Source organism: Ruegeria sp. AK4 (assembly GCF_056541025.1).
In genome coordinates, this window is record NZ_JBQFXS010000026.1 from 1 (window position 1) to 46064 (window position 46064).

50 protein-coding genes and 2 pseudogenes are annotated in these 46064 nt (G+C 54.1%); 30 read left to right on the forward strand and 22 right to left on the reverse strand.

Features of this window, described 5'->3' with window-relative positions; translation table 11 throughout:
* Positions 1-290: 290 nt before the first annotated feature.
* The 8 genes from ACR0EZ_RS23260 to ACR0EZ_RS23295 all read right to left on the reverse strand — a co-directional run bounded on the left by ACR0EZ_RS23260 (position 291) and on the right by ACR0EZ_RS23295 (position 6579).
* Positions 291-1226 carry a sugar kinase gene (locus ACR0EZ_RS23260; RefSeq protein WP_480617163.1) on the reverse strand — a complete coding sequence of 312 codons (936 nt, stop codon included), beginning with the start codon at positions 1224-1226 and terminating at the stop codon, positions 291-293.
* Positions 1227-1231: 5 nt separating this feature from the next.
* A complete protein-coding gene (locus ACR0EZ_RS23265; protein WP_480617164.1) occupies positions 1232-1543 on the reverse strand; it encodes a cupin domain-containing protein in 312 nt (103 codons plus the stop codon).
* A 17-nt stretch (positions 1544-1560) separates the two neighbouring features.
* The gene (locus tag ACR0EZ_RS23270) at positions 1561-2304 is read right to left on the reverse strand and encodes an SDR family NAD(P)-dependent oxidoreductase (protein WP_480617165.1); all 744 of its coding nucleotides are present in this window, start codon (positions 2302-2304) and stop codon (positions 1561-1563) included.
* Positions 2305-2360: 56 nt separating this feature from the next.
* The gene (locus ACR0EZ_RS23275) at positions 2361-3242 is read right to left on the reverse strand and encodes an NAD(P)-dependent oxidoreductase (RefSeq protein ID WP_480617166.1); all 882 of its coding nucleotides are present in this window, start codon (positions 3240-3242) and stop codon (positions 2361-2363) included.
* Positions 3243-3251: 9 nt separating this feature from the next.
* On the reverse strand, positions 3252-3686 hold the full coding sequence (locus ACR0EZ_RS23280; RefSeq protein ID WP_480617167.1) for a GlcG/HbpS family heme-binding protein: 435 nt from the start codon (positions 3684-3686) through the stop codon (positions 3252-3254).
* A gap of 18 nt (positions 3687-3704) precedes the next feature.
* Complete coding sequence (locus ACR0EZ_RS23285; protein ID WP_480617168.1) at positions 3705-4991, reverse strand: TRAP transporter large permease; 1287 nt, start codon at positions 4989-4991, stop codon at positions 3705-3707.
* A gap of 2 nt (positions 4992-4993) precedes the next feature.
* Positions 4994-5488, reverse strand: a complete 495-nt coding sequence (locus ACR0EZ_RS23290; protein ID WP_480617169.1) for a TRAP transporter small permease — start codon at positions 5486-5488, stop codon at positions 4994-4996.
* Between the two features lie 119 nt (positions 5489-5607).
* Complete coding sequence (locus tag ACR0EZ_RS23295; RefSeq protein ID WP_480617170.1) at positions 5608-6579, reverse strand: TRAP transporter substrate-binding protein; 972 nt, start codon at positions 6577-6579, stop codon at positions 5608-5610.
* Between the two features lie 304 nt (positions 6580-6883).
* Between ACR0EZ_RS23295 and ACR0EZ_RS23300 the strand changes: the two genes are divergently transcribed.
* Positions 6884-7567, forward strand: a complete 684-nt coding sequence (locus tag ACR0EZ_RS23300) for a GntR family transcriptional regulator (RefSeq protein WP_480617171.1) — start codon at positions 6884-6886, stop codon at positions 7565-7567.
* Between the two features lie 220 nt (positions 7568-7787).
* Here the strand turns inward: ACR0EZ_RS23300 and ACR0EZ_RS23305 are convergent.
* The 3 genes and pseudogenes from ACR0EZ_RS23305 to ACR0EZ_RS23315 all read right to left on the reverse strand — a co-directional run.
* Positions 7788-7946, reverse strand: a pseudogene (locus tag ACR0EZ_RS23305) (IS6 family transposase); the annotation flags it as partial.
* Between the two features lie 86 nt (positions 7947-8032).
* On the reverse strand, positions 8033-8944 hold the full coding sequence (locus ACR0EZ_RS23310; protein ID WP_480617172.1) for a glutaminase: 912 nt from the start codon (positions 8942-8944) through the stop codon (positions 8033-8035).
* A 59-nt stretch (positions 8945-9003) separates the two neighbouring features.
* Positions 9004-9942: a LysR family transcriptional regulator gene (locus tag ACR0EZ_RS23315; RefSeq protein ID WP_480617173.1), complete on the reverse strand. Its 939-nt coding sequence runs from the start codon at positions 9940-9942 to the stop codon at positions 9004-9006.
* A 419-nt stretch (positions 9943-10361) separates the two neighbouring features.
* On the opposite strand from ACR0EZ_RS23315, the gene ACR0EZ_RS23320 reads away from it, so the two are divergent.
* From ACR0EZ_RS23320 to ACR0EZ_RS23340, 5 genes are all read left to right on the forward strand, one after another.
* Positions 10362-11984 carry a peptide ABC transporter substrate-binding protein gene (locus ACR0EZ_RS23320; protein WP_480617174.1) on the forward strand — a complete coding sequence of 541 codons (1623 nt, stop codon included), beginning with the start codon at positions 10362-10364 and terminating at the stop codon, positions 11982-11984.
* Between the two features lie 89 nt (positions 11985-12073).
* Positions 12074-12997, forward strand: a complete 924-nt coding sequence (oppB, locus tag ACR0EZ_RS23325; protein WP_480617175.1) for an oligopeptide ABC transporter permease OppB — start codon at positions 12074-12076, stop codon at positions 12995-12997.
* 11 nt (positions 12998-13008) lie between these two features.
* Positions 13009-13926: an ABC transporter permease subunit gene (locus tag ACR0EZ_RS23330; RefSeq protein ID WP_480617176.1), complete on the forward strand. Its 918-nt coding sequence runs from the start codon at positions 13009-13011 to the stop codon at positions 13924-13926.
* A 9-nt stretch (positions 13927-13935) separates the two neighbouring features.
* Positions 13936-14904 (forward strand): oligopeptide/dipeptide ABC transporter ATP-binding protein, encoded by a 969-nt coding sequence (locus ACR0EZ_RS23335; RefSeq protein ID WP_480617177.1) that lies wholly within the window; start codon positions 13936-13938, stop codon positions 14902-14904.
* Positions 14901-15908, forward strand: a complete 1008-nt coding sequence (locus ACR0EZ_RS23340) for an ABC transporter ATP-binding protein (protein WP_480617178.1) — start codon at positions 14901-14903, stop codon at positions 15906-15908. Before ACR0EZ_RS23335 ends, ACR0EZ_RS23340 begins: the two co-directional genes overlap by 4 nt.
* 1010 nt (positions 15909-16918) lie before the next feature.
* On the opposite strand, the gene ACR0EZ_RS23345 is transcribed toward ACR0EZ_RS23340, so the two are convergent.
* From ACR0EZ_RS23345 to ACR0EZ_RS23365, 5 genes are all read right to left on the reverse strand, one after another.
* Positions 16919-17464: an AAA family ATPase gene (locus ACR0EZ_RS23345; RefSeq protein ID WP_480617179.1), complete on the reverse strand. Its 546-nt coding sequence runs from the start codon at positions 17462-17464 to the stop codon at positions 16919-16921.
* Positions 17465-17590: 126 nt separating this feature from the next.
* Positions 17591-18031: a LysE family translocator gene (locus ACR0EZ_RS23350; RefSeq protein WP_480617180.1), complete on the reverse strand. Its 441-nt coding sequence runs from the start codon at positions 18029-18031 to the stop codon at positions 17591-17593.
* Positions 18032-18106: 75 nt separating this feature from the next.
* The gene (locus ACR0EZ_RS23355) at positions 18107-18814 is read right to left on the reverse strand and encodes an IS6 family transposase (protein WP_480617181.1); all 708 of its coding nucleotides are present in this window, start codon (positions 18812-18814) and stop codon (positions 18107-18109) included.
* 75 nt (positions 18815-18889) lie between these two features.
* The gene (locus ACR0EZ_RS23360) at positions 18890-20524 is read right to left on the reverse strand and encodes a hypothetical protein (RefSeq protein WP_480617182.1); all 1635 of its coding nucleotides are present in this window, start codon (positions 20522-20524) and stop codon (positions 18890-18892) included.
* Positions 20525-21200: 676 nt separating this feature from the next.
* Positions 21201-21992 carry a helix-turn-helix transcriptional regulator gene (locus tag ACR0EZ_RS23365; protein WP_480617183.1) on the reverse strand — a complete coding sequence of 264 codons (792 nt, stop codon included), beginning with the start codon at positions 21990-21992 and terminating at the stop codon, positions 21201-21203.
* 159 nt (positions 21993-22151) lie between these two features.
* Here ACR0EZ_RS23365 and ACR0EZ_RS23370 point away from each other — a divergent pair, with 159 nt between their 5' ends.
* The 9 genes from ACR0EZ_RS23370 (at position 22152) to ACR0EZ_RS23410 (ending at position 32586) form a co-directional block, all read left to right on the forward strand.
* The gene (locus ACR0EZ_RS23370; RefSeq protein WP_480617184.1) at positions 22152-23255 is read left to right on the forward strand and encodes an aromatic ring-hydroxylating oxygenase subunit alpha; all 1104 of its coding nucleotides are present in this window, start codon (positions 22152-22154) and stop codon (positions 23253-23255) included.
* A gap of 96 nt (positions 23256-23351) precedes the next feature.
* The gene (locus tag ACR0EZ_RS23375; RefSeq protein ID WP_480617185.1) at positions 23352-24383 is read left to right on the forward strand and encodes a BMP family lipoprotein; all 1032 of its coding nucleotides are present in this window, start codon (positions 23352-23354) and stop codon (positions 24381-24383) included.
* Between the two features lie 139 nt (positions 24384-24522).
* Complete coding sequence (locus ACR0EZ_RS23380) at positions 24523-25989, forward strand: ABC transporter ATP-binding protein (RefSeq protein WP_480617186.1); 1467 nt, start codon at positions 24523-24525, stop codon at positions 25987-25989.
* On the forward strand, positions 25986-27092 hold the full coding sequence (locus tag ACR0EZ_RS23385; protein WP_480617187.1) for an ABC transporter permease: 1107 nt from the start codon (positions 25986-25988) through the stop codon (positions 27090-27092). The genes ACR0EZ_RS23380 and ACR0EZ_RS23385 overlap by 4 nt, the downstream gene beginning before the upstream one ends.
* Complete coding sequence (locus ACR0EZ_RS23390; RefSeq protein ID WP_480617188.1) at positions 27085-28014, forward strand: ABC transporter permease; 930 nt, start codon at positions 27085-27087, stop codon at positions 28012-28014. Before ACR0EZ_RS23385 ends, ACR0EZ_RS23390 begins: the two co-directional genes overlap by 8 nt.
* A 19-nt stretch (positions 28015-28033) precedes the next feature.
* The gene (locus tag ACR0EZ_RS23395; protein ID WP_480617189.1) at positions 28034-28939 is read left to right on the forward strand and encodes an aromatic ring-hydroxylating dioxygenase subunit alpha; all 906 of its coding nucleotides are present in this window, start codon (positions 28034-28036) and stop codon (positions 28937-28939) included.
* A 14-nt stretch (positions 28940-28953) separates the two neighbouring features.
* On the forward strand, positions 28954-30678 hold the full coding sequence (locus tag ACR0EZ_RS23400) for a Rieske 2Fe-2S domain-containing protein (RefSeq protein ID WP_480617190.1): 1725 nt from the start codon (positions 28954-28956) through the stop codon (positions 30676-30678).
* Positions 30679-30690: 12 nt separating this feature from the next.
* Complete coding sequence (locus ACR0EZ_RS23405; RefSeq protein WP_480617191.1) at positions 30691-31356, forward strand: glutathione S-transferase family protein; 666 nt, start codon at positions 30691-30693, stop codon at positions 31354-31356.
* A 9-nt stretch (positions 31357-31365) separates the two neighbouring features.
* Entirely contained in the window at positions 31366-32586 is a 1221-nt protein-coding gene (locus tag ACR0EZ_RS23410; RefSeq protein WP_480617192.1) for an aminomethyl transferase family protein, read from the forward strand.
* A 441-nt stretch (positions 32587-33027) separates the two neighbouring features.
* On the opposite strand, the gene ACR0EZ_RS23415 is transcribed toward ACR0EZ_RS23410, so the two are convergent.
* A complete protein-coding gene (locus ACR0EZ_RS23415) occupies positions 33028-33342 on the reverse strand; it encodes a helix-turn-helix domain-containing protein (protein ID WP_480617193.1) in 315 nt (104 codons plus the stop codon).
* Between the two features lie 213 nt (positions 33343-33555).
* Between ACR0EZ_RS23415 and ACR0EZ_RS23420 the strand changes: the two genes are divergently transcribed.
* The 4 genes from ACR0EZ_RS23420 (at position 33556) to ACR0EZ_RS23435 (ending at position 35143) form a co-directional block, all read left to right on the forward strand.
* Positions 33556-33855: an EF-hand domain-containing protein gene (locus tag ACR0EZ_RS23420; RefSeq protein WP_480617194.1), complete on the forward strand. Its 300-nt coding sequence runs from the start codon at positions 33556-33558 to the stop codon at positions 33853-33855.
* 26 nt (positions 33856-33881) lie between these two features.
* Positions 33882-34403 carry a hypothetical protein gene (locus ACR0EZ_RS23425; protein ID WP_480617195.1) on the forward strand — a complete coding sequence of 174 codons (522 nt, stop codon included), beginning with the start codon at positions 33882-33884 and terminating at the stop codon, positions 34401-34403.
* Positions 34404-34660: 257 nt separating this feature from the next.
* Positions 34661-34822 (forward strand): hypothetical protein, encoded by a 162-nt coding sequence (locus tag ACR0EZ_RS23430; RefSeq protein ID WP_165590736.1) that lies wholly within the window; start codon positions 34661-34663, stop codon positions 34820-34822.
* A gap of 159 nt (positions 34823-34981) precedes the next feature.
* Positions 34982-35143: a hypothetical protein gene (locus tag ACR0EZ_RS23435; RefSeq protein WP_480612964.1), complete on the forward strand. Its 162-nt coding sequence runs from the start codon at positions 34982-34984 to the stop codon at positions 35141-35143.
* A gap of 49 nt (positions 35144-35192) precedes the next feature.
* Here ACR0EZ_RS23435 and ACR0EZ_RS23440 read toward each other — a convergent pair whose 3' ends face one another.
* Positions 35193-36056, reverse strand: a complete 864-nt coding sequence (locus ACR0EZ_RS23440; RefSeq protein ID WP_480617196.1) for a LysR family transcriptional regulator — start codon at positions 36054-36056, stop codon at positions 35193-35195.
* A 355-nt stretch (positions 36057-36411) separates the two neighbouring features.
* On the opposite strand from ACR0EZ_RS23440, the gene ACR0EZ_RS23445 reads away from it, so the two are divergent.
* From ACR0EZ_RS23445 to groEL, 5 genes and pseudogenes are all read left to right on the forward strand, one after another.
* Positions 36412-36600: an EF-hand domain-containing protein gene (locus tag ACR0EZ_RS23445; RefSeq protein WP_480617197.1), complete on the forward strand. Its 189-nt coding sequence runs from the start codon at positions 36412-36414 to the stop codon at positions 36598-36600.
* 37 nt (positions 36601-36637) lie between these two features.
* Positions 36638-37069: an SPW repeat protein gene (locus ACR0EZ_RS23450; protein WP_480617209.1), complete on the forward strand. Its 432-nt coding sequence runs from the start codon at positions 36638-36640 to the stop codon at positions 37067-37069.
* Entirely contained in the window at positions 37070-37174 is a 105-nt protein-coding gene (locus tag ACR0EZ_RS23455) for a LysR family transcriptional regulator (RefSeq protein ID WP_480617198.1), read from the forward strand.
* A gap of 9 nt (positions 37175-37183) precedes the next feature.
* On the forward strand, positions 37184-37948 hold the full coding sequence (locus ACR0EZ_RS23460) for a hypothetical protein (RefSeq protein ID WP_480617199.1): 765 nt from the start codon (positions 37184-37186) through the stop codon (positions 37946-37948).
* Between the two features lie 14 nt (positions 37949-37962).
* Positions 37963-38192 (forward strand): annotated as a pseudogene (gene groEL / locus ACR0EZ_RS23465) (chaperonin GroEL); the annotation flags it as partial.
* A 44-nt stretch (positions 38193-38236) separates the two neighbouring features.
* Here the strand turns inward: groEL and ACR0EZ_RS23470 are convergent.
* Complete coding sequence (locus ACR0EZ_RS23470; RefSeq protein ID WP_480613901.1) at positions 38237-38335, reverse strand: LysR family transcriptional regulator; 99 nt, start codon at positions 38333-38335, stop codon at positions 38237-38239.
* Positions 38336-38628: 293 nt separating this feature from the next.
* On the opposite strand from ACR0EZ_RS23470, the gene ACR0EZ_RS23475 reads away from it, so the two are divergent.
* Entirely contained in the window at positions 38629-38877 is a 249-nt protein-coding gene (locus ACR0EZ_RS23475; RefSeq protein WP_480617200.1) for an EF-hand domain-containing protein, read from the forward strand.
* Positions 38878-38937: 60 nt separating this feature from the next.
* The gene (locus ACR0EZ_RS23480; protein WP_480617201.1) at positions 38938-39261 is read left to right on the forward strand and encodes a hypothetical protein; all 324 of its coding nucleotides are present in this window, start codon (positions 38938-38940) and stop codon (positions 39259-39261) included.
* 55 nt (positions 39262-39316) lie between these two features.
* Here the strand turns inward: ACR0EZ_RS23480 and ACR0EZ_RS23485 are convergent, their stop codons facing one another.
* Positions 39317-39490: a hypothetical protein gene (locus ACR0EZ_RS23485; RefSeq protein WP_480617202.1), complete on the reverse strand. Its 174-nt coding sequence runs from the start codon at positions 39488-39490 to the stop codon at positions 39317-39319.
* Here ACR0EZ_RS23485 and mgtE point away from each other — a divergent pair.
* The 4 genes from mgtE to groL all read left to right on the forward strand — a co-directional run bounded on the left by mgtE (position 39480) and on the right by groL (position 43916).
* On the forward strand, positions 39480-40844 hold the full coding sequence (gene mgtE / locus ACR0EZ_RS23490; protein ID WP_480617203.1) for a magnesium transporter: 1365 nt from the start codon (positions 39480-39482) through the stop codon (positions 40842-40844). The two genes, ACR0EZ_RS23485 and mgtE, sit on opposite strands and share 11 nt — an antisense overlap.
* A 55-nt stretch (positions 40845-40899) precedes the next feature.
* On the forward strand, positions 40900-41613 hold the full coding sequence (locus ACR0EZ_RS23495) for a 2OG-Fe(II) oxygenase (RefSeq protein WP_480617204.1): 714 nt from the start codon (positions 40900-40902) through the stop codon (positions 41611-41613).
* A 297-nt stretch (positions 41614-41910) separates the two neighbouring features.
* A complete protein-coding gene (locus ACR0EZ_RS23500) occupies positions 41911-42222 on the forward strand; it encodes a co-chaperone GroES (protein WP_480617205.1) in 312 nt (103 codons plus the stop codon).
* Between the two features lie 50 nt (positions 42223-42272).
* Entirely contained in the window at positions 42273-43916 is a 1644-nt protein-coding gene (gene groL / locus ACR0EZ_RS23505) for a chaperonin GroEL (RefSeq protein WP_480617206.1), read from the forward strand.
* A gap of 352 nt (positions 43917-44268) precedes the next feature.
* On the opposite strand, the gene ACR0EZ_RS23510 is transcribed toward groL, so the two are convergent.
* Together ACR0EZ_RS23510 and ACR0EZ_RS23515 are read right to left on the reverse strand one after the other, a co-directional pair.
* Positions 44269-45087 carry a class I SAM-dependent methyltransferase gene (locus ACR0EZ_RS23510; protein ID WP_480617207.1) on the reverse strand — a complete coding sequence of 273 codons (819 nt, stop codon included), beginning with the start codon at positions 45085-45087 and terminating at the stop codon, positions 44269-44271.
* A 197-nt stretch (positions 45088-45284) separates the two neighbouring features.
* A complete protein-coding gene (locus tag ACR0EZ_RS23515) occupies positions 45285-45704 on the reverse strand; it encodes an ester cyclase (protein WP_480617208.1) in 420 nt (139 codons plus the stop codon).
* Positions 45705-46064 lie beyond the last annotated feature (360 nt).

Consider the following 46064-nt stretch of genomic DNA (forward strand, 5'->3'; position numbering starts at 1 on the left):
ACCACATGCGCCATCTTGCTGCGAAACACAACGCGCAGTTTGTAGCTGATGCAGATATTGTTGAAGCAATCTTGCATCCCAACTGGCCGACGCCAACGTCATTTGCCATTGAGATCATCGCGGAAACCAGGGCACACTCACATCTGCTCTTTACTTAAACGACCAATGGCAAGCCGCGTATTGTTGCCGTTTCAATGGGATTCAGTGAACGACCGCTTTCCGCCCTTGTTGTTTCATTGATTAAGTTCTTTTTTCTTCGATGAGTGGTCGTGCAAACTGCTTGTTCCGCTTCACACACATCGAGATTTATCTCCTGAGGTTGTCATATGCACAGCATCGAAAGAAACCAGCGCTCCTTTGGCTTGGATTACGTGGCTGGCCAATTGGCAGCCCAGTAATATTCCTGCGCGGAAATCGCTTTTCTCCAAAACACTGAGCAAAACGCCAGCGTTGAAACTATCACCAGCGGCTGTTGTATCAATAGCGGAAGTTTCCGGCCTAACGGACACCTCCCCCCTAATGTCTCCATCTTGATAAATCACTGAATGCTCGCCGTTCTTTACAACGATCCGGTCCACACCAAGTTTTGCATATCGTTCAAGTGTTGCGGTCGGACAGTCGTCCTTAAACCACTCGCTTTCGTCGTCAAAAGACGGCATCACGATATCCGAGAACTCTGCAGCGCGCATGATTGCAAGTTTCATATCTTCGCCGTTCGGCCAAAGGGTGGGCCTGATATTTGTATCGAAGGCCACGGTTTTCCCTGCTTCACGCCCCCTTTGAAGTGCGCCAAGTAGATTTGCACGCGATTGCGTACCAAGAATCCCCAACGTAATTCCCGAGTAGTAGATCAAATCTGCTTCTTCGATTGCCCGGTCAAGCGCATCTGCGTCGTCCGCAAGCCGTTTTGCCGCAGATATGTTGCGCCAATAGGAAAAACTACGCTCACCATTGGCAAGGTGGATCATATAGAGACCCACGGTTCCACCGGAAATCTCTCGGATGTGAGAGGTGTCAATGCCCGTGCTGTCAATAAAGTCTCGCATTTCGCAAGATAGCGTGTCGTCACCAACTGCCGTGAAATAGGCGACCTCGGTATTCGGCGATAATTGTGCCAAATACCAAGCCGTGTTGAACGTATCGCCCGCATATCCAACCTTGAATTCCCCTGGATCGCCCAAGGGAGCAAGCTCCGCCATGCACTCACCGATTGCCAAAATACGCATGGGTTCTACAAAAAATCGTCACGCCGCGGAGTGAAGCTATCCACGAGCATTCCTGGTTCCAGGCAAACACATCCGTGGGTTTGATCTGAAGGAATGACAAAACTGTCTCCTGGCCCGAACTCTTGGTCACTTTCGCCCAAAGTGAACCGGAACCGGCCACTTTCGACATATGTTGACTGGACATGCGGATGGCTGTGCAACGCGCCTATCGCACCTGCTTTGCTGAACCGAAAGGCAACAACCATGAGATTAGGATGATCAGAGAGAACTTGCCGTGTGACATTCTCTCCTGTCGAGACAACTGGAAATTCAGGCAAGGTGTACCTCCGCTACACTATGAGAAAAGCATTCCACCATTCAGATCGACATTAGCTCCTGTAATGAAAGCACTGTCGTCGCACGCTAGGAATAGGACAAGGTTTGCGACATCCTCAATTGTGCCCTGACGTTTCATTGGCGCAGCGGCTTCAAAGCCGCGACGTCCTGCGTCCGGTGTGTGGATGTTATGAAAATCAGTATCAATCATCCCAGGGCACAGCCCATTGACCCTGATATCCGGGCCCAGCTCTTTGGCCAAACCCCGCGTCAGCGTCATGATCGCGCCCTTTGAGGTCGCATAGGGAACTGAGCCGGGGCCACCGCCATCGCGAGCAGCTTGGCTTGCCAAGTTGACAATTGCACCGCTTTTCATATGAGCCAAACAGGCGTTCGTCATCATGAAGTTGCTGGTCAGATTCAAGTCCATCACATACTGCCAATGTTCAAGTGAGGACTCTGCGACTGTTTTACGGGCAACCAAACCGCCCGCATTATTGACCAAAACGTCGATACTGCCGAATTCCGCGAGAGATCGCGCCACCAATGCGTCAACGTCGCTTTTCTGCGTTAGGTCTCCTTGAAGCGCGAATGCGGTCCCGCCATCTGCTTTGATCTTGGCCACAACGTCCTCAGCGCCTGCGCTGCTGGCAAAATAATTTATTGCGACGTTTGCGCCCTCGGAGGCAAGCTTGAGACCGACTGCTGCACCGATATCGCGGCCGGCTCCAGTTACAATTGCCGATTTTCCAGCGAGTTTCATGCGCATCCCTCATCTTTGCTCAGCGTTGAAAGTTGTCGTGTGCCATTGTGGGCCGCCTAAGCTGCACCGCGTTTGACGAACATGTCGTAGATTTCGGGTACATTCCCTTCGCCCATCCCTGCATCAAGCGCCGTTTGAAGATTTGCGGAAGTGCCTTCAGCGATTTCGGAGCGGGTTCCAATGTCAGTGATCATCTGAACGAAGTAGGCGATGTCCTTGTTGGCATTGCTGATCGAAAACCCAAGATCACTTACACCATCGACGGCGTAATTCTTGCAAAACTGCATGAACGGGGAATTGGACGGGCCCGCAGACATGATCTCAAAAAGCTGCTGGCCATCGATGCCCGCTTGTTTTGCAACTGCAAATGCCTGGCTCATGGTACACGCTGTTGTCATACCCATGAAGTTATTGATCAGCTTGGTCGTATGTCCCGCGCCGAGCGCGCCAAGATGGAACACGTTCTCGCCCTGCACATCGAGCACAGGTTTGACTTTTTCAAACGTTTCGATATCGCCCGCTGCCATGATGTTCAGCAAACCGTCCTTGGCGTGCACAGGTGAACGCCCCAACGGCGCGTCGAGCATCCCGGCTCCTTTTGTCGCAAGGTCCGCTCCAATTTTCTTTGTTGACGCTGGAATGGACGTGCCAAAATCTATGACCACCGCGCCTTTTTGGATCCCGGCAAGAATACCATTCTTACCGTAAATCAGGCTTTCGACCACGTCAGATGTTGTCACGCAGAGCATGACGATATCACTGGCCGCGGCGAGTTCCTTAGGGGTGCTCAACTCGACCGCGCCGCGCGCGACGGTTTGGGCAACTGCCGCTTTGTTGCGGCCCATCACCACAAGATCAAAACCATTTTTTTGGAGGCATTCAACCATCTTGCTGCCCATTTGGCCTAGACCAATGAAACCGATTTTTGGATTCGACATATTCGCCTCCTAAGCGTTTGGGTTTTTCATTTTGGAAAAGTCATCGGCCCCAGCTTGGGCGACGTCATGATCTTGCGCAGGCGAGCCTGAGCTTACACCAATGCCACCGACGACATCAGAACCCGCAAGCACAGGAAGACCGCCGGCAACGGTCACCATACGTCCGCCTAAGGCCGAAGCGATGCCATGCGCTGGCATTCCCGGTTGACTGACTTCACCTAAGGCTTGCGTGCTCTTTTTGATGCCGCATGCGGTATAAGCCTTGTCGATCGCCAGATTGACGCTGGTAATCTTGGCGCCATCCATTCGCTCAAATGCGATAAGGATACCACTCTCGTCGGTAACAGCGATACACATGGGCACCCCGATATCTTCGGCTTTGAGCCTAGCGACCGCGATCAGCCGTCGCGCCTCTTCAATGTCCAATCGTTTGATATTCAGCATAGCGGCGTCCTTTGGGCTTTATGGGCCGATTAGGAGAGTCGGAAGTGTGAGCGAGATGGCAGGAACGAAGGTGATCAGCATCAGCGCTGCGAAGATCGCAAGGTAGAAAGGCCAGATCGTTCTAATGGCTTTTTCCATCGGCAACTGGCCGACCGCACAGCCCACAAACAGACAGGTCCCGACCGGAGGCGTGCAAAGCCCCAGACCAAGGTTCACCAGAAGGATCATGCCGAATTGCAGCGGATCGATCCCCAGCATATTCATCACCGGTAAGAAGATCGGCGTGCAAATGAGGATCAAGGCTGCCATATCCATAATCATGCCAAGCAGCAAAAGAACGGCATTGATCATCAGCAAAATCATGATCGGGTTCTCGGTTATCGCCAAAAGAAACTCGACCGTTTTGGTTGGTACGCGGTTGTAGGTCAGCATGTAGGCGAAGGCCCCGGCGCAGGCGATCAGGATCATGACCATCGAAGTTGTGCGCACGGATGAAATTACAGCAGTCTTGAAGGCATCCCATGACAGGCTGCGGTAGACGATCAGCGTGACAACAAAGGCATACATAGCTCCGAACGCGCCGGACTCTGTCACAGTAAAGATGCCTGATAGGACACCACCGACAATAATGACCGCAGTCAGCAGGCCGGGGATGGAGCCAACAAATGCGTATGCCAGCGCGGTCCATCCTGGAAACCGTTCAGCCTGATAGCCGCGCTTTACTGCGACCACATACGCAGCAATTGCCAAGCAACAGCACATCAGGATGCCGGGGATCACACCCGCCAAGAACAGCTTGGAAATTGATACCGCACCGCCCGTGGCAAGAGCAAAGATGATCATATTGTGACTGGGTGGAATGATGATCCCGGCGATGGAAGACGTCACCGTCACATTCACCGCATAGTCAGCATCGTATCCCTTGTCCTTCATAACGGGGATGAGAATTGAGCCCAGCGCGGAGATGTCCGCGATCGCCGAACCTGAGATCCCGCCAAAAAGCATGGAGGAAAACACGTTCACAATGCCAAGCCCGCCGCGCACGGCACCGACAGCAGCTTGCGCGAACCTTACCAATCTGACGGCTATGCCGCCATGGAACATCAGTTCGCCAGCGAAAATGAAAAACGGGATCGCCATAAGCGAAAAAACGTTGATTCCTGCGACTATTCGTTGAAAGCCGACGAACAAGGGCAAGCCTTCAAACCAAAACGCAGCCAAGGCAGAAATCCCGAGTGCGTAAGCGACTGGAGTGCCGATGATGACGGAAAGGGCAAAGACCCCGAGAAGAACTGCAAGTCCCATGATTAACCCTGATCTATACTGTCTTGGCGCGCATCCTCGCCCAGAAACAGGCGGATCAGATGACCGATGGAAAACAGAAGGACCAATGCTCCGCTAATGGTCATAGGCAGGGACCTCAGGCCCTCGGGCCATTGAATAAGTGGGATCAACGTGCCCCATTTGAATTCGGTCAATTCAAGCCCATACCAGAACATCATCGCGCCAAATCCGGCGAGCAGCATATCTGTGATGCAGACAAAGACTGTTCGTACTTTCGGTGGCACCATGCCCCGGAAAAGAACAACAGATAGATGGGTGTGGTTGTGCACTCCAGCTGCTGCGCCGAGGAAGGCAATGACCATGACAAGTAAAAGCGATACCTGTTCAACCCAGGTGGGGGTGTCATTGAGGACGTACCGGCCAAAGACCAGCCACGCGAAGATGGCGGTCATAGTCACGATGGCGACGCCGGCCAACAAGGTACAAAGGCTGGCGAGCAGGTCGAGGAAGAAATCCATCCTCCGCAGAAACTCTGATGTCTTGCCTGAAACTTGCATGCCGCCCCCTTTTGGGTTTTACGTGTCCGGCTTCTTTGAAGGAAACCGGACGCGATTTTTTTGGTATTCGCTTTGGCAAATCACTCGGTGGCCTGGGCCATCTCGACCAACGCTTTCATATCAGGGTTCGCAGCGAGGTAGTCAGCATAGACTACGTCCATCGCGGACTGGAAGGGGCCCTTGTCTGCGATTTCGTTGACTGTGATGCCAGCCGCTTCAACGTCAGAACGCGCTTGCGCAGATCCAACGGCCCACAGTTCGCGCTGGTATAGAGCCGCTTCTTGAGCCGCACTGCGAACAGCTTCTTGCAGTTCAGGGTTAAGTGCGTTGAACTTGGCTGTATTCACACAGATGCACTCGGGGATGATCAGATGCTCAGATAGGGAATAGTGCGATGTGACTTCGTAATGGCCTACGTTTTTGAACGACGGGAAGTTGTTCTCCGCACCATCAACGACGCCTGTCTTCAGCGCCTGTTGTACTTCCGAAAACGCCATGGGAGACGGATTTCCACCCATCGCCGAAATCATCGAAGTGTAGAGATCGTTGTTCATGACTCGGATCTTCAGGCCTTCCACATCGGCTGGAGAGTTGATCGGTTTCTGGCTGTAGAATGACCGTGCTCCTGCGTCAAAAAATGCAAGTGGAAGGATACCCGCTTCACCCATCGCTTCGGCAACGACCTCGCCTGCGTCACCTTCCATCACACGGAACATGTGAGGAACGCTTTTGAAAATGAACGGAAGCGATACAAGGTTTGCCTCTTTGACCATCGGACCAATCGGGCCAAGGTTGAAGTTACCAACTTCGATGGCTCCAATACGCACTTGCTCCAGCGCATCGGGCTGCGAGCCAAGAACGCCGCCGTGGAACACATCTACCGTGACTTCACCATCTGTGGCTGTGTCTACAAGCTCAGCAAACTTGTCCATTGCCGCCGTATTGGGGTGGCCGTCATTGTGAATGTTCCAAGCGCGCCAGCTTTCCGCCGATGCTGATGAGGCTATCAGTGCAACGGTTACTGCTGCAAAAAGCGATTTCGTAGAAGTCATGGGTCTCCTCCCGTTTTTTTGGGCAGCAACAGGCCAAAACGTGTCGTCTGGAGGATGAAAGTCGCAAAACTTCCTGCTTCCTCCCAAAGCCGGAATCACTGCTGAACCCATAAGGACACTAGTATCCAAGTTATGTCAACAACTCGTTTGAAACATGTGACGGCCTTGACTCTGATGAACAGAGGCTCTTTGATGTCACCAGAAAAAAACGTACCTTCAAGTGAACGCCAAACTAGTTTTTATCGACATATAACAATTACTTAAATCAGTCGTAATCCGTGGCAGTAGAACTATGAATCAGAGGGTGAAAGAAAAAATCGTGGACGGAATTAGGACCCGAACAACCACAGATGTCGTCTACGATACACTACACGATCAGATCGTTTCGCTCCAAATTCTTCCCGGTACAAAACTGTCCGAGACCGAAGTCGCACGCCGATTTGGCGTCTCCCGCCAACCTGTACGCAACGCCTTCACCAGGCTAGGCAATGAGGATTTGCTGCTCATTCGGCCACAAAAAGCGACCGAGGTGCGCGGGTTTTCGATGGATCGATTGGAGCTTGCTCGTTTGGTTCGTAGGGCTGTCGAACTTGAAGTTATTCATGGAGCGATCGAAACTTGGAACGCAGAGAAAGATGCGAAGCTTGGCGAAAACCTCGCCCTTCAGGAGAACGCCCTGACCAATGGGGATCTACCCGCCTTCCATGCGCTTGATTATGATTTTCACAAACTGATCTATGTTCTGGGCGGCAATCCACTAGCATTCGAAGTAATGCTAGAATGCAAGCAAAAAGTGGATCGTCTCTGCATGCTTGGCCTTGGGAAAGACCGCGAAGCGAATTCCATTTTGGAAGACCATTATGAAATCGCAAACGGGCTCGCTTCGCGGGATTTGTCAAAAGCGCAGACCGCAGTTAGAAAACACTTGTCCCGCCTCGATGACACCATTGCGTTTATTCACGAACGCCATCCGGAGTATTTTGAGTAATTTCTGAAACTTGTACCGCTAACTTCATTTAATGTCTAGTCCCGACAAAGTGCTTATCTTGCCAGCCGGTTGTTCATTAATCTTGTCGCTTCTTGGGGGCCAATACTGTCTTTGCCTCCTAAAATTGGGCCACTACTTTGGCCGAGAAGGGGGAACAAGAGATGGCTCGGGAGCGAAACTCGGACGAAGACATGCTGAAGCTGCTGCGTGAGATGTTCCACCAATAGCGGACGGTTTCATGGCTGACCTCGATCCCGCGCTCGTGCAGCAGATCTTCGACATTCCGAAGCGAGAGCGGGAAACGGATGTACAGCATCACCGCAAGGCGGATGATCTCGGGACTGGTTTTAATGTAATTGAATGAGGCAGGTCTGGTCATGGACAAAAGCTACGAAATCCCCCTGCCCGCCTCAAGGCAAGTTCTTCTGACAAGACCCTGCACATTCCTGCAAACAATGCAATATCTCAGAAAACTGACCATCCGGTCTCCTGACTCAAATAGGTGGCTGCCCGTGTGCCAGCATTTGAATTGCCATAGAGATTCAGTCCTGGCGACCAAATACCGATGGAAGCGATTTTGGGTGCAATAATGAGGATTCCGCCGCCAACGCCGCTCTTTCCAGGCAAACCAACGCGAAAAGCGAAATCGCCAGAACCATCGTAGTGACCGCAGGTCATCATCAATGCGTTGACACGGCGCGCGTGATTTGGGGACATCACTCCTGGCGCACCATGTAAACCGGCAAGAACACGTCCGGCCCGCGCAAGCTGGACGGTTGTCATTTCAATTGCGCATTGATGGAAATACGTGCCGAGGACGAGATCTGGCGGGTTCAAGAGATTTCCATAAGAAGCCAGATAATGAGCAAGCGCCTTGTTTCTGGCCCCTGTCGCTTGTTCGGACCTGGCCACGGCGCTGTTGATATGAATGTCATCATCCTCGGTCATCGCGCGCAAGAGATTCAGGATTTCTGCCAATGCAAATTTTGGTTCCCTGCCAGACAATAGTGAGTCTGTAGTGACAATGGCCCCCGCATTCACAAACGGGTTTCTGGGATGACCTTTATCGCTTTCCAAAAGAACGATTGAGTCGAAAGCAGTACCTGAGGGTTCGCGGTCGACCCGTGCCCACAACTGGTCGCCGATCCGTCCCAAGGTCGCAATAAGTGCAAAGACTTTGGAGATGCTTTGTATCGAGAAACGTTGATTGGCCAGCCCCGCGGAATAGGTCATCGCGTCTGCCGTGCAGACACTGATGGCAAACTTGGCGGGGTCAATTTCGGCAAGATCCGGGATGTACTGCGCAGGCTGCCCCCAATCCGCTTCGTAGTAGATTCGATCTGATATGCTTGTCAGCAGCGCCTGTAAGTCGAGCATCAGCCAATCCTAATTTTAGCAGTGACGTTTGTTGTCCAGTACACCGAGGCCGGCCTAGCTTACAGCTTCTCTGCGCCGCCTACAAAGATCGGCAGATCGTGACGGGCTGCGAATTCAGATGTGGCTTTGCGAAATGCTCGTTTTAGGTCAACATACAAAGACACATTTGCGTTTTCCGTCGGCATCACAAATTCCATCTCAATGGTAACCCGCGGTTCAAACCTGCGCGCAACAATGCCATGCGGCGTAAATAGCGGCAGGGAAAACGGCTCTGCAATATTGACGTTTCGCTTGTTGGCAAGCAATGCATACCGCATAACCGATGACTGACACCAAATCCGCTTGGATATGCTGCCGGACACTTCGCCAATTAGCCGTGTCTCATCATCATTGGGCAGAAACATCGTTTCGCTTTCAAACCCCACATGGCTATGTCCGCTGAGATCTGTGTTTCTGATCACCTTTTGCGCGGCCAATTCATGATCCTTGTGCACAGCGAACACATAATCGGCAACCGCGAACGCCTCGGTGTGGATCCCTTCTATATGACCAACCTTATGGGTTACGGCAAAATCGAGCTTCCTTTCGTGGAATGCTTCCACAGTTTCCTTGGCATGCTGATCGTAGATGTCGACGAAAGCATTCGGATAGTCCCGGTGAAACGATTCCAGGACTGCCGGCATTACAGCGGCACCGATTGTTGGCAAGCAAGCGAGGCGAACCCTTTCTTCGATCCCCGCACGGATTTCAGCAGCAGCACGTTGTAACGACTCGGCACTATTGTACACACCCTCAGCAATCCTAAAAAATGCCATCCCCTGCGTTGTCGGCGTGACGCCACGGCCCACGCGGGTAAAAAGCTCGAACCCCACATTCCGGGAGAGTTCGGTTACAAGTCGACTTACGCCCGACTGCGTTAACCCCATATGTTCCGCAGCGGCCGCCAATGTCCCGGTTCGCACCACCAGCAGAAATGCCTGAAGTTGCCTAAATGTCATTGTCCCACTTTCTTCGAGGAATGATCAAGCATGGCGTGGCCAACCGTTCGCTCTGGGTCTTTTGAGTTTAGGAAAGCGATTCCTGATCGAAATTGGCAGGGCGTCGATTATGGTCAGAATACGATGCACCACATCGATTCACAAGTTGATGACGCGTTCCTGAGCGACAGCTGTCAAGAAACGATCCACACCATGCCATAGATCAACCTATTGGAAAATATGTGATAATTTCCTATAGCTGACCATAGGTCAACCATCTTGATGATTCAGCAAGAATCGAAGCAGGAATTGTTTGCTACCAAAACAACCACGTTGAACCACAAGGCACAGCGACGCAAACAAAGAGACCCGCCAATCAACCGCTCGGGTGATCTTGCGCACCATATTTGCTGATGCCGTTGTCCAGACACGGAGCAAACATGACCTCGAAACGCGCACTCGCACTGTCCTCCGTTTTTAGCATCTCGTTGCTTGCAACGCCTTTGATAGCGGATGTCCATCCAGTTACAAATGAAGAGCTGGCAGAAGAACAAGTGTTCACTTACCGCGTCGGTGATGAATTTGCTTCGATTGATCCGCAACTGGCGGAAGATGTACAGGGTGGTGAATTCATTCGGGACCTTTTCGAAGGGCTTATGAACCAGGACGCCGATGGCAATTTGGTGCCGGGTGTCGCCACTCATTTTGAAGCGAATGCTGACAACACCGTCTACACCTTTCAATTGCGTGACAACGCAAAATGGTCGGACGGCAAACCTGTGACCGCCCACGATTTTGAGTATTCATGGAAGCGACTTGCCGATCCGAACACGGCCTCTCCCTATTCCTGGTTCGCTAAGGAAATGGGACTGAAGAATGTCAAAGCTGTTATGGCCGGAGACATGGATCCGTCCGATCTTGGTGTAAAAGCCCTGGATGACCACACTCTGGAAGTTCGGTTGGAAAACAGCATGGGGCACTTTCCCCTGATGACGACGAGCGAACCGACATTCCCGTCTCCGAAATGGGCGATTGATGCGCATGGTTCGGACTGGACCAAGCCCGGGAACATCGTATCAAACGGTGCCTATGTTCTGACCAAACATGTCCCCCAAGAAAAATCCGTGCGCGAACGCAATCCGCTTTATTGGAACGACGAGAACACGATTTTGGAACGGGTCGAGGCTCTTGTCATCAGTGACGACAATGGTGCCCTGACGCGCTACCTAGCCGGTGAGTTGGATCGCACAGAGGTGCCCACTGGGCAATACAATGCCCTAAGCCAAAAACACCCAGACGACGCGGTCAGCTTTCCGCGTCTTTGTGCTTACTATTACTTCATCAACATGACTGAAAACACGCACCCCGCACTGCTGGACCCGCGTGTTCGCGAGGCGCTTTACCTCGCCATTGACCGAGAGGTAATTACCAACGCGATCCTACAGGGTGGCGAATTTCCGGCCTATACGTTCACGCCCGAGGCGACTGCGAACTTCGTCAGCCCAGACACGCCGGCCCGTAGTATGACGCAAGCCGAAAGAGACGCGCGCGCGTCGGCTTTACTGGCCGAGGCTGGCTACACTGGCGAAGAGATTGAGCTGGATCTTCTTTACAATACCAGCGAGGCACACAAGAAGATTGCGATTATCGCGTCCCAGATGTGGAAGCAGAAGCTGGGTATCGATACCGTCCTACAAAACATGGAATGGAAGACCTTCCTCGAAGCGCGTTCGAACCAGCAGTTCGACATAGGCCGCGCCGGATGGTGCGGGCCGTATAACCTGGCATCGTCCTTCCTTGACTTGATGAGCAGTACTCACGCTTATAACGACGCGGGCTATGCCAATGCCGAGGTTGACGCGCTGCTGGAAAAAGCCAAGACCAGCCCCAATCCGTCTGCAAGTTTTACGCGTATCGAGGAAATCTTGGCCACCGACTTCCCGATCATTCCGATCTATCACTACGCAGGCGTTTACATGATGAACGACGATCTTCGGAACTGGCCCGTTGGGAATGTCGAGCAGAAATGGTACTCGCGCGAGCTCTATTTCGCAGCTGACTGACTGAGTGGCACCGGGCCGCGCACCACGTCTCTGGTCCGGCACGTCATCCCGAATTCGCCCCAAACATTCCCTTTCTACGGGAGGTCCCAATGACCGAGTTCATCATCAGACGTCTGCTATCCGCGATCCCTACGCTGCTGGTTTTGATCATCTTCTCCTTTCTGCTGATGCATTCAGCACCCGGCGGCCCGTTTTCTTCTGACCGACCCCTGCCCCCTGAGGTGTTGGCCAATATCGAAGCCAAATATCATCTGGACGATCCCCTGCCCTTACAAATTTGGAATTACGTAGTGGGCATCGTCACTCAGTTCGATTTCGGTCCCTCCTTTCAATACAAGGATCGGACGGTGAACGAGATCATTGCTCAGGGTTTTCCGGTGACTTTGACTTATGGGTCGATCGCATTTGTGGTTGCCGTTGTGTTTGGGTGCGCCTTGGGCATCACGGCTGCGCTGAACCAGAACTCTTGGCTGGACTACTTTGCCGTGGGTATCTCTATCGGCGCACAGGTGCTGCCAAACTTTGTCATGGCACCAATCCTGGTGCTGATCTTTACGCTATGGCTGGGATGGCTGCCCGGCGGCGGATGGAACGGTGGGCAATGGCCTTACCTGGTCATGCCGGTGATCGCATTGTCGACCAGTTTCATGGCGTCGATTGCGCGGATCATGCGGTCGTCGCTGTTGGAAGTGATGCACAGTAACTTTATCCGCACCGCGCGCGCCAAGGGCCTGCCGGCACGGGCAATCCTGTTTAGACACGCCTTGAAGCCGGCGATGCTGCCAGTGATTTCCTACCTCGGTCCGACCTTCGTGATCATGATCACCGGTTCTGTCGTGATCGACCTCTATTTCACTACCGGCGGTATCGGACAGGCCTTTGTGAACTCGGCCCTGAACCGGGATTATTCGGTGATGATGGGGATCACAATCCTGATCGGCTGCCTAACCATTCTGTTTAACCTGGTCGTGGACATCCTTTACGCCTGGATTGACCCAAAGATCAAACTATAGGAGGCCGCACTATGTCTGACACCGCTATTGTAGATCCAAACGGCCTTGTGGAAGCACCGACCAAAGGGCGTTCCCTCTGGCAGGATGCGCGCCGTCGGTTCCTGCAGAACCGGGCCGCCGTCATCAGCCTGTTCGTGCTTAGTTTTATATGCCTTGTTGCCGTTCTTGGCCCGTTTATGGCCGCGTGGAGCAACGAAGAGGTGGATTGGAGCGTGTTGGGCGACATCGCGACGCTAGGCGCGCCGTCATTCGAAAACGGCCACTATTTCGGCGTCGATGAACTGGGCCGGGACCTCTTTGCGCGCGTTATTCAGGGAACGCAGGTTTCCCTCATGGTGGGGATCGTCGGCTCGTTGATCGCCGTCACATTCGGGACTCTTTACGGCGCGACCGCCGGATATGTTGGCGGACGCACCGACAACATCATGATGCGGCTTGTCGATATCCTGATGTCGATCCCGTACATGTTTGTGCTGATCCTATTGTTGGTCGTATTTGGCCGCTCGATGTGGTTGCTGTTCGTAGGCGTCGGTTTAATTTCTTGGCTGGAAATGTCACGGATTGTACGCGGCCAGACGTTGGCTTTGAAATCCAAGGAATATGTCGAGGCGGCGCTGGCCATCGGGGTCAAGCATCATGTGATTGTCATCCGGCACATCATCCCGAACCTGCTGGGTGTGATCGTGATCTACGCCACCCTGCTGGTGCCTCAGATGATCCTGACCGAGAGCTTCATCTCGTTCCTTGGCCTCGGCGTTCAGGAGCCCAACACAAGCTGGGGAGCGCTGATCTCCGAAGGTGCCTCGACCCTGCAATACGGCACCTACTGGCAGCTTTTCTTCCCGCTCGCTTTTTTTATTGTGACGCTCTTTTGCTTCTTCTTCATCGGTGACGGCCTGCGCGATGCGCTGGACCCCAAAGACAGGTAGGGACCAATCATGAGCTTGTTGGAAGTCAAAAATCTGTCCGTTGAATTCGACACGCCCGATGGACAAGTACGTGCCGTGCAGGACGTCAGCTTTACGCTCGGAGAACAGAAGACGCTGGCCATCGTCGGCGAAAGCGGATCAGGGAAGAGCCAGACAGCGTTTTCAATCATGGGGCTGATCGCGGGGAACGGGCGCGTGACCGGTTCGGTCAAATTCGACGGAACCGAGATCTTGAATGCGTCGGAAAAAGTGATGAACACCTACCGCGCTGCGCAGATTGCGATGATCTTCCAGGATCCAATGACCTCGCTGAACCCGTTCGTCCGAGTGTCCAAACAGATGGCTGAGGTACTGATGCTTCACAAAGGGCTTAGTAAAACAGATGCCATCAAAGACAGCACCAGAATGCTGGACGCGGTGAAAATCCCCGATCCGGCAAGACGTGTACACATGTACCCGCACGAGTTTTCCGGTGGTATGCGACAGAGGGTGATGATCGCGATGTCCCTGCTATGCCATCCCAGGCTGGTCATCGCCGACGAGCCGACAACTGCGCTGGACGTAACTGTTCAGGCGCAAATTATGGATCTGCTCAGCGACCTGCAAAGCGATTTCGGCATGAGTATCGTGTTGATTACCCACGACCTTGGCGTTGTGAAGGGATCATGCGAGAACACGCTGGTTCTCTATGGTGGGCGCGTCATGGAAACCGGCCCGACGAGCGAACTCTTTGCCAGACCTACCCATCCCTATACCCGTGGATTGCTGCACGCGGTGCCTCGGTTGGAGTCAAATGACACCAAGTTGGCCACCATTCCCGGCAACCCGCCCAACATGCAACACCCGCCCAAAGGCTGCGCTTTTTCCCCGCGCTGCAGTAATACCATTGACCGCTGCATCGTTGAAAAGCCCCGACTGGAACGCTTCGCGAGGGATCGCAGCCGCACTTGTCATTTGTCCCCGGAGGAACTCGCATGACTAGCCCCGAAACACTGCTGACGGTCGATGATGTCAAAGTCTATTTCGAATACGGTCGTGCCGTCTTCGCAGCGAAACAAGAACAGCGGTACATCAAGGCAGTTGATGGGATCAGTTTCGACATCAAACGCGGTGAAACGCTGGGTATCGTGGGCGAAAGCGGTTGCGGTAAATCCACACTGGCCCGCGCTGTCATACGGATGGTACCTGCGCATTCCGGGCGGGTGTTGTGGATGGGGCAGGACCTGTTGGAATTGGATAGCAACGCCATGCGCGACCAGCGCAAGGACCTGCAGATGATCTTTCAGGATCCTCTAGCATCGCTGAATCCGCGCATGACTTTAGGTCAGATCATCGCCGAACCGTTAAGGACACATTTCCCCCAGATGCCCCGATCCGAGATCCGCTCGAAAGTGGCTGCCATGATGGCGCGGGTTGGCCTGTTGCCCAGCATGGTCAACCGCTATCCGCATGAGTTTTCCGGTGGCCAGTGTCAGCGGATCGGGATTGCGAGGGCACTGATACTGGAGCCCAAGCTGATCATTTGTGACGAGCCGGTTTCTGCGCTGGACGTCTCGATCCAGGCGCAGGTGATCAATTTGCTGATGGATCTGCAGAAAGAGATGAATCTCTCTCTGATGTTCATCGCCCATGACCTGAGCGTTGTAAAACATATCTCCACACGCGTAATGGTTCTGTATCTGGGTAATGTGGTGGAACTGGCCGACAGCGACGCCATATATCGGAACCCGTCGCACCCATATACCCGCGCTTTGATTGCTGCTGTGCCGGATTTGGACAAGACTGCTCCAGCGGACCGGGCGTCATTGATGGTCGACGGGGAACTGCCGTCACCGCTATCGCCTCCGTCTGGGTGCCCGTTTCGCACGAGATGTCCTGTAGCTCAAAAAATCTGCAGTGTTGAGAAGCCGAAGCTTGAAACATCCTCCGACGGTCACGGTGTCGCGTGTCATTTCCCTAAAGTTGCGCAGCAAGACAACTGAATTAGTCAATGAAAATCCCGCAAACCGGTTGAATTGGAACCATTCTGCTGTTCGTTTGAGAAACCTTTCTAACACCACGATTGGGCCGCAATGCGGATGCTCCGAAGTGTGGGCTCTTCGCAGTCGTTAGATCGAACGCAGCTTGATTGCCGGACAGGGCGCACTCCTGCAGCAGGGACGGCCCAAAGCTGCCGTTGAAAAAAGGGTACGGTCGCTGCGGTGTGCTCGTCAGAGGAGACATTCGCTGCAGTAGCGAAGTTTGGCGGCTGGAAAGCGCGCACCCCACGCAACAAAGTGAGAGTTCGCCGCGGTTATCCAGCGAAATTCGACCAATACGTGTGTGGGTAGTTGAATTGAGACCACTCGTCTGGTAACTGGATGAACCGGAAACCCTGATACAGGAGAGATCAGATATGATGAATTGTCAGACCTCAATGCTTCGCGCGGTAGGCGCAGTAGCCCGTTAAAGCGGTCTGACAGGTTTCCGATCTGAAGGCCGCCTCGTGAGCGGCCTTTTTTGTGTTTTTCTCATGTGGCGGCTTTCCATCATTTCATGGAGAGAACAATGCCAAGCTTATCACTTTACAATCCAATCAACCGGTCGCGTGGCCTCTTACTGCGGCTAACGGCTATCTTCGCCCGGCGATCCAGCGCAGAACAGTCTGTTCTACGCAGAAAAGCCGAGCTTGCGGCTCACCTGAGGAAGGACGTCGGCCTTCCACCGGAGGTTGAACATCCGCCTCCTTCACACCATCGGTTCCCTTTTTAAGGAAACAATCAAGTAAGGGCAGCTTTCTGCCCTTGCTCTTAACAATCGCTCCGTGTCCGGAGCGAAGCCGACTTCGGAACAGACGCAGCACATACCCCTGCTCCGTTTCCCTCAAAATATCCCGTCCAAACCGGCAGTTCCTGCCATTCGTTTGATGCCATAGTGTAGCCTATTAAAGCAGACCTTGATCTGCCGTATGGCAATCCGCGTGGGTCGAAATTACAAATCGCGCACCAAGCAGTCATCCGAACAAAGTCGTTCCAATTTTATCCAGCACGAATTCAACCCGCTCGCTCACGGATACCCTTGGTAAAACCAAAACCTCGTAACCAAGGTCATTCAACGCACTTTCTAAGCGATGATACTCCTCTACCGCAGCTTGAAAATCATGTTTGCGTACAGCGTCACTTTCGAAAATCTCTTTCCAAGGTGGAAACAAGACTACTGGCGCCGAGTAGACACGAGCAGCGCCAAGAGTTTCACCAAGCGATGGTCCGCGCGAGTATTCTAATGCGACCGCCGCATCAATGAGACCTCTGTCAAAAAACACTGGACCGCATTGTAGTTGAGCCGCTTCTAAGTCAGACCGAGCGATTTCGATAGCCCGCATTGCGAAGGCATTCATATTGATCCATGGCAGGGCTTTACCGTCACCAGCAATCTCTTCCTCGACGATACGCCGACCCGGTTCCGATACAGTCGAGAAACCGCGCTTGCTCAGAGCATCGAGAAGTGCGGATTTTCCACCACCTGAGCAACCCGTTAGCAAGATGAACCGATTTCTCAAAGATCACACCTCTTCATCTGTCCAATTCAGGATCTAGCTTGAAAACAAAGCAGTTTTCCGAGCTACGATAAGGCTTCAGCTGCACCTACGGTAGTGTGACTCGCTGAACCTGCGAATTCGCATCCTTCATATCCAAAGCTGTAAGATTGAAATCAACAAAAGCAGCGCCATGGCAGCGTTGAACATCTGCCAATGCCGGTCAGAACGAAGTAAATTTGCGATAAATCCTCCCGCCATAGCCCAGAGCGATAACGAAAGACAAGCCGACAGTACAAAGATGATGGAAAGAATGCAGCCAAGCAAAAAGGGAACTGAGACCATGTTGGAGAAAGACGAAGCGACTCCCACCGCCATCGCCCAGGCCTTTGGATTGACAAGCAACAGCGCCGCCCCGACGAGGAAACTCATGGGTTGTGCCTCGCTTAAGCGCGTGGCCGAAGGTGATCCGGCCAATCCAATTTTCAGTGCCAGCCAAACAAGGTACCCTGACCCTATTGCTTTAATAGCAGAATTCAGATTAGGCGTGGATTGCAGCGTGGCCGCAAGACTGGTTCCGGACACGGCCACCAGCAGCGCGAGTGCAATGGCGGGTGCTGTCAGACGAATTCGAACCAGTCTCAGTTTGCTGCGGAAACCGTGAACCTATCCGGAACAAAGTTGACGCCACTCGCTGAGAGCGGCGGCGCGGGTCAGTTTGAAGGTGTCTCGGCTGGCTAGCGATCTTTCCTGGTTGAAGTGGTTGTATACGGAGGAATGGACGGAGGCGAATTTCTGTAAACTTCGCATGCGCCTGAAACGTTGCATGGCGCGTTCGCGTCGTCGAAACGGCAGGTGCGAATTCTCGACTCGGTTGTTGAGCCACCTGCCCGTCTGTTGTTTTTCGAGCGCGCCCATTTCTCTGAGCGCGGCTTTGTATGAGGCGAAGCGATCCGTGACGACGTTTTCCGCTTTACCGTACCGCTTCATCAATTTCCTGAGGAATTTCAGTGCTGCAGCTTTGTTTCGGCGTTTGGTGACAACGGCTTCCAGCACTTCGCCTTCGTGATCGACGGCACGCCAGAGGTAGTGGCGTTTGCCGTTCACTTTCACGAATACTTCGTCTACGTGCCACTTCCATTTTGAAAAGACTCGGAGTTGCTGAACCCGCTTTCTTCGGATCTCCGCAGCAAAAACCGGACCGAACCTGTTCCACCAATACCGGACAGTTTCGTGACTCACATCGATGCCTCGCTCGTGCAACAAATCTTCGACATTCCGAAGCGAGAGCGGGAAACGGATGTACAGCATCACCGCCAGGCGAATGATCTCGGGGCTGGTTTTGAAGTATTTGAAGGAGGCAGGTTTGGTCATTGCTAAATGCTATGCAACCACCCTGTCCCGCTCAACCAAAGTTCTTCTGACAAGACCATCCGGCTCTTGGACGCGTCAAGCAGTCGCTGAACGGCACAAGCAACTGGCGCGGATCGGAATGTCTGCGCGGGCAACGGCTTGGTCCAGAAGCAATTTCACATGGGGCAGTTCCACAGATTCGCCTCTGCGCTCAAGGCACTCATGAAGCCCATGTAATGCCCAGACATTGCGAGGATGCTGGCTCGGTCGCGGCAATTTACCATCAAGACCCAAATCAGCCCGATAGACGGCCTCGGCTTCCTCATATTCGCCCGCCTCCATCAGAAGGGCCCCAAAAGCATGGCGGGATGGTTGCGGCCACGACCACGGCTCTTCGTATTCAAGCCCGTCATCCAGTTCGACCGCTTTGCGGAGGTGACCGAGACCGTCTTTGCGGTTGCCGGCTTTGAACTCGATTTCTCCCTTCATCATTTCCTCGGCCACGGCAAGTACGTCACGCGCTGAATTGTTGAAAAGCATACGGCTTTCAGGCACTTCGGCGTAAGCGGTGGTGAAGTCCTGCATAGTTGACCGAGCCTCTTGGTGACGACCGAGATTAGCCAAAGCCACGGCTTTGGCGTAATAAATCAACGCGTTGGTTGTAACGTACAGCTCTTTATCTTCTGGCTGCTCAAGCTCAAGTATATCTGTCCACATTCCAAATCGGATGTAGACATGAGGTGCGGCCGCGACAAAGGTCTCGAAAATGTCTGGATAGGAGCGAACGACCTCATCAGGAACTTCTGCGCGCAGGCAGGTTACGGCATCAACTGCGGCAGCTTTTTGTCCCAGAAACATCGCGCCGAAAAAGGCGAAATGCAGGTTGTGAATGCGATACAGGGCGTAAAAATTCGCGGCCCCTGCATATTCTTTGAACACATCATCGACTTTGGCCGCAGCGAGATTACGGTACAGGACATTCTGATAGTCCCCGCAAAGGACATCGATATGTGTGCCCATATGCACAAGGTGCCCTGCATCGGGCACAAGATCCTTCAGCGTGTCGCCATGGCGCAGTGCCTTTTCAGGGTGCGGGGACATTTCCATCAGATGAATGTACATGTGTAAAAGACCAGGATGGCTCCAGGCGCCTTGTGTGCGTTCGAATGCGCGTTCTAGCACTTGCATAGCTTCGACAGTTGAGGCTTCCGGGTTCGGCACGCCTTTCTTGAAGTCCCAGAGTTGCCAGGGCGTCCTGTTCATCAACGCCTCTGCGTAAATGCAAGCTATGTCCAAGTCGTCTTTGTGAGCCTCGTACACTGGTTTCATGGCTTCAGCGAAACCATCGTTAAATGGTTGGTAATCTTCGATTTCAGGGTCCGTTGGATAACGCAATGCTAATGCCTCAATCAGGGCGGTTTCTGCCGGTTTAGCGTCCTTTAGCGCCAACCCGTCCCTGAGCGCCTGATGCGCCTTTTCCAACGCTGGCGCTTTCTCTTCCGGGGTGAAAACTTCCCATGGCTTATTGTAATTTGGCCCAATGGAATAAGCGATTCCCCAATAGGCCAATGCACACTGCGGATCAGCAGCGATTGCCTTCTCAAAGCAGACAATGGCTTCTTCATGATTATACGCAAATACCCATATTAGACCACGATTAAACCAAGTTTGGGCATCTGGAACTGCGCTGGCGGGGCGACTGTATTTTCCCAGATCAAAATAGTCAGACATGAAAAGCACTCCCTCACAAAGGGTGAACTCTAACACGATTCGACCTATTTCGATTTGTCTTTCCCGAGTTAAGTTGCACTTGGCTTACTTGCAGGACTAATCCACCTTCTAATCCAAAAAGAACCAGAGGCACTCGCTAGAGCGCAAGCATATTGAAACTCGGTCATTCTAATTTGAACGACCACTTTGGGCTCGATGCGGTCATTCGCTTTGCTCGGCGTGAACGATCGGAACGCGGACAAAGCTGCCGATAAGTCAGCTTGTTGGGATGTGTAATGACGGCCCAAAGCCGACATCCGGCTCAACGCAATGATGCTGCAGTTGCAGCCCGCATTGCTGACTTTCGCTGCGGCCGCTAAATTTCTGTCTTAGGCGAGGTCTGGAGTGCAGGACGAAGCCGTACTTAAGTAGGCCGATGTGAAGTTCTGCATGCTGCCTAAAGCTGACATTTGCCGCCAACCTCGAATCTTTAGTGCAGCTTGACAATATCTGGCGTTCGCAGTGCCTCTTTGCCTTAGTAACTTGGTTCCCCAGACCACAGTTTACACGCCTGAAACGGTTATGCGGTCTTCCTCGAATCCTACGCAGTTCCTCATCCAAACAATTAGTCGGTTCAGGTCAACGCCGGTTGACGAAGCTGGCTTAGCGGCTGCGTCACAGGACGATGCTTGGATTCCTAAAAATGCGCGTCCAGTACGTTTTCGTCTTCGTCGCTTGGCTTTGTATATCCTGCGTCTTTGCGCAACTCAGACGGCGACATGCCGAACTGCTTTCTTATGCTGCGTGAGAAATGCGAAAGGCTTTTGAAACCGCAGTCAAAGCAGATGGCCGATTGCGCTTTGTCCGAGTGGATCAGAAGCTCGCGCGCACGTCTTAGCCGCAGTCTCCACAGATACCTAGAGGGCGTCGTCCCCACGTTTTTCTTGAAAACTGTGATTAAGTGCTGCTGAGTCACACCACACCCTGCGGCAACAGAGTTCAGATTCAGTTGCTCATCCGCTATACCCGCCTCGATCAAGCGCAGCGCCTTTCGTACGACTTCCGGCAGTTGACTGTGTCGTTCGCTGTGCAATGTCCTGTGTAGAAACCCCCGCACAGTCGCGAGCCCAACTGCGTCACGGACCGCGTTTAATGACGGGCTCGATTGCAAACCCAGCCCCACTCCGATTTCCATCAGGTCCCGAAGCAAATCAGGCGTCTCGATCGGCGCATATGTTTTTGTCAGTCTAGCAAAGTCTTTGTCTGACAGGACTGGTAAGAACCCCTCGCACCATCGAGCAGACGTGGATTGCCCCCGTCGATAACGAAATTCGAACCGAGTGTTAGACGCCGCAATCCCGATTTGCCCTTCCGTCACCTCAACCCTGTCTTCAGGCGTAACCAAGGTACATGCGCCTTCCGACACTTCGATGAGAGACAAGTAGGGTCGCTGGATTGGGCCGAAAACACCGCCGTTTTCGTATGTCATCCCGCCAAAGGAAAAGCCTCGAACATAGGTAACTAGCTGGTCCAACGGTGAATGCCTATTTCTTGGGCGCGCGATCGAGTGGCATTTAGAAAAACATCATAAATCTTAATCTCAGTCAATAATCGCTCCATTTGGGCTTTGTTTGCTTGGTTTGAATCAATGACAGTTAACAGATCAGGGGGTTTTGCCCGATTTCAGGATCGACGTTCGATGTTTCAATCAGTCAATCATTCCAAGTTTTCAGACGACCTCCCGCGCGATTGCACCTTCGACGAGAGCGATTGGCGCATCCTTGCCTCGTTCTGGCACCCGGTCGTATTTGCGCATGACGTTAAGGACAAGCCCGTCAAAGCACGGCTCCTCGATGTTGATCTTGTGGTTTTTCGTACATCCGAGGGCCTGTGTGTTGCACGGGACATCTGCCCACACAGGGGCACTCGGCTCAGCGGCGGTTTCATCCGCGACGACCGGTTGGTGTGCCCGATGCATGGTCTGCACTTTGATCATAGTGGCGCCTGCACGAAAGTACCTTCTGTCGGCGACCCGAACGCACGCATTCCACCGCGCCTAAGGCTTTTTTCCGTTCTGAGCGAAGTCCGCTATGGTATAGTGTTTGCGTGCCTGTCGGGAGAACCATCCCATGCATTGCCCGTATGGCAAGGTATTGAAGACGACCGATTGGAAAAGATCTACATTCCCAGTGACACATGGCACGCCGCCGCCAGCCGCCATGTAGAAAACTTCAACGATGTTGCGCATTTCCCTTGGGTCCACAAGGCTACGTTCGGAGGATACGAGGCGGATCCAACGCCACCCTACGAGGTGCACAAGACCGACTATGGCCTCACCTTTGATCTGCCGTACTTGGAACAGGGCAACCGGTTCCCGGACAATGTCGAGGCGGACGACCGGCAAGTCACCTATCACTATGAACTAACGCTACCGTTCTCTACCCTTTTGGTGATTGGTCCGGATGACAGCTCATACCGCCAGTACTTTGCCGATACGGTATGTCCGGTATCGGCACATCAAACGCGCATATTCCAGGTCTGCACAGACACGACTGGCGCGCCTGACCACGACTTCCTCGTCAAAGAATCGCTGCAGATCAATGACGAGGACAAACCGATGGTCGAGGGGCAGCACCCCGAAGATCTTCCGCTGGATCTGACAGAAGAAATTCATCTCCCGTCTGATCGTATGTCTGTCGAGTACCGGCGCGCGTTAGCGAAGCTAGGTCTGGGTGCCCCGATAACGAGTTGAGCTGGGTCCAGGAATGACGGAGGCCGCGCGGCCAAACCTATTTTGATCGTCGCCTGATGCGACGACTGGCTAATGTGAGGAACAAAGGAGAAAGAAATGAAGAAACGAACTTTTCTGGGTCTGGTTGGCGGTGCTGCGATTGGCGCAGCGTCTCTTTTGTCGACTACATCCATCGCATGGGCCGATGACCCCACCGATCTGAACGTTGCGATCATTCTGTCGGCTGGTCTGGAATCTGCCTGGGACGGCTCGCTTATCAGAGCCTTCGAACGCGTAAAGGCAGACGAACCCTATGGGTTGGACATCACCTGGCAATACACCGACCCGCTTTGGGGGGACGATGCAGGCGATGCCATGCGCCTGTTCGCAGAATCCGGGCAGTTCGACATTATCTGGGCGCATTCGACCTATTCGGACCAGGTCAAGAAAATGAAAGACGAATTCCCCAACATCATGTTCGTCGTTGTGGGGTCCGGAAACGAAGGGCTGGGTGGGAACCAGTACTGGGTTTACAAACGCGTACACGAACCAGCTTACGTTCTGGGGGTGATGGCGGGGACGCTTACGGAAACCGACACACTGGGTGTTGTCGGGACCTTCCCGGCCGATGACGTGAATGACGAGATCAATGCATTTTTCATGGGTGCACGTTCGGTCAATCCAGACATCACGCAGAAAGTCGCATTCATTGAAAGCTGGTACGATCCGGGCAAGGCGTCGGAAATGACATCCGCCCAAATCGCGACCGGCGCCGACATGATCTTTTCGCTCGCCGGGAATTTCCAACCTTGCGAGGAAAACAATCTGCTCTGTTTCGGGAACTTCGCAGACCAGCATTCGTTCTCACCCGATACCGTTTTGTCCAGCGCTTTGGCGGATTGGGAACCTGACGTAAAGTGGATTGTCAACGAATGGTGGACTTTCAAAACCGGAGCAGGTTCACTTGACGGCAATACCGAGATCATCTGGCGCGGCATGGCCGAAGGCGGCGCGGCGATTGCCAGTTTCAACTCGTTGGCCGATCAGGTTCCCGACGATCTCAAGGCCAGCGTTGATGAACTGGTCGCCAGCATCTCATCTGGTGCATTTGAGGTGCCGCTCGACGTCTCGGAACCGCTGTCGGAGTAGGGTTGAGGCGTCCAAGGGCTTTTGCCTGGCACGTCCGACCGTGCCGGGTGGCCGACATCCGAATAGGTAACCTATGACCGCTGTTCTGAAAGTGATGAACCTGACCAAGCGATTTCCAGGAGTGATCGCAAACGAAGACGTGAGCTTGGATCTTCATAAGGGTGAGGTTCATTGTCTTTTTGGCGAAAACGGCGCCGGGAAATCGACGCTTTGTTCTTGCCTGTTTGGGTTTTACCAGCCCGAGCGGGGGGACATTGAGATCAATGGTGAGCGCGTAAAATTCAGGTCCCCGCGCGATGCCATCGAAGCGGGCATCGGCATGGTTCATCAGCATTTCGTTCTGGTTGGTGAGTTTACGGTTCTCGAAAACATTGTGGTCGGCACGCATCAAAGAGGTTGGGCCTTACGCTTGGGCGCGGCGCGCAAGCGTGTTGAAGACCTGTGCGACGAATACGATATTCAGATGGATCTCGACGCCCGCGTTGGTGATCTGACGGTCGGTCAGCAGCAATGGGTTGAAATCCTCAAGGCGCTCTTTCTCAACGCAAAGGTTTTGATCCTGGACGAACCCACGGCGGTTCTGACACCGGAAGAATCTCTGCGCCTGTTTCGAATAATCGCGCACATGAAGGCAAAAGGTCTGTCGATCCTATTGATCAGCCACAAGATTGCCGAAGTTATGCAGGCTGACCGCGTGACGGTTCTGCGAAAAGGCAAGGTGGTGGGTACCGTGCGCCCGTCCGAGATCACGGCCCAGGATCTGACACGTATGATGGTGGGGCGCGACGTCGAATTGCGTCTGGTGCGTGATGATCGCATTTTGGATTCAGATCAGGACATCGAAACTGTCCTCACCGTTGATCGTGTCAGCTATCGGGACAAGCGCGGCCGGTTGGCACTCGACACTGTCAGCTTTGGCATCGGCCGGGGCGAGATTCTCGGGCTCGCCGGTGTGTCGGGCAATGGACAGAAAGAGCTCTTTGAGATTCTCTCGGGTGTGCTTGTGCCCGAGACTGGGCAAGTTACACTTGACGGCGAACGCGTAGAGGGGCTGCCGTCCCGCCACTACATGGATCGCGGCGTGGGGCTCGTGCCAGACGACCGTTTCCGAGAGGGACTGATCCCGGATTTCGACATCCGCGAAAACATGATCCTGGGATGGCAACGCCACGATGACTACACGCGCGGCGTGTTTCTCGATCGACGGCAGATCAGCGCAAAGGCGGACGGTCTGATCGACGCGTTTCAGGTCATTGCTCCGTCGGGCGAGACTCCCGTAAATCACCTGTCTGGCGGCAATGCGCAAAAGGTGATCCTGGCCCGCGAGTTCGCGCATTCCAACAAACTGTTGCTGGCCAACCAGCCAACGCGCGGCCTTGATCTGGGCGTTATCGAATATGTTTACCGGCAAATCCTCGCGAAACGGGCGGAAGGCTATGCAGTTCTCCTGGCCTCCGAAGAATTGGAAGACCTGTTGAATCTTTCGGACCGGATTGCCGTGATCTCAGGCGGTCGGATCATGGGCATCGTCGATCCCGGCGCCACTTCAATTGCCGAAATCGGGCTTTTGATGGCCGGTGAACGCCTGCCGGCAATCGCATCATGACCATGGTCACGCCGCAGCCCGCCGCACGTCCACGCTGGACGATCGAGACACGGATCAACCCAAGCCTGCCGTGGACCATTGGCGTGTATCTGCTGGCTCTCCTGGCGGGTTTTGGACTGACCGCGCTTTTGCTGGCGACAAGCGGCGCTGATGTTGTCCGAGCCTTCTCGACCTTATTCAATGGTGCCTTTGGAAGTCAGAACGCACTCATGGCAACCTTGGCCAAAGCAACACCCCTGATCCTAACGGGCCTCGCCACTGTAGTCGCGTTTCGCGCGCAGGTCTGGAGCATTGGACAGGAAGGCCAGGTCTATGCCGGGGCTATGGGCTCCTATTTCGGCTTCCTGACGTTCGCGGGGCTGCCGGTTGGACTTTATCTTAGCCTGATTGTCCTGTCAGGGATGATCGGCGGTGCCTTACTGGGTGGGCTCGCCGCGATCTTAAAGGACCGGTTCGAGGTGAATGAGATCATCTCGACCGTCATGATGAACTATCTGATCGTGTTTCTTTTGTCCTATCTGATTGGCGGCGGGCCCTGGACGGAGGTATCGTCAACGGTCGTCTACCAACAGACGGGCCCAATCCCAGATGCGGCCCATCTGCCGCATATCCTAGGCAGCAACAAGTTGCACCTAGGGTTCGTCTTTGCGTTGGTGTGCGCGGTCCTTTGCTATGTCCTTCTGGAAAAGACACCACTGGGTTACGAAATCCGCGCCATGGGCTTCAACCCCATCGCGCTTGCGTATCGCGGCACAAATATCGGACGCACCACGGTTCTGATCATGCTGATCAGTGGTGCCATTGCGGGGCTCGCGGGCGTATCCGAATTGTTCGGGACAACGCATCGGCTGCGCGCTGATACGCTGTATAACATTGGGTATACGGGGATTATTATTGGTATGATCGGGGGTTTGCGCCCCCTAGGTACAGTGGTCGCCGGAATTGCCTTTGGGGGCTTGGCAGCTGGCGCGCTTCCCATGAAGCTTTTGGCCCAGGTGCCGGCGGCTCTTGTTCCGGCCATGCAAGGCATACTACTGCTCACCTTTCTCTGCGCCGGTGTTGCGGCCCGCTACAAGGTCGTAAAGGTTCGCGCCGATGGGTAGCCTTTTCGAAGAAGCCATACTTATCAGCATTCTGGCGGGCACCGTTCGGATTATGACCCCGATCCTGTTTGCCGCGATCGGAGAGCTTGTTACGCAGCGTGCCGGTATCTGGAACATGGGTGTGGAAGGAACGATGCTGATGGGGGCCTTCACGGCCTATGTGGTTGCTACATCAACGGGTTCGATCTGGCTTGCGGTTTTGGCAGCCATGGTCGCGGGCGGCACGGTCGGGCTTTTAACGGCTTTTATGACTGCGACTATGCGGGTGGATCACTTCATCACCGGACTCGGGATCAACCTCTTGTTCGCTGGGCTGACGCTTTATTGGTTCCGCATGTATATTCAGGGGCGCGCACAGCCAACCTTTAGCGGGTTTGAGACCGTGCCGATCCCAGTTCTGTCTTCGATCCCCTATCTGGGAGAAATCCTTTTCACCCAGCGGGCACTCACATATGTGGCGTTTCTGTCCGTCCCGGTGGTCTGGTTCCTGCTTTACCGCACGCGTTGGGGGTTAGAGATCCGGTGCTTGGGCGAAAACCCCAAGGCGCTGGACATCAAGGGGCTGAGCGTCGTGCGCCGCCAATACGCTGCCGTCCTCTTTGGCAGTGTGATGACGGGTCTTGGCGGCGGGTTTCTGATGCTGGGCTTTTCCGACCGGTTTTTGGCCGATATCACCGCCGGTCGAGGATGGCTGGCCATCGTGGCCATTATTGCAGGCCGTTGGATGCCCGGTGGGGTGCTTGCCGCCGTCGCGGTTTTCGCCCTTTTGGAAAGTCTCGCAACCCATGTTCAGGTCCTCGGGCTCGATGTCCCACACCAGATCTTTTTGGCTCTGCCGTATTTGGCGTCCATCTTGCTTCTCGTAGTCCTGCGTAGCAGATCAGGTGAGCCCGGCAGGCTCGGTATCCCCTATTTTAGATAGACCGGAAGGAGAGAGTTCATTGCTCGGAAATACATGCACAGACGCAGTCATTTTGAACCAATGGCACCCTCTGAGTTCGCTCGAAGAACTCGACGTCGGCATCGTTCAGAATACACGCCTTCTTGATCGTCCGGTTTCCTTTGCCGTTGATCACAACGGCAGCCCCGCGGCATGGGTCAGTGCGCCCGGCCAGGGTGCGGGCGCCCCCGTTGACGTGGCCTCAGTCGCAGAACCCCTGCCGGTAAAAACAGAATACGGGTTCTTGTGGACCTGTCTTGGCACGCCACCGTCGGATTTGTTTTTGATTGATGAGTTTTATGAACCTGACCGTAAGAACGTGCCAACTGGCGTCTTTGGCGTCCATGTTTCGGCTGGACGTACGATCGAAAACTTTCTCGACATGGGTCATTTCCCCTTTGTCCATACCGGCATTCTAGGTGAGGAGCCCCACACTGAGGTCAAGGAATACCAGGTCGACGTCGATGAGACCCGAGACGAGGTCATTGCCACTCAATGCCAGTTTTACCAGCCACAAGCTGCGCTCTCATCTGAAGGTGGGGCGATGGTCGACTACATTTACCGCGTACCGCATGTGAATTGCGCACTTCTTTACAAGTCCAGCCCAATCGACGAAGAGCGGATGGACGTTGTTTACATGTTCCTTCAGCCGATGGGCGAAGAATACGTCCGCGCGCACACAGGCATGTGCGTGCTCGACGATGGAAACCCCGCCGAGAGTCATCGGTACTTCCAGCAGACCATTTTCGGGCAGGACAAGCCCATCCTGGAAAACCAGTATCCCAAGAGGCTGCCCCTGGACCCACGCGCGGAAACGCCGATCCGCGCGGATAAGACAGCCATAGCATTTCGCCGCTGGCTGAGCCGTAAAGGACTTACCTACGGCGTTATTCCCGTTTCCTCCTGAACCCGCGAGCGATTATGTCAGAGCATCTTGAACACTGGTATCCTGTCGCTTCCAGCAGCGACCTTCCCTTGCGGCACGTTTATCATGGCCAGCTTTGGGGGCGCGAAATGGCCATCTGGCGTGCCGATGACGGAAACGTCAATGTCTGGGAAAACCGATGCTTGCATCGAGGTGTACGCTTGACCATCGGCCTGAACGAAGGTCGCGAATTGCGGTGCGTCTATCATGGATGGCGTTATGCCAACCGCACAGCCGGTTGTACCTACATCCCGGCCCACCCGGCCGATGCACCGGCGCGCACGATTTGCAACAACACCTATCAGACCGTTGAGGCGTGCGGCATGATCTGGTCTGCCATTGATCCGATTTCGGCCTTTCAACTGCCGGACGGTTTGCAGGGCCAGGAATCTCTGGTTCTCCGCCCCATACCGGTCAATGCAGCGCCCGCGCTTGTTGAGCGCCACGCCAAAAATCATCGCCCCGAGGGCCGGATGCGCCTAAATGCCGAGGACAGCTCTGAGACGATGCTGCACTATGTAAACGCCGACACCGGTATGCTCCTCTTTATCCAGCCCGTGGATGCGAACCGATCTGTTCTACGCGGCGTCCTGATTGCCCCCGTAGGCGACGAGATGGCGCTTTTGCGCAAGCACAACACCGAGCTTGCAGCCTTGCGCGATGCGATAGAGGCAGAGGCCGCTTTGCATCCTGTAGAGCCACCGATTGAGGTGACCTATTCCAAAGTCGACGCCGAACTGGCCGAGATGCCAAGCCGCTCAAAATATGGACCCAAGGCCACCTTGCGCGTCCGAGTAGCCGAGAAGTGGGAGACATCTGACGGGGTCATGGCGTTAAGGTTGGAAAGCACTTCGGGCCCGCTCCCGACCGTGCAGCCAGGTGCCCACATCGACGTTCACATGCCCAACGGGATGACACGGCAATACTCTCTAACCAACGGGCCCGGAGAGCAGGATCACTATACCATCGGTGTCAAACTTGAATTTGACGGTCAGGGCGGGTCCGCCTGCATGCACCACGCGGTTCAGGCCGGCGACGTGCTTGCGGTGTCAGCACCCCACGCGAATTTCCCACTGCGCCGCGATGCAACGAAGACCATACTCATTGCGGGCGGGATTGGGATCACGCCACTGTTGGCGATGGCCCAGGCTCTTAACGCGCAAGAGTTGCCTTTTGAGCTGCACTACTTCGCGCAATCTGGCGCGCATTTGTCGTTTCAGTCCATCTTGGAACAACTGGGCGACGGGCTTATCCCGCACCTCGGGTTGAACCCGGCGGACACCGAGGCGGCGATCAAGGGCATCCTGCGCGACTATCACTTCGCAAACCACCTCTACCTTTGCGGGCCGGTTCCCATGTTGGAATCGGCGCGCCGGATCGCCGGCGATTGCGGCTGGCCGGAAGAGGCGGTGCATTTCGAGTATTTCAAGAACGAGACTGTGGTAGATACGTCAAGCAGTTTTGAAATCGCGCTCGCCAAATCCGCTCTGACCCTGCAGGTGCCCCCGGGGCGTACAATCCTTGACGTTCTTCGGCAAAACGGGATCGCGATCCCAAGCTCTTGCGAACAGGGAGCCTGCGGCACTTGCCTTGCGACGGTTATCGAAGGCGAGCCAGACCATCAGGATGTCTATCTCTCCGACGGTGAAAAGGCCTCGAACAAAAAAATTCTCACTTGTGTTTCACGCTCGAAATCCCGGCGTCTGGTTCTGGATGTTTAGGAGGGCTTGCCAATGAAACTCTATGACTACGAGCTGTCGGGCAATTGCTACAAAATCCGGCTGTTCCTAAACGTTCTAGAAAAGCCCTATCAGACGCAAACCGTGGATTTTTATCCCGGCGGCGAGCATAAATCGCCCGAGCTGATGGCTCTGAACCCACTGGGCCAGCTGCCCATTCTTGAAGACGGCGGCAAAGTGTTTCGCGACGCGCAGGCCATTCTGACCTATCTGGCCGTGAGATACGATCAAAGCGGCGCTTGGTACCCCGTGCATGATCCCGAGCAGATTGGCGAGGTTGCGCAATGGCTGGCCTTTGCCGACAGCCTGACCACCACCGCGTCGGCAGCACGGTTGCACGATGCGATGTTTTATGACCTTGACGTAGAGGCCGCCCGCGCAGGTGCCCATCGGCTGTTCCGCGTTCTGGATGAACACCTCTGGTTTGCGGAGCGTGTGGGCCAGAATTGGATCTGTTCAGGTGCCACCCCCACGATCGCAGATATCGCGTGTTTCCCTTACGTTGCGCTTTCCGAAGAAGGTGGCATCTCTCGGCAGCCTTACCCGGCGATACGGCGCTGGTGTGACCGGGTGAAACGGATCGATGGGTTCGTGGGGATGTCGGGTGTCTTTGGCACCAGCCCCGATTTCGAAAGCAACCTTCAAGCAGAAAGTCGTTAGGAAAACCAAATGGCGGACCACTTCACAGGATCTCCTTTCCATACGGCGACAGCCGAACACGTGACATCCTGCCTTTGGTATTCGTGGGATTCCTTCGTCGTGCCCGACATCTATTCATCGATGCGCGCAGAGCTGTCGGCAATTCGTACGAGCGCCGGATTGATTGATATGTCACCCCTTCCCAAAACAGAGTTTCGCGGACCGGATGCCGGCGCTTTGCTGGATAAACTGATGACGCGACCGGTGCAGTCGTTGACCGAGAGACGGTGTCTCTATTCGCCATGGTGTGACACTGATGGGAACATGGTCGGTGACGGTCTAATCTTCCGTGTCTCCGAGGACAGCTATCTTGTGGCAGGTGAAAACAGCCTGCAATGGTATGAAAGCCAAAAGGGAGGGTTAAACGTCGAAATCCTCGATCGAACAAAGGACTACGGCATTCTATCACTTCAAGGGCCAAAATCTCAGCAGATTCTTTCCAAAGCCGTTGATGGTGACTGGAAAGATATCGGGTTTTCTGAATTGGCCTTTCACAGCATTGCAGGACAAGAGGTCATAATTGCACGACAAGGTTTCACCGGCGAGCGCGGTTATGAAGTTTGGACATCTGGTGGCGATGCAGACGTGTGGCAGGCGATCTACGCCGTTGGGCTGGAATACGGTGCACTGCCTGCCGGGGAATTTGCGGTCGATACCGCGCGTGTGGAAGCTGGCCTTATACTGGTCTCGGCCGATTATACTGGAAGCGGCCCCGACCACAGAACTGCAAATGTCGCCGTGGACGGATCTCTGCACATTACTCCCATCGATGCTGGTTTGGCGCGGCTTGTAGATTTCGACGGCGACCGAGACTTCGTCGGCAAACAGGCTCTTGTTGAAAAACGGGTGACAGACGAAAACCTTCAATCCTTCGTCGGATTAAAACTGCGCTCCGAGGATGTTTTGATGCTCGCTCAGGGCAATGGAGGACCTGGTGATGTACTAAGCCGCGTCTATTGGGGCTCTACGGGCGTATTCTACAATGGCGATAGAATTGGTCGCGCCTCGAGCCACTGCTGGAGCCCCACGGTCGGTCACGCGATCGCATTTGGCTGTCTTCGCGCGAATGAGTTTGAAATCGGTGACACCGTGCAAGTCGAAATGCCAACGATCGAAGGAGAAATCATTGGCCTTATCGAGGCGGAGATTGTCGACATTCCATTCTTTACCCTAAGGCGTTCTGCACAGTAGGCGGCCCAGTCGGGGACAAGGAGGTTTCTGCCGTGTAGACGAAGGCTCCCATCTGTTGCGGAGGTCTGTTTCCCGCCCATTTGCGTCGAACGCTGCGCGAACAATTGAAGTCGCTTTTGGGCTCGAAGCGGTCGTTCGCTGCGATCTGTCTGAGGGACCGCTATGCGGACTTTGCTGTCATTCGATCTGTGGCTTTCGCTGACGCAGCATCGTCTCGCAGGAGCAGCACTGAATTAGTTTTGTCACAGCAAGCCTCGCCACAGCGGCCGTTCAAACCGCGTACAACGACCATGATCGAGAACGTACCTTCGCCACGTAGCCGGTTATGCGAACGACGTGGGACTTTGCCGCCATCGTCCCTGCGGGTATTGGCTGGCGCAGTACTTGCTCGCGTATGCAACACCTTAGTTTGGGCTTCCCGAAGCGTCGGGAGCGCATCGATCAGCAGCTTGTGCCACAAACTCGGTACGGCACCGATTTCCAACGACATGTCACAGGCGACCGGCAGAGAGACATTGAGCCGTGCTTGAGACCAGGTTCGCACCAACGCCCGGGTGTGTGAAGAAACTGGCTTCCTGCGGGCGTTAACTTTGCTCCGCCCTTCCCGCATTCGAAGACAGGCTGACCTAGCTGATATTCCAGAGGACGAACGCGAATGCTGACCGTTGCTTGTGTGATGTGCACAATTTCAGCGGCACCAAAGAAGCTGCCGGTCTCAACCTCCATGGGGGTTGTTCGTGCAAATTCAATGTCCATACTTACCTATCTGTAATTCCGATATCATCGTCAATATAAATTTGTTTTTCAAACAATTCGATTGACCCCATATTGTCTGTGTAGCGGTCAGGAGCAGTCACATGTTCGGAACACGATCTATGATATTGTGAGAAGTGTCGCACCCGATCTCTCGTGACGCCGACGCCTGAGTGAGGAGTTTCACGGTCCCGCTCTTGGGCCGCTACATCAACAATGAAGATCTCAACCTGGGATCCTTTGGATGCCCCATTCATGGAGAAAAACATGAGCCGCGTATCAATAGGTGCACTACTCGCGATGCTGATGGTGATATCGGCTTTTGCAATGCCCGCAGAAATCGATACCGATGGTGATGGAATGGCGTCTTTTGCCGAAATCCAGGCGTTTTATCCTGAAGTGACAGAAGAACTATTCGGAGAGATCGACCTTGATGACGACGGATACGTCAATGATGAAGAATTCCTGGAAGCGGTCGGAGAGGAACTCATCCCTGATCCGGTAACTGACGCGTAGCCAGGAGGTCGCAGAGTGTTTGACACATGTCTAACAGCACACGGATCAAAAGACTGTTCTTAGCTGCAGCAGGCTTCTCGCTGCTCCTGTCCCCCTTCGTCATGCTCAGCCAGGCCAGCCCGTCCGCTGGAACCTCGGCCCTGGTAGTTCTTGTTTCGATGTCCATAGGTTTTCAGGCGTTGGTGACAGCAGTATTGAATTCGCAACATTATTGCTGGGTTCGTGGCGCTTTGGGAATTGCATTGGGAATTGCAATACTGGGAGGTACGTCGGCGCTCGGCGACGCCGAACAGTACACGGTCGCACTAAGTGCCAGAATCGCAGGGGTTACTATCATCTCAATCGCAGTTGCCGAGTGTTTTGGTAACAGTCAAAACGGCCGCTCCCAGGCAGGTGAAGGGCGGGAAATTTCCCTGTATTCATTGCGCTACTGGCACCGGCTGGGTGAGCCACGGAAGGCTCCAGAGACGATCTTAGCCTTCAGGTCAAGCTGTCAGAGGTCAGGTAAGCCGACAAAATCGATCCACCCTGTGACGATCAGCGGTTGACGTACTGGTAACTGGTGCTTTGCCGTCAAGAGACCTCGTAAGAAAACCACGCCGACAGGTTCACCGAGATCGTTAACTATGTATCGGGAACTTTATTTCACCCCGTCAACTTAGGAGCCAGATGTCCGAAAAAGACTGCGTCCAAGGAGTATGTATTGACAAAACGAATATCAACGCGCAGATAAATTCGCTTTTCAGAATTCCGTGGCGCGCGTAGCTTTGAGCAATGATGCAATCGTTGGTCTGAGGAATCAGAGATGGCCAAGCAGAAACCCGTAGATAAGTATTTCCGCGACCAGGATCGCAGCCCAACGAGCATCTTGTCTCGCTTGAAGTCAAAAAAACAGATGCGCAAGTTTGCCAAGAAACACGCCAAAACCTGGCGTGAAGATTTTTACGGTTCACCCGCCCAGAACTAGCTTTCCGGCTACTACTTGAGTCCAACAGGGGGCATGAAGCCTGCATGCCGCTAAAAAGCGCATGCAGGCATCTTTTGCTGCATTATCCGAAAATTTGGCTTCAGCGATAGAAACACTCACATACCAAACGTCCTTGAAACACCAATAGGAGACATTGCAATGACAACACTCACCATGAAAGACAGACGTCTTTGGATCGCGGGTGTCGCGGCGACCGTTGTTCTTGTTGTTGCCGCCGCGTACTTCGGCGGCTACTTCGTCGACGGCGCGACTGACGCTGTGATACCGACCAGTCCTGAGGTTTCATCACCGGAGGGATGATCTACTAGCATTGTGATCGGATGCGCTGATGCAGTACATGTCAGCGCATTCACTTTTCAACGACCGGCAAGGATCGTGCGAATTCCCTAAGATAGGTGGCCGCCTGGCCTGGAAAGCTGTCGCTTTGTTCTTTGTTAAATACTGCATGTGCTGCGTAGGCAAACCGAGGCGCATTATCTACCAACCACAATGATCCGTCCTTGATGCCTGTTTCAACAATTCGGCGCGGAAAGTAGCCCGACGCAGGAGTGGACATCAGGTATTGTAGTCCAAGTGTTCCGATCTCCAGATGTAATCCCGGCGTAATAAGATCAGGGAAGTTCAGCAGGTGATCCGCCCGAAATTCGGGACCCCAATCAATAAAGATATAACGTCCACCGAGCGGATCTTCGAAATTTTCCATGTCACTGCTGACGAGGACAAACTCGTCTTCAAAGAGTTGCAGTGCAACAAGCCCAATCGTATTTCTGGGACGGTACATGACTGCGAGGTCTAGAATACCATCTTCGACTTGCTGGTTCAGATCGACTGCGTTGGCCCAGGACGCTTTGACGGCCACGTTTGGCAGCGTGTTCTCCAAGCCTGGCATAGCTGTGGTCAAAAACCCATCCCACAGGCTGGGGAATGCACCGATTTCAAGTGAGGCATAGAGTTCGGCAGGCAATGCGGCATCCAGCTTTGCCTGCATCCACGTTCGAACAAGCGTGACTGCATGCCGCTGAAAATGCACTCCGGCTGGCGTCAAAGTTGCCCCTGTCTTGCTCCGTTCAAAGACTGGGTGTCCAAGCTGTTGTTCAAGGGTTCTGATGCGCATGCTTACCGTCGATTGGGTAACGTGCACCTTATCTGAGGCTTCGAGAAAGCTACCGGTTTCGACGACAGCAAGAAAGGTTCGGGCGAGTTCGATATCCATACGGCACCTATTTGCATCTACGATAATATCGTCATGTTAAATTCGTTATTCAAGTATGAACGAATGTGAGAATTTGATCCTGCGAGCGACTCTCGCTCGCTGTGATCAGGAGCATTTCACATGAAATCGACATCCAAACCCAAGCCCAAACCCGCGTCGAAACCGGAGTCCAAGGACAAACCAACGGTCGGCGCTGCCAAAGCCGGACACAACTCGGATCGCTAAGCGCCTCCGAGATCGCCCCAAAAACAACAAGGGCTGCTTGAGGGCAGCCCAATCGAGAAAGGAGAATACAATGAATTGCTTTTTCTACGCTATTTTCCTCGCTTCTATTCTTGCCACAACGGCTGGCGCAATGACCGCCGATGTTGACACGGATGGCGACGGCTTCGCGTCGATGGCGGAACTTCAGGTGGTCTACCCTGACCTGACAGAAGAGGTGTTTCAGGAAATCGACACTGATGGTGACGGTCTCGTCAATGACGAAGAGATGCTCGTTGCCATCGATGCCGAATTGATCGCTGACCGCGACGACGACACATAAAGCCGACCGGTGAACGCTTGCCATGTAAACATTTGATCTGTTCCGATGGCTCGATACCACATTTGGGCTCTGGTTGATCCTGTCCCCCTTTTTGATGTTCAACCAGCCCTCCCTGTTTCGAGGTGTGGTAACCAATGAAGCGGTGACCTTGATGGCATTCGGCCTGCTTGCCCATTTTATCGCGGGTGCCAGCTACAAGAAGCACCGAGCAATTCAGATGGCCATAGGTGGCGTTCTCGGAGTCGGACTGATCATATCGCCCTGGTTGTTCTGGTTTTCCAGTAACGCCTCGGCGGCATGGCACACCGGACTGATCGGTCTTGGTGTTTTGGTGACAACTCTGTTTGCACTGGTGAATTGCACTGGTGAAGTCTCAAACCGAGTTGAGTTCTTAGTAAGTTTTTTACCGAGGGGTGGGAAACCGCCCCTCACTCCTTTGGACCATTCCGGAACGCATGGAAGTAGCTAGATGGATATTAAGTTTGCACGAGCATTTGTCGCGATTGTCGAAACCGGCAGTTTCCGAAAGGCCGCGGCAAGACTGAGCCTGGAGGAAGCGACGGTGCGCGATTAAATCGCAGCTATGGAGCGTCTGTTGGGCAAGCAGGTTTTCAAGGAAAACGGATCTGCCCCAAATCTGACGTCAGCTGGTCGGCATTTCCTGCCGCATGCTAGGGCGTTGATACGCACCTGGACAAAGGCAAAACTGGAAGTTGCGTTGCCAGAAGACATCGAAGTTGCGCTGGAGATTGGAACGACCTCCTATCTGTGGGAGCATCTGCTCTTGCCTTCCTTCTTCAGGATCAGAAAAGAGCTACCAAAGATTGCGATCAAGACAATCATCGGCACTCCGGAAACGCTTGCCCAACAGTTCAAATTTGGAAGCCTGGATGCTGTCATTACGCATGATGCATCGCTCTTTGATGTGGGTGAACGTGCACATCTGTTTCGTGATGAATATGTCTTGGTGGGTCATGACAAGAAGCAGTCATCGCCAGACAATTCCTATGTGTTCCTCGACTGGGGTCCGCAGTTCAGGGCCGAGCATCTTCTGTACTTTCCACATCTTGTGACACCGAACCTGCAGTTGGATGCTAGCCCGGCCGTTGTCGATTATGTGGAGGACGTTGGAGCCAGTGGCTATTTCCCGCATCGTTTGATCTGCGAAGACCTGTCAGATTTGGTGTTCGATGTTGTCACGGACGCACCACGCATTCCCTATTCCGCCTACGCAATTTTTGATCGCGAGATGAGCCAGAATGTGATGGCCGTTCTGAAAGCGATCCTAACCGAGACGTCCAACCCTGCAGTGACAGCAATCCAACGCAAGATGACACTCGTTCATTAGGGTGCTGACGATGGTCAGCCACTGTTCTGGCACAAGCCATCGTCAAAGAGGGCATGAACCCCATGGGTATCAAACGCGGGATCGACAAGGTCGTCGCGGCTGTTGTGACCGAAGTGAAATCGATGTCTCCCCCGTTGGTGACACAACCGAGATCGCAAAAGTCGGCACAATCTCTGCCAATGGTGAGGCTGCAATTGGTCAGCAGATTTCTGATGCGATGCGGGAATGCCGTCCTGCAGGCGTGAGTGTCGCGCCAGATTTTACACGCTCGAACACAAGCTGACCAAGCTACTGCTCAAGCGTTCGAATACGCATGCTTACCGTAGACTGGGTGACGTGCACCTTGTTCGCAGCGTCGAGAAAAGTACCCGTTTCAACAATGGCCAGGAAGTGTGGGCAAGTTCAATGTCCATGGATCACTTATTTAAGTATCCGATATTATCCGCGAGAAAAATTCGTTATTCAACACGATTGGTGCGTGCCATATTTGTCATGTAGCGCGAAAGTGTCCCCACCAGGTCGGAACGCATTTCAACCGTTCTCATATTGTAGTGGAGGTCCCGATCTGCGGAGCCGTTGCAATCTGGGTGCCAGAGAAACCCAACCGACGCCCACGCGCTACACCAACCCCAAACTGGGCACGCCATGAAAGGCAGCCCATATTCTCATGGAGAAGAAAAATGAGTCGGGTTTCTATTGTTGCTCTGCTCTCTTCGGTGTTTGCCCTTCCGGCATTCGCAATGCCTGCCGATCTTGATATGGACGGTGATAGCTTGGCGTCGCTGGCAGAGCTTCAGACCAAGTATCCTGAAGTCTCGGATGATCTCTTCCTGGAGATCGACGCGAATGCCGATGGTTTCATCAATGACGACGAGTGGATTGCCGCTGTCGATGCAGAGCTTCTCCCTGGTCCCGCAGAGGATCAGTAGGCAAAGGTCGTCACGGTCATGAGAAAGCCAATCCCACCCCACAAATGGCTGCTTGCAGCGATGGGTATCTGGCTGGTTCTGTCCCCATTTCTCCTGTTTCGTCAGGAAACCCTGTTACAGGGTATGGCTGAATCTGAAGCTCTCGTCTTCATGGCCGCTGGCTTTGGTGCCTTGGTCATGGCTGGCGCTGGCGACCGGAGCCACCTTCTCGCACGGGTGGCTCCGGTATCGGCACTGGGGTTTGCGCTAATCGCCGCTCCTGCGGCGCTGAACTTCACCGGCCACATTGTGGCAACGGCAAATGCATGGCTATCGGGATCGGCGCTGATCGCGCTCGCTGTTTGGGAGGTAAAGGCGAGTCGCAGATTGGGTGCAATCTCGTAGACTGGCGCGGGGCGGGACGTCCGCCCCGCGTTTTTTATCAATTCGTCACGACCTCCTAAACTATCTCGACTTCTTCGAACATCCGATCGCCTTCAAGCTGTTTGGCAATCACGTCAGCCCGCATTCCAACATCCGCGCTGGTCGGTGCCGCAATGTGAAACAGCGCGTCGCCCTCATGTACGACACCGTCAGCAAGACCCTTTACCCAAGAGACGAAGATGAGCGGCACAGACACCATTCCTGGGGATATTGAAGCGCAACTGCAGCAGGCCTTGTCAGACGGCGATGGGGCTGCACTTGCAAACTTGCTTGATCCGCTGCCCCTAAGTGACGCTCTGCGCGAATTACTCAATCTGCCGGTGGAGCTGCGGAGCGCCGCCCTGTCATTGCTGCCACCGGAACTTGCCGCCGAACTCGTTGAAGAAGCACCAAACGCGCTGGCGGTCGATCTGGTCGAACACATGGTGACGGAGCAGGCAGCAGAAGTCATCGAAGAACTGGATTCGGATGTTCAGGCCGACGTCATCGGTGAGCTCGAAGACGCGGACGCCGAGGCGATCCTCGCCCGCATGGACCCAAAAGACGCTGCGGATGTACGGCGTCTGGTCGAATATGACGATGATCTGGCCGGCGGCCTCATGGTTGCGGAAGCCTTCACCTTTTCCGAAACCGACACAGTGGGAAAGGTACTCAGGCGGTTTGCCGACGAGGAATTCGATCTCGAACGCTACCGGGGCCAGCACCCTTATGTTCTGGATGCAAATGGCGCACCGACTGGCGTCGTCTCGCTGCGCGGCCTTCTGTCCACCAGACGTAGCGCCCAGCTCACCGATATCATGGTGCCTCCAATCACGGTCCCGGCGACCCTGCCACTGGAGGATCTGGAGGACCTCTTCGATGAACATCCGTTCCTGGGGCTGCCTGTTGTCGAAGCGGACGGGCATCTGGTCGGCGTCATCTCCCGCTCTGCAGTAAATGAAGCCTTACTGGAACGCGCGGAATCGGCCAACCTGAAACGTCAGGGTGTTTTCGGTGATGAACTTCGCTCGATGCCGCTGCCACTTCGGGCGCGGCGGCGGCTTCAATGGCTTTCGGCCAATATCGTCCTCAACGTCATCGCAGCCAGCGTAATCGCCGCCTATGAAGAAACGCTTGCCGCCGTGATCGCGCTCGCCGTGTTCCTGCCGATGGTATCGGACATGAGTGGCTGTTCGGGCAATCAGGCCGTCGCCGTCAGCATGCGCGAGCTTTCGCTTGGCCTCGTGCGGCCCATCGACGCCATGCGGGTGTGGATAAAGGAGGTGTCGGTCGGCGTGATCAACGGGTTCGTTCTGGGACTTCTGATCGGCGTCGTGGCATGGCTCTGGAAAGGCAACCCGTTTCTGGGACTGGTCATCGGCGGCGCGCTTGGGCTCAACACAATCATAGCTGTGTCAATCGGCGGTGTCCTGCCTTTGCTATTGAAGCGCATCGGTCAGGACCCAGCGGTCGCCAGCGGTCCCTTGCTAACGACCATTACGGATATGGCGGGATTTTTCCTCGTCCTGAGTCTGGCCACCGCAATGATGCCACTCCTGGTTTGAATGCGACGTGACACTTTGGTCGTGCGTATATTTGCTATTCTGAAATCCAGGATGAATGGCGGTTGAACGGGCACGTAGCCTTGGGGCCTCGACGCCACGAAACTTTCTGCCCAAAAAAGAAAAAAGACGTCGCTTTCGAACACTTTGGTCGAAAACGGCGCAGCGACACATGCGCGTTGCCGCAATATCCAACGACAGTCTGGAAATGGTGTTCAGAATGATGGAAGTACATTCGATTCCCGGCGCTTTCACGGCGCGGGAATGCGAGCAAATTGTTGCCTCATCAAAGCGGGTCCCTGCAAATGATGCATTGCTGGTCGGCCAGAACAGAGATCACAACTTGCGCAAGTGCGATGTGACTTGGTTGGACGACGTCACCGGCACCGGGTGGGTAATGGCGCGTCTGATTAGTCTGGTGCGTCGCTCCAACACTGATAGGTTTGACTTTGATCTGCGGGAATTCTCCGAGAGCCCGCAGGTCGCCTGCTACAAAGCCTCAGATGGTGGCCATTTCTCTTGGCACTCCGATATCGGAGATAGCCCGACCGCTCGAAAACGAAAATTGACGCTAATTGTTCAGCTCAGCAAACCCGGATTGTATGACGGGGGTGATCTGGAAATCATGCCAGATGCCTATGCAGTGACAGCCAGTCGATATCAGGGAAGCGCGACGGTTTTTCCGAGCTTCTTGCTACACCAGGTGACGCCGGTTGAGCAGGGCGAGCGATACTCGTTGACGGTATGGGCGCATGGCCCGGCCTTCCGGTGAGCAATACATACAGCGGACCGTTTTCTGCTCTTTTCATACGTGCAACGCGGCGCGGTTTGAATCTATCTCGGCCGGCAATCGGTCAATTATTTCGCGTCGGCCTGGGCGCGTCTTCGCCAATGCTTATAGCATTCCTAAGCTATTGAATACTAATGTTTATATTGCAGCCTCACAAAGCCAAAAAAATTTTCAATCATGTCTCTTGAAACTATGCTTTCACATCCCAAAATCTCGTCTGTTAGCACTCCATAGTCGAAAGTGCTAACTTGTTGAATTGCCAATTGAGGAGCTACAAAGATGGCATTCAAACCTCTACATGACCGTGTGCTGGTCCGTCGCGTTGAGAGCAACGCCAAAACCGCAGGCGGCCTGATCATTCCTGACAGCGCTAAAGAAAAGCCCAGCGAAGGCGAAGTCGTTGCAACCGGCGAAGGCGCACGCAAAGACAACGGCGAACTGATCGCAATGGTCGTTAAGGCCGGTGACCGTATCCTGTTCGGAAAATGGTCCGGCACCGAAGTGAACATCAACGGTGAAGAGCTGCTGATCATGAAAGAAGGCGACATCATGGGTATCGTCGAGAACTCTGCAGCGGCGAAAGCTGCCTGACCCGACACAACATCTGGATACAACAAAGAGTTATCTAAGGAGCAAGCCAAATGGCTGCAAAGGACGTCAAGTTTACTACCGATGCCCGCAACCGCATGCTGCGCGGGGTCAATATATTGGCCGACGCGGTCAAGGTGACCCTCGGCCCGAAAGGCCGCAACGTGGTTCTGAGCAAATCCTTCGGTGCGCCACGCATCACCAAGGATGGTGTGACAGTGGCCAAGGAAATCGAACTGGAAGACAAGTTCGAAAACATGGGCGCGCAGATGGTGAAAGAAGTCGCCAGCCGCACCAATGACGAAGCCGGCGACGGCACCACCACTGCAACCGTTTTGGCTCAAGCCATCGTTCGCGAAGGTCTGAAGCAGGTTGCTGCTGGCCTGAACCCGATGGACCTGAAGCGCGGCATCGATCTGGCAACTGCCAAGGTTGTCGAAGGCATCAAAGACGCTTCGCGTGAAGTTAAAGACAGCGCTGAAGTTGCTCAGGTTGGCACCATCTCGGCCAACGGCGAAACCGAAATCGGCCAGCAGATCGCAGACGCGATGCAAAAGGTTGGCAACGAAGGCGTCATCACCGTCGAAGAAAACAAAGGTCTGGAAACCGAGACCGACGTTGTCGAAGGTATGCAGTTCGACCGTGGCTACCTGTCGCCTTACTTCGTCACCAACGCAGACAAGATGATCGCGGAACTCGACGATTGCATGATCCTGCTGCACGAAAAGAAGCTGTCCTCGCTGCAGCCGATGGTTCCGCTGCTGGAGCAGGTGATCCAGTCGCAAAAGCCGCTGCTGATCATTGCTGAAGACGTTGAAGGCGAAGCGCTGGCGACTCTGGTTGTCAACAAACTGCGCGGCGGCCTGAAAATTGCTGCTGTCAAAGCACCGGGCTTCGGCGATCGCCGCAAAGCCATGCTGCAGGACATCGCAATTCTGACCGGTGGTCAGGTCATCAGCGAAGATCTGGGCATGAAGCTCGAGTCCGTCACCATGGACATGCTGGGCACCGCCAAGAAGATCGAAATCACCAAAGACGAAACCACCATCGTCGACGGTGCGGGCGAGAAAGCCGAGATCGAAGCACGTGTTGCTCAGATCCGCACTCAGATCGAAGAAACCTCGTCGGACTACGACCGTGAGAAGCTGCAAGAGCGCGTTGCCAAACTGGCTGGCGGTGTTGCCGTTATCCGCGTCGGCGGCATGACCGAAGTTGAAGTAAAAGAGCGTAAGGACCGTGTGGACGATGCTCTGAACGCAACTCGCGCTGCCGTTCAGGAAGGCGTTGTTGTTGGCGGTGGCGTTTCGCTGGTTCAGGCCGGTAAAGCTCTGGAGACTCTGAAAGGCGCAAACGCTGATCAGGACGCAGGTATCAACATCGTTCGTAAAGCAATCGAAGCGCCTCTGCGTCAGATCGCCGAGAACGCAGGTGTCGACGGTGCGGTTGTTGCTGGCAAAGTTCGCGAATCCTCGGACGCGTCCTTTGGCTTCAACGCGCAGACCGAAGAATATGGCGACATGTTCTCGTTCGGCGTCATCGACCCGGCCAAAGTTGTCCGGACCGCTCTGGAAGACGCGGCCTCGGTCGCTGGCCTGCTGATCACGACCGAAGCGATGGTTGCTGACAAGCCCGCCAAAGAGGGTGCTGCCCCCGCAGGCGGCATGCCCGACATGGGCGGCATGGGCGGCATGATGTAAGCTAAGTCTCAACAAGGGGGCTTCGGCCCCCTTCGTTCTTTTTGTTGGCAACGGGCTTCATCGACCAAAGTAGGCTTCCCGCACCCGCAGCGAAATTCGAGAACCTCTATAAACAACAAACGTCCTGTACACGGCCCGCTGCCTCCTGAACGAATGGCAGGTGTTTGTGCGCGTTACATTGCTAAGGTTCCATGCTGGTGCAGCAATTTTGGTGACGTTTGCGCTCGCAGTACGAAAGTGAAATGACCGGGGAGGGCTCCGAGCGGTCATCCGACGTTTCCGGTCAGGTTCACAAGCAAGTCCGACGTGTCTAACGGCGGCTCGGCGACGAAGCCGTCGTTGTCCGCCTTTGTTACCTGGCGCGGGCGACGATCAAAGATGCAGGAAGCGGCGCGTGCCACTTGTCGCCGTGACCGAAGCGTTCGCGAACTTTTTCGGCCACCGCTGCCTTGATTGCCGAGTTGTTCTCTGTTGGTTGCTGCGACAGCAAGTAGCCACCGCGAGGAGCCCCGTTCTGGAAAATCTCAGCTAGGGATTCCGGACTATCCAATACCCAGAAGCAGTCGATCTGTTGTTGAGTTTCCACATCGAACCCCGCATCCGACAAAATAGATCTTGCCGCTTCCTGATTTGCAAATTGATGGAAGTTCGGGCTGTCAGGCATCTTAACAGAAGGGTCACCGTGTTCTTGGACGCAGCTGTAAAATACCTGAAAGACCGGGGAGACATTCGGACCACACCATGACGTCATAATGAATTGCCCATGAGGCTTCAGAACCCTGCGAATTTCCGAAAGTGCTTTTGGCTGATCGGGAACGTGCATTAAACCAAAGCTGCAGACGACACTTTCAAAGCTCCCATCGTCGAAAGGCAGGTCTTGTGCGTCAGCTTCAATGAATTCTCCGGCTGGAAATCTATCGCGTGCGTGCGAAAGCATCTTTGCAGAGAAATCTGCCCCAGTTACTGAGCGCCCGGCCTTGGCAATTGCTTCGGTGACATTGCCTTGTCCGCAACAGAGATCGAGAACTCTTTCATTGCTGCCAATACTTGCCAAGATCGAAGGAATGGCCATGTCACTCGCTGCGGAGAACATAGTCACGTAGCCTGATGAAATTGTATCGTCAGACCAACCTTTCGTTTCCAATTCCGCAAAGCCCGCATAGGTAGCCATTCTAACCCCTCCAAATTTACTTCGTGCTTATGCCACCAGCATGAACAATCGTATATTAATGCGCAATTCTCGGAACAAAATTGTCTGCCTTGGGCTCTGTTTGGTCATTCGACAAGTTCGGGTAAACAGCCGCCAAGCGGAAAAAATGGGCGCTAAAAGATCGCTAAGCAGATAAAGATAGGTCTCGAATTATGTTGTTATGGCACCAGACCTAGCTGCCGAGCTATAGAAGCTGCGTCGTAGTAATCTCGACCTTCAACTACCTTGCCATCTTTGACCCGCATAACGCTGCAATATCGAGTCTCTTGCCAGCTACCTGTCGGCTTGAAAGATCCAAGCGAGGATTCAAGAGGGCCGGTATGCGTTCCGCGATTGATAAACTCGACCACCGCTCTGTCGCCATCGACCACCACGTTGGTGACCTTAACCTCTCCGTCGGGGAACGCGCGTCGCCAGCGTTCATAGTCCATTCGATAGCCCTCAGGCCCGATCTGGCTCTCGCCACGTGCGACATCCTCAAATTGGCAGTCGCTCGCAATAACAGCGACGCCGCGTTCGGGATTACGCATGTCCCAAGATTCGTGGAATTGCCGAACGATCTTTTCTGTCGGATGCATTGCTAAGTTCCTCTGCGCGTATGAACGAGAAGATTATCGAATGGATTCGGCCTGTCCACTAGTAGGTCCAAAAGGGCTCGGTGCCGACCTTCGAGCAAGCACAGCATCGGAGTTCGCTTGGCGTCAATATACGTCGAAGACGGCCCTTACCGGTCATTGAGCTTTGCCAACTGATGCTGCGAAGCGGCCCGTCGAACCCGCCGTTCGCTGCGTGCGCGAAACTTGCAGGCAGTTGCGCCCACGGTGTCGAACAAAGAAATTAAGTGTGTCGTAGTCGTCCGTCGCTCGTTCTGACTTAGAATTTTGCACAGGTCGAGACCTTCTGCGACTGCGCAGTGTAGACTACAACTTGGAACAGGT

Coding starts and splice junctions, on each gene's coding strand:
- ACR0EZ_RS23260 (WP_480617163.1), bottom strand. CDS start 1,226: ATGCGTATTTTGGCAATCGGTGAGTGCATGGCGGAGCTTGCTCCCTTG.
- ACR0EZ_RS23270 (WP_480617165.1), bottom strand. CDS start 2,304: ATGAAACTCGCTGGAAAATCGGCAATTGTAACTGGAGCCGGCCGCGAT.
- ACR0EZ_RS23275 (WP_480617166.1), bottom strand. CDS start 3,242: ATGTCGAATCCAAAAATCGGTTTCATTGGTCTAGGCCAAATGGGCAGC.
- ACR0EZ_RS23280 (WP_480617167.1), bottom strand. CDS start 3,686: ATGCTGAATATCAAACGATTGGACATTGAAGAGGCGCGACGGCTGATC.
- ACR0EZ_RS23285 (WP_480617168.1), bottom strand. CDS start 4,991: ATGGGACTTGCAGTTCTTCTCGGGGTCTTTGCCCTTTCCGTCATCATC.
- ACR0EZ_RS23290 (WP_480617169.1), bottom strand. CDS start 5,488: ATGGATTTCTTCCTCGACCTGCTCGCCAGCCTTTGTACCTTGTTGGCC.
- ACR0EZ_RS23295 (WP_480617170.1), bottom strand. CDS start 6,579: ATGACTTCTACGAAATCGCTTTTTGCAGCAGTAACCGTTGCACTGATA.
- ACR0EZ_RS23310 (WP_480617172.1), bottom strand. CDS start 8,944: ATGCTCGACTTACAGGCGCTGCTGACAAGCATATCAGATCGAATCTAC.
- ACR0EZ_RS23315 (WP_480617173.1), bottom strand. CDS start 9,942: ATGACATTTAGGCAACTTCAGGCATTTCTGCTGGTGGTGCGAACCGGG.
- ACR0EZ_RS23320 (WP_480617174.1), top strand. CDS start 10,362: ATGACCTCGAAACGCGCACTCGCACTGTCCTCCGTTTTTAGCATCTCG.
- oppB (WP_480617175.1), top strand. CDS start 12,074: ATGACCGAGTTCATCATCAGACGTCTGCTATCCGCGATCCCTACGCTG.
- ACR0EZ_RS23330 (WP_480617176.1), top strand. CDS start 13,009: ATGTCTGACACCGCTATTGTAGATCCAAACGGCCTTGTGGAAGCACCG.
- ACR0EZ_RS23335 (WP_480617177.1), top strand. CDS start 13,936: ATGAGCTTGTTGGAAGTCAAAAATCTGTCCGTTGAATTCGACACGCCC.
- ACR0EZ_RS23340 (WP_480617178.1), top strand. CDS start 14,901: ATGACTAGCCCCGAAACACTGCTGACGGTCGATGATGTCAAAGTCTAT.
- ACR0EZ_RS23355 (WP_480617181.1), bottom strand. CDS start 18,814: ATGACCAAACCTGCCTCCTTCAAATACTTCAAAACCAGCCCCGAGATC.
- ACR0EZ_RS23360 (WP_480617182.1), bottom strand. CDS start 20,524: ATGTCTGACTATTTTGATCTGGGAAAATACAGTCGCCCCGCCAGCGCA.
- ACR0EZ_RS23365 (WP_480617183.1), bottom strand. CDS start 21,992: ATGACATACGAAAACGGCGGTGTTTTCGGCCCAATCCAGCGACCCTAC.
- ACR0EZ_RS23370 (WP_480617184.1), top strand. CDS start 22,152: ATGACAGTTAACAGATCAGGGGGTTTTGCCCGATTTCAGGATCGACGT.
- ACR0EZ_RS23375 (WP_480617185.1), top strand. CDS start 23,352: ATGAAGAAACGAACTTTTCTGGGTCTGGTTGGCGGTGCTGCGATTGGC.
- ACR0EZ_RS23385 (WP_480617187.1), top strand. CDS start 25,986: ATGACCATGGTCACGCCGCAGCCCGCCGCACGTCCACGCTGGACGATC.
- ACR0EZ_RS23390 (WP_480617188.1), top strand. CDS start 27,085: ATGGGTAGCCTTTTCGAAGAAGCCATACTTATCAGCATTCTGGCGGGC.
- ACR0EZ_RS23400 (WP_480617190.1), top strand. CDS start 28,954: ATGTCAGAGCATCTTGAACACTGGTATCCTGTCGCTTCCAGCAGCGAC.
- ACR0EZ_RS23405 (WP_480617191.1), top strand. CDS start 30,691: ATGAAACTCTATGACTACGAGCTGTCGGGCAATTGCTACAAAATCCGG.
- ACR0EZ_RS23410 (WP_480617192.1), top strand. CDS start 31,366: ATGGCGGACCACTTCACAGGATCTCCTTTCCATACGGCGACAGCCGAA.
- ACR0EZ_RS23415 (WP_480617193.1), bottom strand. CDS start 33,342: ATGGACATTGAATTTGCACGAACAACCCCCATGGAGGTTGAGACCGGC.
- ACR0EZ_RS23420 (WP_480617194.1), top strand. CDS start 33,556: ATGAAGATCTCAACCTGGGATCCTTTGGATGCCCCATTCATGGAGAAA.
- ACR0EZ_RS23425 (WP_480617195.1), top strand. CDS start 33,882: ATGTCTAACAGCACACGGATCAAAAGACTGTTCTTAGCTGCAGCAGGC.
- ACR0EZ_RS23430 (WP_165590736.1), top strand. CDS start 34,661: ATGGCCAAGCAGAAACCCGTAGATAAGTATTTCCGCGACCAGGATCGC.
- ACR0EZ_RS23435 (WP_480612964.1), top strand. CDS start 34,982: ATGACAACACTCACCATGAAAGACAGACGTCTTTGGATCGCGGGTGTC.
- ACR0EZ_RS23440 (WP_480617196.1), bottom strand. CDS start 36,056: ATGGATATCGAACTCGCCCGAACCTTTCTTGCTGTCGTCGAAACCGGT.
- ACR0EZ_RS23445 (WP_480617197.1), top strand. CDS start 36,412: ATGACCGCCGATGTTGACACGGATGGCGACGGCTTCGCGTCGATGGCG.
- ACR0EZ_RS23455 (WP_480617198.1), top strand. CDS start 37,070: ATGGATATTAAGTTTGCACGAGCATTTGTCGCGATTGTCGAAACCGGC.
- ACR0EZ_RS23460 (WP_480617199.1), top strand. CDS start 37,184: ATGGAGCGTCTGTTGGGCAAGCAGGTTTTCAAGGAAAACGGATCTGCC.
- ACR0EZ_RS23475 (WP_480617200.1), top strand. CDS start 38,629: ATGAGTCGGGTTTCTATTGTTGCTCTGCTCTCTTCGGTGTTTGCCCTT.
- ACR0EZ_RS23480 (WP_480617201.1), top strand. CDS start 38,938: ATGGGTATCTGGCTGGTTCTGTCCCCATTTCTCCTGTTTCGTCAGGAA.
- mgtE (WP_480617203.1), top strand. CDS start 39,480: ATGAGCGGCACAGACACCATTCCTGGGGATATTGAAGCGCAACTGCAG.
- ACR0EZ_RS23495 (WP_480617204.1), top strand. CDS start 40,900: ATGGCGGTTGAACGGGCACGTAGCCTTGGGGCCTCGACGCCACGAAAC.
- ACR0EZ_RS23500 (WP_480617205.1), top strand. CDS start 41,911: ATGGCATTCAAACCTCTACATGACCGTGTGCTGGTCCGTCGCGTTGAG.
- groL (WP_480617206.1), top strand. CDS start 42,273: ATGGCTGCAAAGGACGTCAAGTTTACTACCGATGCCCGCAACCGCATG.
- ACR0EZ_RS23510 (WP_480617207.1), bottom strand. CDS start 45,087: ATGGCTACCTATGCGGGCTTTGCGGAATTGGAAACGAAAGGTTGGTCT.
- ACR0EZ_RS23515 (WP_480617208.1), bottom strand. CDS start 45,704: ATGCATCCGACAGAAAAGATCGTTCGGCAATTCCACGAATCTTGGGAC.